At 65.7% G+C, this 57,671-nt stretch carries 36 protein-coding genes and 1 riboswitch (1 of these 37 only partly in view); of the genes, 18 read left to right on the forward strand and 18 right to left on the reverse strand.

Annotation, left to right across the window (positions count from 1 at the left end; genetic code table 11):
* The 4 genes from A7D17_RS18395 to A7D17_RS18410 all read right to left on the reverse strand — a co-directional run.
* Positions 1-680: the 5' portion of an aldo/keto reductase gene (locus tag A7D17_RS18395; protein ID WP_064510416.1), read on the reverse strand. Its footprint begins 391 nt before the window's first position; the window shows 680 of its 1,071 coding nt (coding positions 1-680); the start codon lies at positions 678-680; its stop codon lies off the left edge, out of view.
* 275 nt (positions 681-955) lie between these two features.
* Positions 956-1,792 carry a DUF1460 domain-containing protein gene (locus tag A7D17_RS18400; protein WP_064510417.1) on the reverse strand — a complete coding sequence of 279 codons (837 nt, stop codon included), beginning with the start codon at positions 1,790-1,792 and terminating at the stop codon, positions 956-958.
* Between the two features lie 306 nt (positions 1,793-2,098).
* Positions 2,099-4,747 (reverse strand): hybrid sensor histidine kinase/response regulator, encoded by a 2,649-nt coding sequence (locus A7D17_RS18405; RefSeq protein WP_064510418.1) that lies wholly within the window; start codon positions 4,745-4,747, stop codon positions 2,099-2,101.
* 376 nt (positions 4,748-5,123) lie between these two features.
* Positions 5,124-6,296 carry an OprO/OprP family phosphate-selective porin gene (locus A7D17_RS18410; RefSeq protein WP_064510419.1) on the reverse strand — a complete coding sequence of 391 codons (1,173 nt, stop codon included), beginning with the start codon at positions 6,294-6,296 and terminating at the stop codon, positions 5,124-5,126.
* A gap of 420 nt (positions 6,297-6,716) precedes the next feature.
* On the opposite strand from A7D17_RS18410, the gene A7D17_RS18415 reads away from it, so the two are divergent.
* Together A7D17_RS18415 and A7D17_RS18420 are read left to right on the forward strand one after the other, a co-directional pair.
* A complete protein-coding gene (locus A7D17_RS18415; RefSeq protein WP_064510420.1) occupies positions 6,717-8,063 on the forward strand; it encodes a dicarboxylate/amino acid:cation symporter in 1,347 nt (448 codons plus the stop codon).
* Positions 8,064-8,261: 198 nt separating this feature from the next.
* Positions 8,262-10,571, forward strand: coding sequence for an NADP-dependent malic enzyme (locus A7D17_RS18420; protein ID WP_064510421.1), 2,310 nt, complete (start codon positions 8,262-8,264; stop codon positions 10,569-10,571).
* A gap of 477 nt (positions 10,572-11,048) precedes the next feature.
* Here the strand turns inward: A7D17_RS18420 and A7D17_RS18425 are convergent, their stop codons facing one another.
* Positions 11,049-14,393 carry a GH92 family glycosyl hydrolase gene (locus tag A7D17_RS18425; RefSeq protein WP_064510422.1) on the reverse strand — a complete coding sequence of 1,115 codons (3,345 nt, stop codon included), beginning with the start codon at positions 14,391-14,393 and terminating at the stop codon, positions 11,049-11,051.
* Between the two features lie 816 nt (positions 14,394-15,209).
* Here A7D17_RS18425 and A7D17_RS18430 point away from each other — a divergent pair.
* The 3 genes from A7D17_RS18430 to A7D17_RS18440 are packed head-to-tail and all read left to right on the forward strand — an operon-like array spanning position 15,210 to position 17,845.
* On the forward strand, positions 15,210-15,407 hold the full coding sequence (locus A7D17_RS18430; RefSeq protein ID WP_064510423.1) for a zinc-finger domain-containing protein: 198 nt from the start codon (positions 15,210-15,212) through the stop codon (positions 15,405-15,407).
* 10 nt (positions 15,408-15,417) lie between these two features.
* The gene (locus A7D17_RS18435) at positions 15,418-16,530 is read left to right on the forward strand and encodes a glycosyltransferase (protein WP_064510424.1); all 1,113 of its coding nucleotides are present in this window, start codon (positions 15,418-15,420) and stop codon (positions 16,528-16,530) included.
* The gene (locus A7D17_RS18440; protein WP_064510425.1) at positions 16,511-17,845 is read left to right on the forward strand and encodes an O-antigen ligase family protein; all 1,335 of its coding nucleotides are present in this window, start codon (positions 16,511-16,513) and stop codon (positions 17,843-17,845) included. The genes A7D17_RS18435 and A7D17_RS18440 overlap by 20 nt, the downstream gene beginning before the upstream one ends.
* A gap of 81 nt (positions 17,846-17,926) precedes the next feature.
* On the opposite strand, the gene A7D17_RS18445 is transcribed toward A7D17_RS18440, so the two are convergent.
* Positions 17,927-18,847 carry an LpxL/LpxP family Kdo(2)-lipid IV(A) lauroyl/palmitoleoyl acyltransferase gene (locus tag A7D17_RS18445; protein WP_064510426.1) on the reverse strand — a complete coding sequence of 307 codons (921 nt, stop codon included), beginning with the start codon at positions 18,845-18,847 and terminating at the stop codon, positions 17,927-17,929.
* Between the two features lie 76 nt (positions 18,848-18,923).
* Between A7D17_RS18445 and waaA the strand changes: the two genes are divergently transcribed.
* Positions 18,924-20,240, forward strand: coding sequence for a lipid IV(A) 3-deoxy-D-manno-octulosonic acid transferase (waaA, locus tag A7D17_RS18450; RefSeq protein ID WP_064510427.1), 1,317 nt, complete (start codon positions 18,924-18,926; stop codon positions 20,238-20,240).
* A gap of 602 nt (positions 20,241-20,842) precedes the next feature.
* Here the strand turns inward: waaA and A7D17_RS18455 are convergent.
* The 3 genes from A7D17_RS18455 to A7D17_RS18465 form a co-directional block, all read right to left on the reverse strand.
* A complete protein-coding gene (locus A7D17_RS18455) occupies positions 20,843-22,225 on the reverse strand; it encodes a TolC family outer membrane protein (RefSeq protein WP_064510428.1) in 1,383 nt (460 codons plus the stop codon).
* Between the two features lie 20 nt (positions 22,226-22,245).
* Complete coding sequence (locus tag A7D17_RS18460) at positions 22,246-22,902, reverse strand: protein-L-isoaspartate O-methyltransferase family protein (protein ID WP_064510559.1); 657 nt, start codon at positions 22,900-22,902, stop codon at positions 22,246-22,248.
* 128 nt (positions 22,903-23,030) lie between these two features.
* Positions 23,031-23,684, reverse strand: coding sequence for a TetR/AcrR family transcriptional regulator (locus A7D17_RS18465; RefSeq protein ID WP_064510429.1), 654 nt, complete (start codon positions 23,682-23,684; stop codon positions 23,031-23,033).
* A 407-nt stretch (positions 23,685-24,091) separates the two neighbouring features.
* On the opposite strand from A7D17_RS18465, the gene A7D17_RS18470 reads away from it, so the two are divergent.
* On the forward strand, positions 24,092-27,034 hold the full coding sequence (locus tag A7D17_RS18470) for a two-component regulator propeller domain-containing protein (protein ID WP_082862151.1): 2,943 nt from the start codon (positions 24,092-24,094) through the stop codon (positions 27,032-27,034).
* A 439-nt stretch (positions 27,035-27,473) separates the two neighbouring features.
* Here the strand turns inward: A7D17_RS18470 and A7D17_RS18475 are convergent, their stop codons facing one another.
* A complete protein-coding gene (locus A7D17_RS18475; RefSeq protein WP_064510431.1) occupies positions 27,474-28,352 on the reverse strand; it encodes a LysR family transcriptional regulator in 879 nt (292 codons plus the stop codon).
* A 126-nt stretch (positions 28,353-28,478) separates the two neighbouring features.
* Between A7D17_RS18475 and leuC the strand changes: the two genes are divergently transcribed.
* The 4 genes from leuC (at position 28,479) to leuB (ending at position 32,529) form a co-directional block, all read left to right on the forward strand.
* Positions 28,479-29,918: a 3-isopropylmalate dehydratase large subunit gene (leuC, locus tag A7D17_RS18480; protein WP_064510432.1), complete on the forward strand. Its 1,440-nt coding sequence runs from the start codon at positions 28,479-28,481 to the stop codon at positions 29,916-29,918.
* A 70-nt stretch (positions 29,919-29,988) separates the two neighbouring features.
* Positions 29,989-30,636 (forward strand): 3-isopropylmalate dehydratase small subunit, encoded by a 648-nt coding sequence (gene leuD / locus A7D17_RS18485; protein WP_064510433.1) that lies wholly within the window; start codon positions 29,989-29,991, stop codon positions 30,634-30,636.
* A 32-nt stretch (positions 30,637-30,668) separates the two neighbouring features.
* Positions 30,669-31,418 (forward strand): methyltransferase domain-containing protein, encoded by a 750-nt coding sequence (locus A7D17_RS18490; protein WP_082862167.1) that lies wholly within the window; start codon positions 30,669-30,671, stop codon positions 31,416-31,418.
* A 37-nt stretch (positions 31,419-31,455) separates the two neighbouring features.
* Positions 31,456-32,529: a 3-isopropylmalate dehydrogenase gene (gene leuB / locus A7D17_RS18495; protein WP_064510435.1), complete on the forward strand. Its 1,074-nt coding sequence runs from the start codon at positions 31,456-31,458 to the stop codon at positions 32,527-32,529.
* A 1,839-nt stretch (positions 32,530-34,368) separates the two neighbouring features.
* On the opposite strand, the gene A7D17_RS18500 is transcribed toward leuB, so the two are convergent.
* The 5 genes from A7D17_RS18500 to ilvC all read right to left on the reverse strand — a co-directional run bounded on the left by A7D17_RS18500 (position 34,369) and on the right by ilvC (position 40,147).
* Positions 34,369-35,931 carry a 2-isopropylmalate synthase gene (locus A7D17_RS18500; RefSeq protein ID WP_064510436.1) on the reverse strand — a complete coding sequence of 521 codons (1,563 nt, stop codon included), beginning with the start codon at positions 35,929-35,931 and terminating at the stop codon, positions 34,369-34,371.
* Entirely contained in the window at positions 35,928-36,998 is a 1,071-nt protein-coding gene (locus tag A7D17_RS18505) for a threonine dehydratase (RefSeq protein ID WP_239692255.1), read from the reverse strand. The genes A7D17_RS18500 and A7D17_RS18505 overlap by 4 nt, the downstream gene beginning before the upstream one ends.
* A 138-nt stretch (positions 36,999-37,136) precedes the next feature.
* Entirely contained in the window at positions 37,137-37,394 is a 258-nt protein-coding gene (locus A7D17_RS18510; protein ID WP_064510438.1) for an ACT domain-containing protein, read from the reverse strand.
* A complete protein-coding gene (gene ilvG / locus A7D17_RS18515) occupies positions 37,378-39,099 on the reverse strand; it encodes an acetolactate synthase 2 catalytic subunit (RefSeq protein WP_064510439.1) in 1,722 nt (573 codons plus the stop codon). Before ilvG ends, A7D17_RS18510 begins: the two co-directional genes overlap by 17 nt.
* 46 nt (positions 39,100-39,145) lie before the next feature.
* Positions 39,146-40,147 carry a ketol-acid reductoisomerase gene (gene ilvC / locus A7D17_RS18520; protein ID WP_064510440.1) on the reverse strand — a complete coding sequence of 334 codons (1,002 nt, stop codon included), beginning with the start codon at positions 40,145-40,147 and terminating at the stop codon, positions 39,146-39,148.
* 646 nt (positions 40,148-40,793) lie between these two features.
* Between ilvC and ggt the strand changes: the two genes are divergently transcribed.
* Positions 40,794-42,503: a gamma-glutamyltransferase gene (gene ggt, locus A7D17_RS18525; protein ID WP_064510441.1), complete on the forward strand. Its 1,710-nt coding sequence runs from the start codon at positions 40,794-40,796 to the stop codon at positions 42,501-42,503.
* A gap of 62 nt (positions 42,504-42,565) precedes the next feature.
* Positions 42,566-44,422: a methyl-accepting chemotaxis protein gene (locus A7D17_RS18530; protein WP_193395364.1), complete on the forward strand. Its 1,857-nt coding sequence runs from the start codon at positions 42,566-42,568 to the stop codon at positions 44,420-44,422.
* 195 nt (positions 44,423-44,617) lie between these two features.
* Here the strand turns inward: A7D17_RS18530 and A7D17_RS18535 are convergent, their stop codons facing one another.
* On the reverse strand, positions 44,618-45,193 hold the full coding sequence (locus tag A7D17_RS18535; RefSeq protein WP_153041996.1) for a hypothetical protein: 576 nt from the start codon (positions 45,191-45,193) through the stop codon (positions 44,618-44,620).
* 399 nt (positions 45,194-45,592) lie between these two features.
* Positions 45,593-45,691: riboswitch (TPP riboswitch) on the forward strand.
* 113 nt (positions 45,692-45,804) lie between these two features.
* On the opposite strand from A7D17_RS18535, the gene thiC reads away from it, so the two are divergent.
* The 4 genes from thiC to A7D17_RS18555 all read left to right on the forward strand — a co-directional run bounded on the left by thiC (position 45,805) and on the right by A7D17_RS18555 (position 54,378).
* Complete coding sequence (gene thiC, locus A7D17_RS18540; protein WP_064510444.1) at positions 45,805-47,682, forward strand: phosphomethylpyrimidine synthase ThiC; 1,878 nt, start codon at positions 45,805-45,807, stop codon at positions 47,680-47,682.
* A gap of 427 nt (positions 47,683-48,109) precedes the next feature.
* Positions 48,110-50,437: a winged helix-turn-helix domain-containing protein gene (locus tag A7D17_RS18545; RefSeq protein WP_064510445.1), complete on the forward strand. Its 2,328-nt coding sequence runs from the start codon at positions 48,110-48,112 to the stop codon at positions 50,435-50,437.
* A gap of 110 nt (positions 50,438-50,547) precedes the next feature.
* Positions 50,548-51,441, forward strand: a complete 894-nt coding sequence (locus A7D17_RS18550; protein ID WP_064510446.1) for a helix-turn-helix domain-containing protein — start codon at positions 50,548-50,550, stop codon at positions 51,439-51,441.
* Positions 51,442-51,489: 48 nt separating this feature from the next.
* Positions 51,490-54,378: a TonB-dependent receptor plug domain-containing protein gene (locus tag A7D17_RS18555; protein ID WP_064510447.1), complete on the forward strand. Its 2,889-nt coding sequence runs from the start codon at positions 51,490-51,492 to the stop codon at positions 54,376-54,378.
* Between the two features lie 439 nt (positions 54,379-54,817).
* On the opposite strand, the gene A7D17_RS18560 is transcribed toward A7D17_RS18555, so the two are convergent.
* Together A7D17_RS18560 and ppa are read right to left on the reverse strand one after the other, a co-directional pair.
* A complete protein-coding gene (locus A7D17_RS18560; RefSeq protein WP_064510448.1) occupies positions 54,818-55,933 on the reverse strand; it encodes an HDOD domain-containing protein in 1,116 nt (371 codons plus the stop codon).
* A gap of 149 nt (positions 55,934-56,082) precedes the next feature.
* On the reverse strand, positions 56,083-56,619 hold the full coding sequence (gene ppa, locus A7D17_RS18565; protein ID WP_005990841.1) for an inorganic diphosphatase: 537 nt from the start codon (positions 56,617-56,619) through the stop codon (positions 56,083-56,085).
* Positions 56,620-56,815: 196 nt separating this feature from the next.
* Between ppa and A7D17_RS18570 the strand changes: the two genes are divergently transcribed.
* A complete protein-coding gene (locus tag A7D17_RS18570) occupies positions 56,816-57,298 on the forward strand; it encodes a hypothetical protein (protein WP_064510449.1) in 483 nt (160 codons plus the stop codon).
* The last annotated feature ends 373 nt before the right edge of the window (positions 57,299-57,671 follow it).

A 57,671-nucleotide genomic window follows, 5' to 3' on the forward strand; every position in this document is an offset into this window, starting at 1 on the left:
TACTTGCCGGTCAGGATGCCACCGCCCAACGGCGACCACGGCAACACGCCCAGGCCCAGCTCGCGCGCCATCGGCATCAGTTCGTGTTCGACGCTGCGTTCGACCAGGCTGTATTCGATCTGCAGCGCCACCAGCGGCGACCAGCCACGCAGGTCGGCCAGGGTCTGCAGCTGCGCCACGCGCCAGGCCGAGGTATTGCAGATGCCCAGGTACAGCACCTTGCCCGATTGCACCAGGTGATCCAGCCCGCGCATCACTTCCTCTGGCGAGGTGGTGAAATCCCAGGCATGCAGGTACAGCAGGTCGATGCGATCGGTGTCCAGCTGACGCAGGCTGGTCTCGACCGAACGGATCAGGTTCAGGCGGTGATTGCCGCCGGAATTGATGTTGTCCGCATCGCGCGCCATGGTGAACTTGGTGGCCAGCACGAAGCGCTCGCGGCGCTGCTTGATCAGGTTGCCGACGATGCGCTCGGCACCGCCGTTGGTGTAGTTGACCGCGGTGTCGATGAGGTTGCCGCCGCGCTCGGCATAGGCGGCGAAGATGCGCTCGGCCTCCTTGGCATCGGCGCCCCAGCCCCATTCTTCGCCGAAGGTCATGGTGCCCAGCGAGAGCGGCGAGACGCGCAGTCCGGAGCGGCCGAGCAGACGATACTGGTTCAACGAACGTGTCTGGGTCATGCGTGGTTCCTCCTGTGGTTGGCGGCATGTGTCGTGCGATGCACTTTGCCGCCAACCGGCAGGCCAGCGTGAGCCCGGTTATCCGCCATCCTTGCCCGATCCTCCGGATCGGTCGCCGGGGGCGCCGTCGTGGCAGGCTGCCCTTATCCCGGTAGGAGCGGCCCCGGCCGCGAGGGCGTTGCCAGCAGGGGACGGCCCTCGCGGCCGGGGCCGCTCCCACGATGCGCGTTGGACATGGATCGGTGTGGACACAGGGCGCCCAGGTCGGGCTGTCCTCAGGGCGTTGGCCGATAGACCACGATGCCGACGGTTCTGCCGACGTATTCCATGAACGGCGAATCCACCACCTTCTCGTTTTCCGCTCGCGACGAGGCATTGCGCAGCACCGGACCCTGGTCGGTCTGCAGGAAGATGCCGACATGGCTGACATCCAGCCCGGCGGCCGGGGAGTACCTGCCGATGTAGTCGCCGCTACGCAGTTGCCGGATGAGCTGGCGATCCACATCGGCGGCGGGGATATAGGTGATGGTCCGCTGCACCACCGGCAAACCGGGCAGGTAGAAGCTGCCGTCGGCTTTCAGGTTGAGCGCCTTGTCCACGCGCACTGCCTTGGAGCTCAGCGCTGCGGTGATGTCCTCGGCAAGCGGGTAGGAGCGGGTGACCCAGTCCGAGAAGAAGTGCTTGCGCGTGGCAAAGCCCACGATGCCATCGACGTAGCGGGTCAGGATCAGGCGGTCGACGAAATCCTGCTGCGAATAGGCGTGGCGCGCCGCTTCCACGTAGTCCAGATAGGTGAAGCAATCCAGACCCCTGAAATCGATGATCAACTTCTCCGGCGTGGTGGCCGAGCCCTGCAGCATGTTGGCCTGATACGGCGTGCCAAGAAATTCCGCCGAGATCACCTTGATCAGATGCCCAGCGCTCAGGCCGCGATGGCTGGAGACCTGATGCAGCACGCGGTTCAAGGTGTGCAGCGTGGATGGGTCGATCTCCGCGCGCACCGGGCCGGCCGGCTGCACGGTGGCCGGTGGCGTTGCAGCCTGCACCGGCAGATCTGCCGCGCAGCCGGCGACAAGCAACGAGGCGAACATCAGGCAGGCAGGTCTGGACATGATGGCTCCAATTTTCCAGGGGGAGAAAAATCGGCTAGTTGCATGTGCAGGCGCACGCTTGCACACACAGATGCGCAGGCACTGTATCGCCCTCGGGCAAGCGCGATTGACACCGCGCGCATTTCGGTGCGCCGAAACGAGCCAACAGACTGCACGCGCTGCAGGGCAGGGCCTGGAAATCACGGCATAGGCCGCATGCCGCGTGGCGGGACAGCATGCGGTCTTCTTGCGGTCAACACCCGACATCCCGGAGGCGAGCCGGTCACCAGGTTCCATGTGCAGACGCAGGTTTGCCGACCGTGCGCATCACCCGCGCCGCAGCAGCATTTGCGTCATCAATGCACGCAGGGCCGGCGGACGCACCGGCTTGGAAAGAAAGCCCCATCCCAACTCCTGTGCGTGCTCGCGCAGCGCCGGGTCCGGTTCTGCGGTGATCAGGATGATGCGTGGCTCACGCTGCCAGCGTTCCACCAGTTGCGGCAGCAGCATGGGGCCGTAGTGCGCGCCCATGCGCACATCCAGCAGCAACAGTTCCGGTGCATCGTCGGCAGTGGCGCCGGCAAGCGCATCGTCCGGGCCGCCGGCAAAATCCACCCGGCATTCCCAGCGTTCGAGCAGGGCACGGGTGGCCTCGCACACGCGCGGGTCGTCGTCCACGCACCACACGCGGCAGCCGTGCAGGATGGGGTCGTTGCCGGGCTCGGCAGGCGCCGTGGCGGGCGGCAGCTGCTGCCTGGCAATCGCAGCACGTTCGCCCAGCGGCAGGCTGACCGAAAACACGCTGCCGCTGCCCAGCGTGGAACGCAGGCCGATGCGGTGGCCCAGCAGGCGGCCGATGCGTTCGACGATCGCCAGCCCAAGGCCAGCGCCGCGGTCGTTGGCCACGCCATCGTCCAGTCGTCGGAACTCTTCGAAGATTTCGTGCTGCAAGGCGTCGGGAATGCCCGGGCCCTGGTCGTGCACTTCGATGCGCAGCCAGCCGCCGCGTCGCCGGCACCCCAGCAGCACGCGGCCGCGCGGGGTATAGCGGATCGCGTTGGACAAAAAGTTCTGCAGGATGCGGCGCAGCAGAGTTTCGTCGCTCAGCACCACCGCCGAGGTGGGCACGTAATTCAGCGCCAGTCCGCGGTCTTCGGCCAGGATGCCGAACTCGCGTGCCAGCGTTTCCATCAGTGGGGCGAGTGCGAAGTCGCGCACCTGCGTCTTCAGGCTGCCGGCCTCCAGCCGCGAGATATCGAGCAGGCTGTTGAGGATCGCATCCTGCGCGGCGAGCGCGCCGTCGATATTGTCGACCACGCGCTTGCCGGCGGGTTCGCGCACCTGCCCACGCAGCACCGACACGAACATGCGCGCGGCGTTGAGCGGTTGCAGCAGATCGTGCACGGCCGACGCAACGAAGCGGGTCTTGTAGCGATTGGCGTTTTCGGCCTCGCGCTTGGCGGCGGCCAGGTCGCGGGTGCGCTCGGCCACGCGGTGCTCCAGCGCATCGGCCAGCGAACGCAGTTCGCGCGCGGCGTTCTTGTAGCTGGTGATGTCGGCGTAGCTGGTGACGAACCCGCCATCGGGCAGCGGGTTGCCACGGATCTCCAGCACCGTGCCGTCTTCCTTTTCGCTTTCGCGCATATGCGGCTTGCCGCTGCGCAGGTGATTCAGCCGGCGCTCGATGGCCGCTTCGATCGGTCCCGGCCCCAGCAGCCCGCGGCGGGCGTTGAAGCGGAACAGGTCCTCGATCGGGCGGCCGATCTTGAGCAGTTCCGGTGGAAAGCGAAACAGCTCCACGTAGCGCGAATTCCATGCCACCAGGTTGAGCGCCTCGTCGATCACCACCACGCCCTGCGGCAGATGTTCCAGGCTGCGGCTCAGGCCGGCGTTGGACTGCTGCGCGGCGGCCACCACGCCGTCCTGGGCGGTGCGCAGTTCTTCGGCATGTTGTTGCAGCAGCGTCTCCAGCTCGTTCCGGCTGCGCTGGCGCAGTGCCGACAAGCGCCGCCGCTGTTGCACGAACAACCACAGCAAGGCCAGCGCCAGCCAGGTGCCGGCGGCGGCGATGGCTGCCGCGCGACCGGCGGCGGCGCTGGCGCGGGTGTCGTGCAGCAGATGCAGGCGCCAGCCGCTTTCCGGCACTTCCAGGGTCTGCCACAGCACCGGTGCGCCCAACGGCGGGTCGCGCACCTCGGCCAGCACGCCGCCGTTGCCGGTCTGTTCGATCAGCCGGCGGCGCAGCGGCAACAGCCCCTGGTCGGCGTACTGGCGGGTGCTCTGCAATTCGGTGCGGTCGCGCGGGGTGAGCGGCGCCAGCATGCGGTAGCGCCAGGTGGCGCGGCTGGCCAGGAACACCACCCCGTGCGCGTCGGAGGCCAGCACGATGTCCGGCGTCTGCAGCCATTCGCGCTCCAGCGCGGCCAGCGCGATCTTGATCACCACCACGCCCTGCACCTGGCCGGCAGCGTCGACGATGGCCTGCGACAGGAAATAGCCCGGCTCGCTGGTAGTCATGCCGATGCCGTAAAAACTTCCGCTGCCGATGGCCAGCGCCTGCTGATAGTAGGGGCGGAATGCGTAGTCCACGCCCACGTTGCTGCGCGCCGCACGCCAGTTGCTGGCTGCCAGCGCGATGCCGTTGCGGTCGATCAGCGTCAACGTGGACGATTGGGTGACATTGTTGGCGCGTTCGAGCTTGCGGTTGAGCGCATCCACCTGGGCCGGCGATAGCGGGCCGGACACGGCGGCGCGCAGCTCCGGGTCCAGCGCCAGGATCTGCGGCAGGGTGCGATAGCGGTCGATGCGCTGCTGCAGCGCCTGCGCATAGAGCCGCAACTGCCGGCGCACGGTGACGCTTTCGTCGCGCAGCGCACTCTGTTCGACAAAATGCCCGGCCGCCAGCATGGCCACGACCATCCCGCCCAGCACGATGGCCAGGGTGAGCAGCAGGCGGCGGCGTTGCGAGGCATACATGCCGGCAAGTATGGCGGTCTGCTCCCGTACGCGCAGCCATCGCCTGACCGCGTGCATGCCGCCCCAAGCGCCGCAGCGAGCAGTCGTGAGTGGATGTGGATGGCGCGGAGGAACCGGCGTGCATACGTGGCCAATGCCCCCGCGAGCGGGCGCCGCGCAGCTTGCCTTGGCGCCACCAAGCCTGCGCCACGCAGCACCCGCTCCGCACCGCTGACAGCCAACGCATCTCATCTCAAAGTGCATAACACGCTCTAAACGACAACGGCCGCACCCGTAACAGGATGCGGCCGTTTCGGAACGGCTGCTGCCATTGGCAGCGGCAGCAGCCCAGTGCGCGGCATCGCGTTGCCCGCGCGCTGGAATGCCGCAGCGCTGCTTAGAACTGCACCTGCGCGCGCAGCTCCATCACGTGCGGGGTTTCATGCACGCCATTGCGCGAGGAATCCACCCAGCTGTAGTTGGCCTGGAACTTGAAGTGGCTGGTGAGGTACCAGTTGGCGCCGATGGTGGTGTCGTGCTGACGGCCGCCGTGGACGTTGTTGTCTTCCAGGTTCAGGCGGCTGTAGCGGGCAGTCAGTTCGACCGCACCGTAGTCGTGCGCCGGCTTGATGTTGCCCGGTACGCCACCGGCATAGCTGCGCGACTCGCCGGTCAGCGACCAGGTGCCGTACACGTACTGGCCCTGGGCGATGAAGTGCGGCTGGCCGGCGTTACGCGCCACTTCGGCACGCAGCGCTTCGCTCTGCAGCGAGAACGGACCATGGATCCACACCGCTTCCACGCCGGTGCGGATCACGTGGTCCACATCGAGGATGGTGCCAGTGTCGATCAGGCGCACGTCGGTCAGGCCGGCTTCCGGGCGGGCACGCAGGCGCACGCGCGGGCTGAAGGACACACCGCGGCCGTCGCTGAAGCCGCGCGGGTTCTCGACCGAGCCGGCGATACCCAGGTGCAGCACGTCGCCCTCGGCCTTGAACGGGGTCCAGGCCGCATGCACCGCCTGGGTGGTGCCCGGGTTGTCGCCCTGCAGGTCCTTGCCGCCGTACGCGCCGGCCTGCAGCAGGTATTGCTGGCGCTCCAGGGTCCATTCCACGCCGGTCCGCCGGCCCTGGAACACCGCCTGCACCGGCAGGCCCAGTTCCATGAAGCTGCCCGCACGCGAGCTCTGCACCGCTTCCAGACCCACCGGTACCTTCATGTAGCCCATCCGCACGCGGCCATAATCCTGGCCCAGCAGCGCCTTGGTCTCGAAACGGTAGAACACGTCCAGCCACAGCTTGGCTTCGAAGTCGAAATACACCATGGCGTCGTAGACGCCCTTCTTCTTGATGGTGGCGCCGAATTCCTTGCGGCGGAAATCGGTGCGGTCTTCCAGGCGGTCGTCGCCGGAGAAGTTGTTGTCGTCGTAGGCGTAGTTGCCGGTCAGGCCCAGCTCGGTGCCATCACCGAAGGTGTACTTGGTGGGCCAGTTTTCGATCGAGGTGGCTGCATTGGCAGCGGCGGGGACGATGGCAAGAGCCAACGCCAGGACAAGCACATTGAGGCGCATAGGAGTGGTCTTCGGCAATGAAAGGGGCCGGGGCGTCCTGCCATGGCGATCGCGGTGAACAGCTTCAGCAAGCGCGCAGGTTCCGGACGGCGACTACACAGAAACGTCGGTGTCTGCGTTAAACGGAATTAACGGCCGGCGGCGGCGCGGCTGAAGTGTAAGACCAGGTTCATCCGACGGACAGTGCTGCAGACCCATGCCCGTGGTGTCCCCGCGAACCCCTGCAGTGGGGCCGGCCGTGCATAAAGTCCTTATCTGGCGCGGGGTTGCAGCGCGTGCCGCGCGGCGCCCGGCAGGCACGCGCGGCGCCGCGGCGCATCCGTAGTACCAATGGGTTATCGGCCCGGGCTGTGACGTGCGGCCAGAATGCGGGCACCGGGTACCTGCTCAGGCACCCCCCAGTTTCCTCGGAGTGGCGTCATGCACATCAGCAAGCCTGCCGGCCCGTTGCCGGCGTCCGTGCCCTTCTACCGCCAGCTGTATTTCCAGGTGGTGGTGGCCATCGTCCTCGGCGCCCTGTTGGGCCACTTCGAGCCAGCGTTCGCCGAAAGCCTCAAGCCACTGGGCGACGCCTTCATCAAGTTGGTGAAGATGATCATCGCCCCGGTGATCTTTCTGACTATCGTCACCGGCATCGCCGGCATGACCCATCTCAAGACGGTGGGCCGGGTCTTCGCCAAGGCGATGACCTACTTCCTGTTCTTCTCCACGCTGGCATTGATCGTGGGCATGATCGTGGCGCACGTGGTGCAGCCGGGTGCCGGCATGAACATCAACCCGGCCGAGCTGGACCAGAGTGCGGTCAACACCTACGTGCAGAAGTCGCACGAGTTGAGTCTGGTCGGCTTTTTGATGGACATCATCCCGGCGACGCTGATCAGCGCCTTCGTCGACGGCAACATTTTGCAGGTGCTGTTCGTGGCGGTGTTGTTCGGTATTGCGCTGGCCCTGGTGGGTGAGCGTGGCCGTCCGGTGCTGAGCTTTCTGGAAGCGCTGACCGCGCCGGTGTTCCGGCTGGTGCATATCCTGATGAAGGCCGCGCCGATCGGTGCGTTTGGCGCGATCGCCTTCACCATCGGCAAGTACGGGGTGGAATCGCTGGTCAACCTGGCCTGGCTGGTGGGCTCGTTTTACATCACCTCACTGTTCTTCGTGCTGGTGATCCTGGGCCTGGTGTGCCGGTTCTGCGGCTTTTCGGTGCTCAAGCTGATCCGTTATCTCAAGGCCGAACTGCTGCTGGTGCTGGGCACCTCGTCGTCGGAGTCGGCACTGCCGTCGCTGATGGAGAAGATGGAAAAGGCCGGCTGCGAGAAGTCGGTGGTGGGCCTGGTGGTGCCGACCGGTTATTCGTTCAATCTGGACGGCACCAATATCTACATGACCCTGGCGGCGCTGTTCATCGCCCAGGCCACCAACGTGGACCTGACCCTGGGCCAGCAGATCACCCTGCTGGCGGTGGCGATGCTCAGTTCCAAGGGCGCCGCCGGCGTGACCGGTGCCGGTTTCATCACCCTGGCTGCCACGCTGTCGGTGGTGCCGGACGTGCCGGTGGCCGGCATGGCGCTGATCCTGGGCGTGGACCGCTTCATGAGCGAATGCCGCTCGCTGACCAACTTCATCGGCAACGCGGTGGCCACGGTGGTGGTGTCGCGCTGGGAAAATGCGCTGGACCGCAACCAGCTCAAGCTGGTGCTGGATGGCGGCTCGCCGCCGCTGCAGGCACCGCCGGGTGCCACCGACGTCGTCGCTCCGGCCAGCGCGCGCTGAGGTTTCCTACGGCCCTGTTCTCCGGCGGCGTTGCCGGCGGGGTGCAGGGCCGTTTTGCGTTGATCCGCTCGCGGGTCGCCACGTGCGCTGCGTTGCAGCATGCAATCTCCCTGCCGCGCTGACAGCTGCGCGACAGGCCCTTGTTCAGGCAGGAGGGTAGAATTCAGTTCTCCTGCGCCTTCGAGACCCACACAGCCGATGTCCACCGACGACTTCAAACAGGCCGCCCTCGACTATCACCGCCAGCAGCCGGCCGGCAAGATCAAGGTCACCGCGACCAAGCCGATGCTGACCCAGCGCGATCTGTCGCTGGCGTACTCGCCCGGCGTGGCGTTTGCCTGCGAGGCCATTGTCGAGGACGCCACCCAGGCCAGCGAGCTCACCGCGCGCGGCAACCTGGTGGCGGTGATCACCAACGGCACCGCGGTGCTGGGCCTGGGCAACATCGGCCCGCTGGCCTCCAAGCCGGTGATGGAAGGCAAGGGCGTGCTGTTCCAGAAGTTCGCCGGCATCGACGTGTTCGATATCGAAATCAACGAGAACGACCCGGACAAGCTGGTGGACATCATCGCCAGCCTGGAGCCGACCTTCGGCGGCATCAACCTGGAAGACATCAAGGCGCCGGAATGCTTCATCGTCGAGCGCAAGCTGCGCGAGCGCATGAACATCCCGGTGTTCCATGACGACCAGCACGGCACCGCGATCATCGTCGGCGCCGCGGTGCTCAACGCGCTGGTGGTCACCGGCAAGAAGATCGAAGAGGTCAAGCTGGCCACCACCGGCATGGGCGCGGCCGGCATTTCCTGCGTCAACATGCTGGTCTCGCTGGGCCTGAAGCCGGAGAACATCCTGGCGCTGGACCGCGATGGCGTGATCCACACCGGCCGCACCGACCTGGACCCGGACAAGCAGCGCTATGCGCGCGATACCGACAAGCGCACCCTGGCCGAGATCGTCGAAGGCGCCGATATCTTCCTGGGCCTGTCGGCCGCCGGCATCCTCAAGCCGGAAATGGTTGCCAGCATGGCGCGCCAGCCGGTGATCTTCGCGCTGGCCAATCCCAACCCGGAGATCACCCCGGAAGCGGCCAAGGCGGTGCGCCCGGACTGCATCATCGGCACCGGCCGTTCGGACTACCCGAACCAGATCAACAACGTGCTGTGCTTCCCTTACCTGTTCCGCGGCGCGCTGGACGTGGGCGCCACCGGCATCAACGAGGAAATGAAAATCGCCTGCGTCAAGGCAATTGCGGCGATGGCGCGGCGCGAGGCCTCCGACCTGGGCGCAGCCTATGGCGGCGAGACCCCGAGTTTCGGCCCGGACTACCTGATTCCGCGCCCGCTGGACCCGCGCCTGCTGGTGGAGCTGTCCTCGGCCGTTGCACAGGCGGCGATGGACTCTGGCGTGGCCACGCGCCCGATCGCCGACATGGAGGCCTATCGCGACAAGCTCGGCCAGTTCGTCTACCGCACCAGCCTGATGATGAAGCCGGTCTACGACCGCGCGCGCGCCGATAAGCAGCGCGTGGTGTATGCCGAAGGCGAAGAAGAAGTGGTGCTGCGTGCGGTGCAGAACGTGGTCGACGAAGGCCTGGCCTTCCCGATCCTGATCGGCCGCCCGGACGTCATCGAAGCACGCATCGAACGCATGGGCCTGCGCCTGACGGCCGGCGTGGACTTCGAGATCACCAACATCCTCGACGACCCCCGCTTCAACGATTACTGGCAGTACTACCACGCGCTCACCGAGCGCCGCGGCGTGACCGTCACCGCGGCCAAGGAACTGATGCGCTCGCGTCCGACCCTGATTGCCGCAGTCATGGTGGCGCGCGGAGAAGCCGATGCGATGCTGTCCGGCGTGGTGGGGCGCTTCCACAAGAAGCTGGGCTACGCGCGCAGCGTGATTCCGCTGGAACCGCGCGTAAGTTCCACCTCGGCGATGACCGGTGTGATCAACCAGTTGGGCGTGTTCTTCTTCCTGGATACGCACGTGCAGGAAGACCCCACGGTGGAGCAGGTGGTCGAAGCCACGTTGCAGGCCGCGTACCGCCTCAAACTGTTCGGTATCGAACCGAACATCGCATTGCTGTCGCACTCCAACTTCGGCAGCCACGACTCGCGCGACGCGCTGAAGATGCGCCAGGTGCGCGAGGCGCTGCTCAAGCGCAAACCCGAGCTCAACATCGACGGCGAAATGCAGGGCGACACCGCCTGGGACGAGGCGCTGCGCAAGCAGATCATGCCCAACAGCACCTTGAAGGGCCGCGCCAACCTGTTCGTGTTGCCGAACCTGGAAGCGGCCAACATCGCCTACAACCTGGTGCGCGTGTTCACCGACGGCGTGGCGATCGGCCCGATCCTGATGGGCATCTCCAAGCCGGTGCACATCCTCACCACCAGCGCCACCTCGCGCCGGGTGATGAACATGACCGCGATCGCCGCGGTGGATGCGCAGATCCGCAGGCAGCGCGATGCGGAAAAGGCGGCAAGCGAAAAAGGCAACGACTGAGAAAGGCAACGCGCGGGAAAGGCAACGAGTGAGTCGACGTGTCGAAAACTTGCGAGGTGTCCAAGACTTGATTGACAGAGTGTTGCTTGATTCGAAGCGGTAAGCGCTCGGCCGGCCAGACAGCGGCCGAGAAGTGTCTCGCTCGCTACGGTATTGCAAGGCGCCCAGTCGCTCAGTACCCGGTCCGCAACGAAAACCCAAAAGCCCCTCTCCGCGCGGGAGAGGGGTGAGGGTACGGCTTACCCTTAGCATCGCAACGTCCGGGACGTTGTCACTGCAAGGCGCCCAGCAGCTCAGCACCCAGCCTGCAACAACGATTCAAAAACATCTCTCCCCACGGGAGCGGGTTGGGGTGAGGGTAAGGCCTACCCTTGGCAGCGACTCAGCGTCGACCACCCAAAACGATGACGAGCAACGCAAACAGCAGGCGTCGCGGCTCGTCGTCATCCCAAGCGATCACGCCCAAAACCTCAGGCCTCAGCGCCCCTCCGGCACTGAACCCAGTAACTCAATCTCCGCCACCTGCGCACGCGCGGGCGCCGTCCAGCGCAGCCGATACTCCGCATACAAGCCGGGCGTCGCGATCCGGAACGGGCGCGTTTGCAGCGGCCATTGAAAACGCTCCTCGCGGCGCGCATCGACGACGCGCCACGTGCCTGCTGCAGTGCGTGCTTCCAGCGTCCACGCCGCCTGCGCAATCGCGGCGTTGCCGCTGGTCACGGTGTAAAGCGTGGCCTCACCGCGATCAAGACCGCTCAACGTCAGTACCGTGGCCGGCGACACCGCGCTCGCGCTGCCCGCATCGTCGTCATGCAACGCCGCCAGCGCGCGACCATCGGCCTGCGTCACGCGTGCGCTGGCACCCAGCAGGTCACGCAAGGGAGCAGGGCGGTGCCCGGCGGGCGTCAACGACGGTGGCGCAGCGTCCGGCTCGCTGCCCCAGCGCGATGGCGCTGGCCCCATCACGAAATCCAGCGTTGCGCCATTGGCAATCGCCGCATGCGGCAACCAGGTCTTGCGCCACGGCTTGCCGTTGAGCGTGAGCGATTGCACGTACACGTTCTGCGCTGAATTCTGCGGGGCATTGACGGTCAGCGTGCCGCCGCCAGGCAGTCGCACGCGTGCGTGCCGGAACAACGGCGAGCCGATCACGTACTCCGGCGCGCCCATGCGCAAGGGGTAAATGCCCAGCGCGGCGAACAGATACCACGCCGACATCTCGCCGTTGTCTTCGTCGCCGGCATAGCCCTGGCCGATCTCGCTGCCCAGGTATAGCCGCGACAGGATCTCGCGCGTCAGTCGCTGGGTCTTCCACGGCTGCCCGGCGTACAGATACATCCACGGGATGTGGTGCGCCGGCTGGTTGCTGTGCGCATACATGCCCATGCGCACATCGCGTGCCTCGGTCATTTCGTGGATGGTGCCGCCATACGAACCGGAAAACGCTGCTTCGCCGGTTTCGGGCGTGGCGAAGAAGCGGTCCAGCTTTGCCGCCAGGGCATCGCGCCCGCCGTAGAGCGCGGCCAAGCCCTGGCCATCGTGCGGTGCAGTGAACGCAAAGGTCCAGCCGCTGGATTCGGTGTAGTCGTTGCCCCAGACACGCGGGTCGTAGTGCGCGGTATCCACCCGCCATCGGCCCTCTGCGGTGCGGCCCTGGAAGAAGCCGATCGACGGATCGAACAGGGCCGCATAGCCGGCCGCGCGATGACGGAAGTACATCGCCTCGGTCGCATAGCGCTCACGCTCGTGGGCCGTGGTTGCCTGCTTGGCTAGAGCCTCGGCCATGTTGGCGATACCGAAGTCGTTGAGTGCACCTTCCATCGACCATGACATGCCTTCGTGCGTGTCGGTGTCCGCATAGCCGCGAAAGGTCGAGCGCGCCATGCCCTTGCGGCCCACATGCCGATCCGGCGGCACCACGCTGGCGTTCTTCAGTGCTGCCGCATACGCCTCGGCCGGGTCGAAGCCGCGCACGCCCTTGAGCCAGGCATCGGCAAATGCCACGTCCGAGCTGGTGCCCACCATCAGGTCGGCGTAGCCGGGCGAGGACCAGCGTGCGATCCAGCCCCCGGCGCGTGCCTGCTCCACGAAGCCCTGTACCAGCAGTCCGGCATCGTCGGGTGCAAACAGCGCATAGGCCGGCCAGGCGGTGCGAAAGGTATCCCACAAGCCGTTGTTGACGTACACCCGCCCGTCGCGCACCGGCGCAAAGCTGCGCACCGCGCTGCCATCGACGTTGTCGTCCGACCAGCTGTTCTGGCTGGCATAGCGCCAGTCCGGCGACTGTGCGCTCCCCACGTTTTCGTGCCCGGAGTTCGGATACAGGTAGAGCCGGTACAGATTGGAATACAGCGTGGTTTTCTGGTCGGGCGTCGCATCGGCGACCTCGATCCGCCCCAGCAGCGCATCCCAGGCGTCCTGCGCACGCGCAGCGACCTGCTCGACACTCGCCTGCGGCGCGATCTCCAAGGCCAGGTTGTGCTTGGCCTGTTCGAGCGAAATCAGCGAGGTTGCGATGCGCATCTGTACCTGCCGCGTGCTGCCAGGATCGAACTTGATCCAGCCGGTTGGCCGCCCGCTCGCGATGCGGCCGCTGGCTGTCCACGGCCGGTCGAACCTGGCATACACGTACATGCGCGTGGCCCCGGTCGACAGGCCGCTGCGCACATCGGTGTAACCGGACAGGGTTTGCGTATGGGCATCCAGCTGCAAACCGCCACGCGCATCTACGTTGTCGAACAGCAGGTTGGCATCACCGTGCTCGGGAAAGCGGAAGCGGAACAGCGCCGCGTGATCGGTGGGCGCAATCTCGGCATGGATGCCGTTGTCCAGCTGCACTGCATAACGATAGGGACGCGCGACTTCGTTGGCGTGCGAGAACGCCAGCGCGCGTTTACCGCGATCGGCCTCCGGCACACCCGCGCTCAGCGACGGCATCACCTGGAACGTCTGCCGGTCGCCCATCCACGGACTGGGCTGATGGCTGAGCGACAACGCCTGCAGGCGCGGCCGATTGTCGGCGTCGTTCTGCTCGTTCCAGCGATACAGCCAGGTCAGCGTCCCCGCATCGGTCACCGGCGTCCAGAAATTGAAGCCGTGCGGCACTGCCGTTGCAGGGAGGTTGTTGCCGCGCGAGAACGTGCCATTGGAGTGCGTGCCGCGCGTGGTCAACACCCAGTCCGAGGGACGTGCAGGCATCGTCAGTGGCACCTCGCCCAGCACTACATCGTCGATCCAGCCCGCACTGGCGCTACCCGCAGGCGGGGCAATCTCCAGCTCGATGGCCACCACACGCCGCCCACGCAGCGCGGCGACGTCACCCAACCGCACCTGCTTGCTGGCCCACTGCTGCGGGTACAGCGTCTTCGAATCGCCTTGCGCGTGTGCACCGACTGCGATGCCATGCTGGTCGCGTGCAGAACTGGTAGACACGCGCGTACCGTCATCCAATCGCAGATCCAGCGAGACATAGGTGGATGCCACCTGATCGTTGCCGACGCTTTCCGGCAGCACCATCCACGACAAGGTGGTCTGCGCATCGACCACGAGGTTGACGTCAAACAGGCGGCGCCGGCCGCCGGTATTGCCACTGCGATAGTGCAACGCATGCGCACCGCTGTAGCCGGCAGCCGGCTTGGCCGCATAGGGCGCCACCGGTCCGGCGCCGAGCGCGATCTGCACATTGCCTCCGGTCAGCTCGACCGGCGTTGGCTGCCCCGGCTCGAACGAACTCGCAAATCCAACCGCCGCAGCGGCGTGCATCGGCGCGATTGCCAGCGCCACCGCCAATGGCAGATGCCGCACAACGACAGACAGACTCACGTGATGGTGCCTCCTGGGTTGGGTTGCCGGGCAGCATGCTCGATGGCCAATGCTCTTGTGGTGCTTTGGTACTGCTTGCCGGACGGCCCCGTGGTGACTGCCTGGCTGATCGCGCGTTCCCGACGCAGATGCAGCGCGAAGCAAACCGCATCTCCATCCAGGCCGGGCATGCGCGCCGCTGCTGGGCATCGGCATGTCTCCCGGCCGCGTGGCGCTTGCCTGATGTCGCCTCACGACACCAGGCCAGTCAAGTTTCGGTGCCGGCCGATCCTGGGCAAAATGCCGTGCGGACGCAAGCGAGCTGTGCATTGCGCGTGTGCAAGGACGCAGGCAGGTGCGTCGCCAGGTCAAGAACACCGCGGCAGCCAGACACCGGCGTTTCGCTCAACCCCAAGGTATGGCCCACGACGCGTCACTCGGATGGTGCAAGACAGTCTGGCTAGTTCTGGGACAGTGCCGCTGACGCCAGAGAGTCACGTCAGGACGCCATGCACCAGGGCCACGCGGATTCGTCATCACCAGGCCAAGCGTTGGTGGAGCGGCATTGCATTTTCATCACCGGGAGTGTCTGGAGCCGGCGTGCCCGGATCCCACCCCGGCGTCTTGCTTCCCCCAGCCGTCAGCTGTGTCGCTCAGCCGTGCGCGCCCCCAGGCGCGACACTGCTGCCCTCCACGTCGGCTGCGCTGGTCCTGTCGGCGCGCGCGGCATTGCCGCACCCGTCGGCTGGGCTGGCGCGCCTTGCGCCGCCGCCGCCCTGCGCAGACAGGCAGGCTGCTAGAATCCGCAGCCTGTCTTCGTTTCCCGATCGCACCGCCATGAGCCAGACCGCCACCGCGCCCGCCAATGCCGAAAAGCGTTACACCGTGCACCGCGGCGATCTGCCGCTGAGCTGCCCGACACCGCAGATGGCGCTGTGGAACTCGCATCCGCGCGTGTACCTGCCGATCGAGGACGAACCCAACTGCGAAGCCAAGTGCCCGTATTGCGGCGCGTTGTTCGTGCTGGCCGACTGATCCCGACCGGATGCACCGCCTGACCGTGGTGCAACTGCTGCCGGCGCTGCAGTCCGGTGGCGTCGAGCGCTCCACGCTGGAAATCGCCGCTGCGCTGGTGCGCGCCGGCCATCGCGCCGTGGTCGTGTCGGCCGGCGGGCGCCTGGTCCAGCCGCTGCTGGACGCCGGGGGCGAACACCTCACCTTGGACATCGGCCGCAAGTCGTTGCTGACGCTGCGGCATGTGGTTGGCCTGCGCCGGCTGTTCGCCGAGCTTGGGGCCGATATCGTGCATGCACGCTCGCGGCTGCCGGCCTGGCTGGGCTGGTACGCGCTGCGCGGCATGCCGGAGGCGACGCGTCCGCGCCTGGTCACCACCGTGCACGGGCTTAACTCGCCCAGCCGCTACAGCGCGGTGATGACCTATGGCGAGCGGGTGATCTGCGTGTCGCGCACGGTGCGCGACTACGTGTGTACGCACTATCCGCATACCGATCCGGCGCGCCTGCGCACGATTCCGCGTGGTGTGGACATCGCGCAGTTTCCGCGGCGTCTGCGGCCGGATCCACGTGCACGTGCCTGGGTCCAGACCCTGTTGCCCGGCTTGCCGGCCGAGGCGCCCCTGCTGTTGCTGCCTGGCCGCGGTACCCGCCTGAAAGGGCATGCCGACGGTCTGCAGCTGCTGGCCGATGTCCGCGCTGCCGGCGTGCCGGCCTGGCTATGGCTGCCCGGGGCGCGCGAGCCCGGACGCGAGGCGTATCTACGCGAACTGGAGGCCGAGGCGGCCCGGTTGGGGGTGGCAGAGGCGGTCGCGTTCACCGAGCCGACGGCGCGCATCGCCGACGCCTACGCCGCCAGCGATCTGGTGCTGCAGCTGTCGCGCAAGCCGGAGGCCTTCGGCCGCACCGTGGTCGAGGCCCTGGCTGTCGGACGGCCGGTGCTGGGCTGGGCGCATGGCGGGGTGGGCGAATTGCTGGCCGAGCTGCAGCCCGGCGGCGCGGTCACGCCCTTCGATGCCCGGGCCCTGTGCGCGCAGGCGCTGGTCCTGCTGCAGCAGGCGCCCGCTGCACCGGCCGTGATTCCGTACACGTTGCAGGCCATGCAAGTGGCCACCTTGAAGGTCTATGACGAACTCCGCCGCTGACGCCATGGCGCGCGCGCCCGTGTTGAGCCCCGACGTCGGCCGCTGGGCGCCGCTGTTGGTGATCCTGTTCGTTGCGCTGTGGCCTACGCCGGGCCTGGCCGAAACGGTGCTGTCACTGGGCGCGGTATTTGCGGCATACCGCTTGTTGCACGCGCGCTTCCGCGGCGGCACCGGTCTGCTCAGCGGAGCGGCCTGGGCGCTGACCAGTGTGCTGTTCTTCGCCTACTGGCTGCCGCAGATGCTGTCGGCGTTCGATGCGGTGGATGCCGGGCGTGCGCTGCGCAAATCGGCCACCGACCTACGCTACCTGCCTTTCATGTGGCTGTGCGCGATTGCGGTGGCCAATGCGCAGCGCCGCCGCCGCACCTTCACCGGCCTGGCCGTGATCGGCGGGGTATGGACGCTGGATGCATTGATGCAGGCTGCCATCGGCAGCAGCCCATTGTTTTTTGCGCTGGATCAACTCAAGCAGCTGATCAGTGGGCACGGGCTATGCACGCCGCAGGAGCTGGCGCTGGTGGACCGCCTCAGCGGCGTGCTGGGGCCATGCAACCTCAAGTTCGGGCAGACCCTGGCCAGCCTGTCGCCGTTCCTGTTGCTGGCGCTGGGGCGACGTACTGTCTGGGCCTGGGTGGGCGGGGCGGCGGCGGTCGGGGTGGTGCTGGTCCTGGCCGGGTCGCGTGCCTCGTGGATCACATATGCGGTGATCGTCGTGCTGTCCGGCTGGCAGTTGCTGGGCGGTCGCCGCCTGCTGGCGGCGGCGGTGGTGGGGGTATTGCTGGCCGGCGGCGTGGTGGCAGTGGCGCCGCAGGCGCGCGAGCGTCTCCAACGCACCGCGCTGGCGTTCGATGGTGGCGAACAGGGCGTGGATCAGGCCTTGTCCGGGCGCGCGCAGATCTGGGGCGCGGCGCTGTGCATGATCCGCGAGCATCCGCTCAATGGGGTGGGCGCGCGCGGCTTCCGGCAGGCCTATCCGGCCTGCAATCCGGCGCCGACCCAGGTGCCGGCCTGGGGCGATGGCCCGGCGTTCCACGCGCATCAGATCGTGCTGGAAATCCTGGCCGAAACCGGGGCGATCGGGCTGCTGCTCTGGCTGGCCGGCGCGGCGCAGGCCTGGCGTGCGTGGCGCTACTCGAGCGCTGCTGCGCGCGAGCAGGCGCGCCCGGCGATGATTGCCTTGGTGGCCACTGTCTTCCCGCTCAACACGCATCTGGCGTTCTATTCCAGCTTCTGGGGAGGGCTGAGCCTGATGCTGGCCGGACTGTATGCCGGCGCGTTGCTCAACGACGACGCAGACCAGCCGCCGCCGGGCTGATGCGTTTGCCTCCGGATCGCATCTCGGCGATCGATGGCGCCCGCGCACTGCGTCACCAGCCGTTCGCCCTGTGGCAACGGATCAGTGATAGAACGCGCTGCGCCCGCCGGGCTGACGCTTGAAGCGGCGATGGATCCACAGGTATTGATCCGGTGCCTCGCGCACCATGTCCTCGATCGCCGCATTGACCTGCGTGGTATCGGCGATCACATCCTCTGAGGGAATGCCCGCCAGCGGTGGCGCGATCTTGAGGATGTAGCGGCCGCCTTCGCGGCGATGGAAGTACGGCACCACCGCGCAGCCGGTCAGCCGCGCCAGCTGATGGGTTGCGGTGATGGTGGAGGCCGGATGCCCGAAAAACGGCACGAACACGGTGTCCTTGCCGCGCATGTCCTGGTCCGGCGCGTACCACAGGAAACCGCCGCGCTTGAGATGCTTGATCGTGGCGCGCAGATCCTCGTTGGCGAACATGTGCGTGGCATAGCGCAGGCGCCCACGCTTGACCGCCCATTCGAACACCGGGTTGCGGTGCTTGCGGTACATGCCGGCCAGCGGCACGTGGTCGCAGAGCAGGCGCCCGCACATCTCCAGCGTCATGAAATGGCCGGATACCAGCAGCACGCCACGCTGCTGTTCCTGCAGCTGTTGCAGATGTTCCAGGCCTTCGATCTGTACCCCGGGGCGAATGGCGTCGATGCTGCCCCACCAGGCGCGCGCAAATTCGAACAGGCCCACGCCCAGCGCATCGAAGCTGTCGCGCAACAGTCGTGCCCGCCAGGCGTCGTCCTGCTCGGGAAAGCAGAGCTTGAGGTTGACCTCGGCAGCGCGCCGGCGCGTGCCGGCCAGGCGCATCGCGATCCAGCCCACGCCGCGGCCCAACGCACGCTGCAGCGTCCAGGGTAAACGCCCGGCCAGCACCATCACGGCCAGGCCAAGGAACATGGGCCAGTGCCTGGGGTTGCGCAGGGAAGGGCGGACGGCGACGTTGGCGGACTCGGACATGCGCCAATTCTAAGGGATCGCGTGCGCGCGGCAGCGTGCACATGCGCACGCAGGAGCGCTCCCGTATCCTGCACGGATGCGGAAAGACCCGATCGAATGGCTGTTGCGTGGGCTGTACTCGGCGCTGTTGTATCTGTTGCTGCCGATCACGGTGTACCACCTGGTGTGGCGCGGTTTCCGCGTGCGCGAATACTTCAATCGCTGGAACGAGCGCTATGCGTCGTATACGCATGCCTGCGGCCGCCCGCGCGTGTGGGTGCATGCGGTATCGGTGGGCGAGGTCAACGCGGCCGCGCCGCTGGTCAACGCCTTGCGCGCGCAGCGGCCGGATATCCGTTGGGTCATCACCACCATCACGCCCACCGGCTCCGAACGCGTACGTGCGGTGTGGGGCGATGCGGTGGATCACGTCTATCTGCCGTACGACGTGCCCGGCAGCGTAGGGCGGTTTCTTGAGCACTTCCGCCCGCGGCTGGCGCTGATCCTGGAAACCGAGTTGTGGCCGAACATGTTGTTCGGTTGTCGCGACCGCAAGATTCCGCTGTACATCCTCAACGCGCGGCTGTCGGCGCGCTCGTTGCGCGGCTATCGCGTGCTGGCGCCGTTGATCAGCCGCGCGCTGCGTACGGTGACCTGCGTGGCGGCGCAATCGCAGGACGATGCCGAACGCTTCCTTACCCTGGGTGCGCGGCCGGAGCAGGTGGTGGCGCTGGGTAATCTCAAATTCGATATCGCCGCGCCCGACCAATTGCAGGCGATGGTCACGCAGTTCCGCATCCATGTGCCGGCAACACGGCCGGTATGGATTGCCGCCAGCACGCATGAGGGCGAGGAGGCTGCGGTGGCCGATATCCATGCGCGGCTGCTGGCCGAGTTTCCCGATCTGCTGCTGCTCTGGGCGCCACGCCATCCCGAGCGGTTTCCCAAGGTCGAGGCGTTGGCGCGCGAGCGCGGCTGGAGCGTGGCCACACGCAAGGTGCAGCAGTGGCCGCGGGCGCGCGACACGGTCTTCGTGCTTGATACCCTGGGTGAGCTGATGAGTTTCTATGCATGCGCGCAGGTCGCCTTCGTCGGCGGCAGCCTGCAGCCGATCGGTGGGCACAACCTGCTGGAGCCGGCAGCAGTGGGTACGCCGGCAGTGACCGGCCCGCATCTGCATAATTTTTCGGAAATCTCGCGGCGCATGCGCGAGGCCGATGCAGTTGCCATCTGCGAGGACGCCGATTGTGTGTATCGCGATCTGGCCCGGTTGCTGGGCAATCCCGCACAGCGCGAGGCGATGGCGGCCGCGGGCCTGGCGCTGGTGGCCAATGGCAAGGGCGCGGTGGCGCGGACGCTGGTGCAGATTGCGCCGGACCTGCCGCCGGTGGTTGGCGATGGTGTGACGTCTTGAAAGAGATAGCTGCGCATTTTGAATCGTTGCAGTGAATCTGTTGCAGTCATGCCCAATAACGTCATCAAGCGGTATTGGAGCAACCAATGAAACGTGGCGATCGCGCGGTCGTTTCGTTAGTCGCTGTACGGCGTCATCTGGAGAGTCTCCAGCCGCATTGGTCGAGAGCGCGGAGCCCTCACCGCTCGCGGGACACGCCGTGAATCCGTCCTTGGAGGCTCGGTGGCGGCATCCATGCCGCCACACGGTCCCGCAATCGGTGAGGACACCGCACCAGAGAGTGAGTCGGTTACTTTGTTGAAAGCAATGCACACCGACCATCTTGACTGGTCCTTGCCCGCCCACCGTCGCGGGACCTTACGCGGCATGGATGCCGCGTAAGAGCCTACAAGGACGTACTTGGGGCGTGTCCCGCGATGGTGGGCGCGCGAGGACTCTGCAGCAAAGCCGCAGAGCCGCCGCTCCGCAATCGGCGCAATCGGCGCATTCATAGCCTCAAGCTCCGCGAGCAGCTATCGCATGAAGCCGCCTGCATGCCAGATTGCATCGCGCACAAAAAAGGCGGGCCTTCGCCCGCCTTTTTGGTCACCTATCCGCTCGCATTACTGCAGCGAACCGCTGCCTTGCAGCTTCGATTCGGCATCCTGCGACAGCAGACGATTGACGTCCTGCAGATCGGTGATGTCCAGCTTGCCGATGGCCTGGCCGAGCAGCAGGCGATTCTGCAGGAAGGTGTAGCGCGACTGTGCGTAGTTCAACTGCGCCTGGAACAGCGTGCGCTGGTTCTGCACCACGTCCAGCACGGTACGCGTACCCACTTCCAGGCCCACCTGCGAGGCATCGTAGGCAGCCTGCGCGGAGACGACGGCCAGGCGGCGTGCTTCCACTTCGCTGATGCCGGCGACCACGGTCTGGTAGGCATTGCGCGTATTGCGGTCCAGCGCGCGCTTCTGCTGCTCGTAGGTGTCCTGCTGGATATCGCGACGCGACAGCGCCTGACGCACGGCCGACTGCGTCGCACCGCCGGCAAAGATCGGGATCGATAGGGTGATGCCTACCGAATCGGTATCGATGTCGCGGCCCGCGGTGGTGAAGTTGCCTGCGGCCTGATCGACCGTGCCCTGGCCGCCCCAGCTATTGCTGCGGCCGATATTGGCGCCCAGGCTCAGGGTGGGGTAATGGCCGGCACGCGCCGCATTGACCTGTGCCTCGGCTGCGCTGACCTGCAACTGCTGCGCCTTCAATGCCGGGTTGTCGGCGATGGCACTGGCCACCAATTGATCGACGTTGCTGTAAGCCGCCGGTACTTCCGGCCGGAAATCTTCTGGCAGCGCACGCAGGCCCACCACCGGCTGGCCGGTGAGTTCGGTCAACGCCTGGTAGTAATCCTTCAGTGTATTGCGTGCGTTGATGGTGTCGGCACGCGCCTGGTCGTACTGGGCGCGGGCTTCGTGTACGTCGGTGATCGGTGCCAGGCCCACTTCCAGGCGCTTATCCGCGTAGTCGAACTGCTTCTTGGCGGCGGCTTCGTTGGTTTCTGCTGCGGCCAACGACTCGATACCCACCAACACCTGGAAATACGCTGCAGAGGTGCGGGTGATCAGATCGTTGTTGGCCGATTCCAGGGTGAAGTCTGCTGCCTTGGCCACTTCGCGCTGCGCGCGCAAGTTGGCGAACTGCGCCCAGTTGAAAATGGTCTGGCTGCCCTGAACCGTGTACTGCCGCTGCTTGGTAGTGGAGCGACCATCCACGCCTTCCAGCTCGCGATGTGCCTGGGTATACCCGGCGCTACCGTCCAGCTGCGGCAACAGCGCCGCACGCGCCTGCACCTGTCCCTCCCGATTCACCAGCCGGGTGGACTCGGCCACGGCCAGCTGCGGATCGCCATTGCGGGCCATTTCGTAGACCTGCAGCAGATCGGTGGCATGCGCTGCCATCGGTGACAGGACGGCGGCCAGGGCCAGGGCGAGGGATCGGCGGATCATCGGGGGAGCTTCCTTGGGAATCAGAATTGGAATCGGGGCGTTGGTGCGGCGCCCTGGAGATAGGCGAGGTCGGTTTCGAACAACGATTCGATGCGTGGGGCGTTGACCTCGCCACGGACCAGGACCGCTTCCATGACCGGATCGTGACCGCGGACGACGAACAGCCGGCCAGTCGGGCGCAGCCACTGCAGCCACTGGGCCGGCAGCGTATCGACCGCGCCGGTCACGCAGACGGCGTCGAAGCGGCGCTCGCTCTGCCAACCGAAGACATCGGCGGTTTCGATGCGGACATTGCTGCCCAGGCCGGCATTGTCGAGATTGGTGCGTGCCGCCGCGGCCAGCGCCGGGTCGATCTCCAGGCTGACCACTTCGCGGGCCAGTGCGGCCAGGCAGGCGGTGGAAAACCCACTGCCGGTGCCGATTTCCAGCACGTCTTCGCCCGGCTGCAGGTCCAGCGCCTGCAACATGCGGCCTTCGACCACCGGCTTCATCATCTTGTGGCCGGCCGACAGCGGGATCTCTACATCGACATAGGCCAGGGTCTTGTAGGCCTCCGGCACGAAGGCTTCGCGCGGCAGGCGCGCCAGCACGTCGAGCACGCGCAGGTCCAGCACGTCCCACGGCCGGATCTGCTGTTCGACCATCTTTTCGCGGGCCTGGGTGAAATCGATCGTCATGGTGCGGTTATCCAACGCGGTGGGGCGAGCATTTTACCGGTGCACGAGGCAACTGGCGCATCTAGCATCGCCGCGCGCCGATCACCGGCGCAGTGCCGGAAGTCATCGCCACCAAAGGCCGGGGGCAATCAGCGCGGTGCATACGCCCTCAGGAAGAAATCCACGCTGGACTCGATGTGTTCGTTCACCTGCGCGCGCGTGGGCTGGCCATGCAGGCCGCACATCATCAGGGCATACAGCTCGCCCTTGAGCAGGCAGAAGAATTGCGAGGCGGCGCGCGGCAAATCGGCAATGTCCAGCTGGCCATCGGCCACGCGCGCAGCCAGGAACGCCGTCAGCGCCTGCTGGGTCCGCTTGGGGCCGGCATCCCAGAACATCTCGCGCACATGCACATCGCCGGTACCCGGCGCCATCATCATGCGGTGGGTGGAGATGGCCGACTCGGTGCTGACCATGGCGAAGAACGCATGGGCGATCTCGATCAATTGGTCGCGCAGCGCGCCCTTGGGGGCATGATCGAACAGGTCGTCGGGCATCATCTCCTGGCACTGCGCACGGATCGCCTCGGAAAACAGGCTTTCCTTGTCGCCGAAGTGGCTATAGACGGTGAGCTTGGAGACGCCAGCCAGCGCGGCGATCCCGTCCATGCTTACCCCGGCATAGCCTTGCTCCATGAACAGCGTGCGGGCCGCCCCAAGGATGGCGGCGCGTTTCCCAAGATCCTTGGGACGTCCAGGGCCGTTGCTCCTGGCCTTGGACTTGAGTGGGGGCGAGCTGGACATGCACTCAATACTAGACCATCGGGTTCTATATTTATACTCGGCCTGCTGAATGCATCAGCGCCGCTACCAGGCCGGGCGGGCGCTCGCCGCCGGCCATGTGATGGCGGGCACGCCTGGCAATCCAGCAAAAGTGCCCTACGCGGCGCTGTCTTCAGGCCGATCCAGGCGCGGGTAATCGTGGTTGCCTATCACTTGTTTGTCCGGATGCGCCCGGTGTCATGGTGTGCCCGGCAGCTGTGGGGGATGTACCTAGGGCGGCGCTAAAACCCCGGTGCTAGATTGGCCCGGCGCTTGCCCGTGCATACCGGCAGGCATCTCCAACGGCACGGACGAGGGGAACGGGGAGCGTGGACAGGGTGGGGGGGCAACCGCAGGCATCCAGCCTCCGCGGCACACGCGTGCTGCGGATGGCGATTGCGTGGCTTTGGTGCGTGGTCTGCTGCGGCCTGCCCGGCATGCAGCCCGCCGCCGCGCAGCCGCTGGAGCACACCGCCTACCACACCGTCACGCGCTGGAACATGGACGACGGCCTGCCGCATAACCTGGTGCATGCGGTGGCCCAGGGCGAAGACGGGTTGATCTGGTTGGGAACCTGGGAAGGCGTGGCGCGGTTCAACGGCCGCGATTTCACCGTGTACGACCGCCAGAACACGCCGGGCGTGGAACTGGGCGGCGTGTTCGTGGTGCTGCGTGACAGCGCGGGCGGCATGTTGTTCGGCACCGCTTTCGACGGCGTCTATCGCTACAAGGACGGCAACTGGCAGCAGCTGGGCAATGCCTCGGCACGCCACCTGGCGGTGAGTGCCCTGTTGCGCCGGGCCGATGGCGCGCTGTGGGTGGGCACGCCGCAGACGCTGTACCGGATCGAGCCGGACGGGCGGCTGGTCGATGTCGGCCGCCAGTCCGGCTTGCCGCGCGCGCGCATCACCGCCTTGTCCACCGACGACAGTGGCGATCTATGGGTGGGCACCGAAGCCGGGTTGTTCCTGCTGCCGCGTGCCGGTGGCCCGGCGGTCGCCTGGGGCGAGGCGCACGGCATGCGGAAGGTGCCGGTGCGCCGGCTTGCCAGCGATCGCCAGGGCGGCTTGCTGGTCGCCGGCGACGACGGCGTGTGGTGGTGGAGCCGCGGCGGCGGGCTGCAACGGTTTCGTCAGGGCCAGCGGGTGGATGCCTTGTTGCTGGATCGGCGCGGGCATCTGTGGATGAGCATGCCGAGCGGCACGCTGGTGGTACACAGCGGCGCGGGCGTGCCCGATGAGCAGGTGTCGATCTCCGGGGTCGCCAGCCCGGCGTTGCTGGAAGATGCCGAGGGCCTGATCTGGGTCGGCAGCACGCATGGCCTGTTCCGCATCGCCGAGGGCGCCGCGCATGGCATCACCCAGGACGACGGGCTTGCCTCGGACTACGTGCGCACGGTGTTGCAGACCAGCGACGGCACCGTGTGGGTGGGGAGCGCGGTGGGCCTGGATCGCTGGCGCGACGGTCAGATCAGCCGCGTGTCGCTGCTGCCGACCGAAGGTGGCCGCATACTGGAGCAGTCGGTGCTGTCGCTGGCCGATGCCGGCGATGGCGGGGTGTGGGCCGGCACCTATAGCCAGGGCGTGCTGCGGCTGGATGCGCAGGGCAAGGTGGTAGTGCGCATCGGTGCGGGCGATGGGCTGCCGTCGCTGTCGGTGCGTGCGGTGCTGCCCGATGGCGAGGATCTGTGGATCGGCACCACCGGCGGGTTGGTGCGCTGGCGCGACGGCAAGGCGCGCCGCTACACCGCAGCCGATGGCGTGCCCGACGGGTCGGTGCAGGCGCTGTATCGCGATGCGCAGGGCATCGTGTGGATCGGCACCGACCGCGGCATGACCGGGCTGTCGCCGGGTGGCAGCACCCGTGCGTGGCTGGGCGAGCAGGATTTCCCCGGTCAGAACGCCTTCGACTTCCTGCGCGATGCGAGTGGCGACCTATGGATTGCCAGCGATCGCGGCCTGCTGCGCTTGCGCGGTGAGCGCTTCCAGGTCTACGACCACCGTGTCGGGCTGCCACGCGACAAGGTGTTTCGCGTGATCGACGACGGCCGCGGCTATCTGTGGCTGTCGAGCAACCATGGCGTGTTCCGCATCGCCCGTAGCGACTTCGACCAGATCGATGCCGGCACCCGCGAGCAATTGAGCGTGGAGGTGGTGGATCGCAGCGATGGCATGCCCAGCAACCAGGGCAATGGCAGCAGCGCACCGGCCGGCTGGCTGACGCTGTCCGGACAGTTGCTGTTTCCCACCTCGGCCGGTCTTGGCGTGATCGATCCGGCGCGGGTCGGCACCTTGCAAGGCCATCGCGTGCCGATCGTGTTCGAACGCCTGCTGGTCGATGGCATGGTGCAGCCGCTGAGCGGCCAGCATCTGCTGGGCGCGGAAACCCGGCGTATCGCCATCGGCTATGCAGGCCTGAATTTTCGCGGGCCGGACAAGGTGCGTTACCGCTATCGGCTGGAAGGCTTCGACCCGGACTGGGTGGACGCCGACAACGCCACCGAGGCGGTGTATACCAACCTGCCGCCGGGCCGCTTCCGCTTCCGCGTGCAGGCGATGTCGTTGCCGGTGGATTGGCGGCAGACTGCCTTGCTCGGCGAATCGAGCCTGGTGATCACGCTGGCACCGCCGTGGTGGCGGCGTCGCGAGGTGATCGCGCTGGGCGTGCTTGCGCTGGGCAGCCTGATCTACGGCTTCTACCTCTGGCGGACGGCCAGCTACCGGCGCCGTCAGCGCGAGCTCAATACCGTGATCGACCGGCGCACCCGCGAATTGAGCGACAAGAATGTCGCCCTGCAGCAGGCCAGCCAGGAACGCGAAGCGTTGATGCGCCAGCTTGAATACCGCGCAAGCCACGACGTGTTGACCGCGCTGCCGAACCGGCGCGAGGCCGAGCGCGTGCTGCAGCAGTGGTTCCAGCAGGCGCGCAGCGGCGGCGCCACGCTGGCGTTGGCGTTGATGGATATCGATCACTTCAAGCGCATCAACGACGAGTACGGGCATGACGTGGGCGATGCGGTACTCAGCGCGCTGGGCGAGGCGTTGAGCGACCAGGATCAGGCGCGGTGTTTTGCTGCGCGCCATGGCGGTGAGGAGTTCCTGCTGGCCGCCACCGGGGTGGATGCGGCGCAGGCACGCGCGCTGTTCGAGCAGATGCGGCAACGATTGGCAGCGATCGAGGTGCAGGCACAGGGCATCGTGGTGCGGTGTACCGCCAGCATGGGCATGGCGATGAGCGACGAAGCGCCCACCCGGCGCGAACTGCTCGCGTTGGCAGACCGCCGGCTGTACCACGCCAAGCGGCAGGGGCGCGATCGGCTGGTCGATCAGTAGCGGTGCGATCTCACTGCGGTGCGGTGGAATAGGGCCGGGGCGCAACGTGTCTGCGTTGCGTGCGCGTGCCCGTGCCCGCATCGGATCGATGCGCAAAGGCGCAAGGCACCGTTGACATTGCAGCCAAGCACGCTGAGATCGTTGTAAACGCTGCACGATGTCCGAGTGCACCTTCGTGCGTCGCCGTGACGCTTGGTGTCTACACGCGGGCGATCGACCTGCTCGATTGACGAACATCGGCACGTGCATGCCGCGGCATTTTGGATGCGAGGCGCGGCGTGCTCTGCATGCGCGGATTCAAACGCGATCAACGCTTGTATTGCTCGAGCGCCGACGGTTCAGCCGTTCCTCCGGCAGCGCCATGACCTGAATCATGCGCGGATTGGCCAGGCAGCCTCGCAATACCGCATGACGATCGGTCGCCGTCACGTTGACCGCGTCACGGCCGCTCCGCCTGCGCATGCAACAACGCAACAAACGCCTGCGCGGCACGCGACAAGGTGCGCCCGCCATGCGTCACGCAGCCCAGCTCGCGCGCTAGCGCGGCATCGGCCAGCGGCAGTGCCACGATCTGATGGTCGATCATGCGCTCGGGCAACACGCTCCAGGCCAGCCCCACCGACACCAGCATCTTGATCGTCTCCAGGTAGTTGGTGGTCATGCGCAGCTGCGGCGCCAGACCGCGCTCGGCGAACAGCCCAGCCACGATGCGGTGGGTGAAGGTGCCTGGGTCCGGCAGCACCGCCGGATGCGCCACGACATCCTCCAGCGCCACCTCGCGCAGGGCGGCCAACGGGTGATCCGGCGCCACCACGAACTGCAGGCGGTCATGCCAGATCGGCTGCGCGCGCAGCGGCGCACGCGTCTGCGGCGCCAGCGTGGTCACCGCCAGTTCCACCTCGCCACGCAGCACCGCCGCGTAGGCCAGTTCCGAATCCAGGAACTGGATGTCCAGCGCCGCCTGCGGGTGCTGCGTGGCGAAGTTGCGTAGCAACGCAGGAAGCCGATGCAAGCCGACATGGTGGCTGGTGGCTAGGCTAAGCCGTCCGCCGACCGCCGCGCCCAGATGTTCCAGTACGCGGCGAGTGTCTTCCAGTTCGGCAAGGATGCGTTGGGCGCGCGGCAACAAGGCCTGCCCGGCCTCGGTCAGCACCACCTGGCGGCCCAGGCGATCGAACAGCCGCGCAGACAGTTGCCCCTCCAGCAAGGCGATGCGTTTGCTCACCGCCGGCTGGGTCAGATGCAAGGCCTCGCCGGCCGCAGAAAAGCTGCCGCTCTCGGCAATGGCCACGAAGGCACTGAGGCTGGCGAGATCCATTGCTATTCCTGAAATTCATTTGTTGAATAAACAATATGAATTTGCGTTATCCATGACAAGCTCCTAGCATCGAAAACAGCCAGGTGGGTGCACCCACCATCCGCCACCCGCTTTCGGATCGCCGCAATGACCGCCAAGACGCTGTACGACAAATTGTGGGAAATGCACGAGGTCACCCGCCGTGACGATGGCTCGTCGCTGATCTATATCGACCGCCATATCCTGCATGAAGTGACATCGCCACAAGCCTTCGAGGGTCTGCGCCTGGCCGGGCGCAAGCCGTGGCGCATCGACGCCAACATCGCCACCCCCGACCACAACGTGCCCACCACCCGTGCCGAGCGCCAGGGCGGACTGGAGTCGATCTCCGACGAGGTCTCGCGCCTGCAGGTGCAGACCCTGGACGAGAACTGCGACGATTTCGGCATCCTCGAGTTCAAGATGAACGACACCCGCCAGGGCATCGTGCACGTGGTCGGCCCCGAGCAGGGCGCCACGCTGCCGGGCATGACGGTGGTCTGCGGCGATTCGCATACCTCCACCCACGGCGCATTCGGCGCGCTGGCGCACGGCATCGGCACCTCCGAGGTCGAGCATGTGCTCGCCACGCAATGCCTGATCGCCAAGAAGATGAAGAACCTGCAGGTACGTGTCGAAGGCACTTTGCCGTTCGGCGTGACTGCCAAGGACATCGTGCTGGCGGTGATCGGCAAGATCGGTACCGCCGGCGGCAACGGCCACGCGCTGGAATTTGCCGGCAGCGCCATCGCCGACCTGTCGATGGAAGGCCGCATGACCATCTGCAACATGTCCATCGAGGCCGGCGCGCGCGTGGGCATGGTGGCGGTGGACGAAAAGACCATTGCCTACGTACAGGGCCGCCCGTTCGCGCCCAAGGGTGCCGACTGGGAGGCGGCGGTGGCGTTGTGGCGCACGCTGGTCTCCGACCCGGGCGCGCACTTCGATACGGTGGTGGAACTGCGTGCCGAAGACATCAAGCCGCAGGTCAGCTGGGGCACCTCGCCGGAGATGGTGCTGGCGGTGGACCAGCGCGTGCCGGACCCGGCAGCCGAGCAGGACCCGACCAAGCGCGATTCGATCGAACGCGCGCTCAAATACATGGGCTTGCGGGCCAACCAGCCGATCACCGACATCCGCCTGGATCGCGTGTTCATCGGCTCGTGCACCAACTCGCGTATCGAAGACCTGCGCGCGGCGGCCGCAGTGGCCAAGGGCCGCAAGGTGGCCTCCACCATCAAGCAGGCGCTGGTTGTCCCCGGCTCGGGCCTGGTCAAGGCGCAGGCCGAAGCCGAAGGTCTGGACAAGGTGTTTCTGGACGCCGGCTTCGAATGGCGCGAGCCGGGCTGTTCGATGTGCCTGGCCATGAACCCGGACAAGCTGGGCAGCGGCGAACACTGCGCGTCCACCTCCAACCGCAACTTCGAAGGGCGCCAGGGCGCCGGCGGCCGCACCCACCTGGTCAGCCCGGCGATGGCTGCCGCGGCGGCGGTGAGCGGGTACTTCGTCGATGTGCGTGAGCTCCAGGGAATCGAGAATCGGGACTAGGGAATCGCAAAGTCCTGCTTCCCGCTCTGCCCATTCCCGACTCCCCATTCCCCATTCCCGGCCTCTCTCAATGACTCCTTTCACCCAACACACCGGACTGGTGGCGCCGCTGGATCGCGCCAATGTCGATACCGACCAGATCATTCCCAAGCAGTTCCTGAAGTCGATCAAGCGCACCGGCTTCGGGCCGAACCTGTTCGACGAATGGCGTTATCTGGATATCGGCGAGCCGGGGCGCGATAACAGCACCCGTCCGCTCAATCCAGAGTTCGTGCTCAATTTCCCGCGCTACCAGGGCGCCAGCGTGCTGCTGGCACGCGAGAACTTTGGCTGCGGCTCCTCGCGCGAGCATGCGCCATGGGCGCTGGACGAGTACGGATTCCGCGCCGTGATCGCGCCGAGTTTTGCCGACATCTTCTACAACAACAGCTTCAAGAACGGCCTGCTGCCGATCGTGCTGGCCGAAGCAGACGTGGATGCGTTGTTCGAGCAGTGCCTGGCCACCGAAGGCTACCAACTCACCGTGGATCTGGACGCGCAGCGCGTGCGCCGGCCCGATGGTGTGGAGTACGCCTTCGAGGTCGATGCATTCCGCAAGCACTGCCTGCTCAACGGCCTGGACGACATCGGCCTGACCTTGCAGGACGCCGAGGCGATCGGTCGGTTCGAACAAGCCCATCGCGTGCGGCAGCCGTGGCTGTTCGGCGCCCTGCAGTGATCGCGGCGGCGTCATCCCCGTGCGCCGACACCCTGGGCGCGCATGTCGCCGCGCAGTTCGGTGCGCAGGCGCAGGCCTATCTGCAGAGCGAGGTGCATGCACAGGGCACCGAGTTCGCCGAACTGCGCGCTGGCCTGGAGGGGCATCGCAACAGCCGCCTGCTCGACCTGGGCTGTGGCGCCGGGCATGTGAGTTTCCAGTTGGCGCCAATGATGGCCGATGTCGTGGCCTACGATCTCTCGGCCGAGATGCTGGAGGTCGTGGCGGCCACGGCGACCGAGCGCAACCTGGTCCAGGTGCGCACCGTGCGCGGTGTCGCCGAGTGCCTGCCGTTCGAGAGCGGCAGCCTGGACGTGGTGGTCAGCCGATATTCGGCGCACCACTGGAGCGACCTGGGGCAGGCATTGCGCGAAGTGCGGCGGGTCCTGCGGCCGGGCGGCGTTGCGGCGTTCATCGACGTGGTGGCGCCGGGATTGCCCCTGCTGGACACGCATCTGCAGGCAATCGAACTGCTACGCGATACCAGCCATGTGCGCGACTACAGCGTGGCGCAGTGGCTGCAGATGCTGGGCGAGGCCGGCCTGCAGGTGCAGCGCCACCGTTGCCAACGTCTGCAGCTGGACTACCTGAGCTGGGTGGACCGCATGCGCACTCCCGCGGTACTCCGCGCGGCAATCCGCGCGCTGCAGGACGCAGCGGTGGACGATGTTCGCGACTATTTCCAGATTGCCGCCGACGGCTCTTTCAGCACCGACGTGCTGGTGCTGTGGGTGGCGCGTTGATTCCCATGGCGCGGTGGCGCCAACCCACGAGGATTGCATGAGCAAGCAGATTCTGATTCTTCCCGGTGACGGCATCGGCCCGGAAATCATGGCCGAAGCGGTCAAGGTGCTGACGCGGATCGACGCGCAGCACGGTCTTGGCTACAGCCTGGTGTATGACGAACTCGGCGGTGCCGCCTACGACAAATATGGCAGCCCGCTGGCCGATGAAACGCTGGAGCGCGCGCGTGCCGCCGATGCAGTGCTGCTGGGCGCGGTGGGTGGCCCGCAGTGGGACACCATCGACCCGGCATTGCGCCCGGAGCGCGGCCTGCTCAAGATCCGCTCGCAGCTGGGCCTGTTCGCCAACCTGCGCCCGGCCTTGCTGTATCCGCAACTGGCCGAGGCATCCACGCTCAAGCCGGAGGTGGTTTCGGGTCTGGATCTGCTAATCCTGCGTGAGCTCACCGGCGGCATCTACTTCGGCCAGCCGCGCGGCAATCGCACCCTGGACAACGGCGAGCGCCAGGCCTACGACACCTTGCCCTACAGCGAAAGCGAGATTCGCCGCATCGCCAAGGCCGGTTTCGAGATGGCGCGCCTGCGCGGCAAGAAGTTGTGCTCGGTGGACAAGGCCAATGTGCTGGCATCGAGCCAGCTGTGGCGCGCGGTGGTGGAAGAGGTGGCCAAGGACTATCCGGATATCGCGCTATCGCATATGTACGTCGACAACGCCGCGATGCAGCTGGTGCGCGCGCCCAAGCAGTTCGACGTGATCGTGACCGACAACATGTTCGGCGACATCCTGTCCGACCAGGCCTCGATGCTCACCGGCTCGATCGGCATGCTGCCCTCTGCCTCGCTGGACGCCAACAGCAAGGGCATGTACGAGCCCTGCCACGGCTCGGCTCCGGACATTGCAGGCAAGGGGATTGCCAATCCGCTGGCCACCATCCTGTCGGTGGCAATGATGCTGCGCTATACGTTTGCGCAATCTGCTGCAGCTGATGCGATCGAAAAGGCGGTCGGCAATGTGCTCGACCAAGGCCTGCGCACCGCCGATATCTGGTCGGACGGCACAACCAAGGTTGGTACCGTGGCTATGGGCGATGCAGTGGTGGCCGCGCTGTAAGCGCGATCGTTCGGCTGGTTTTTGTCGAGGAACAGCGGTCATCGCTTTATCGGGCGATGGCCGCTTTCGTCTGCGGAGCCCAGCGGTGGCGCGGTGCCGCTGGTTGATGCCGCTGATCGAAGAACGCTGCGTTCAAGAGGGGAGTCGTGCCTGCGGATTCCTTCTGCCACCGACCGTCACCGAAGGTGCGTGCGCGCATGCCGATACGCGTGCAAGTGCCCCAGTGGGCGAGGTATTTGCGCAGAACCGCAGGCCTCGTGCGTGGGGATGGTCGATGCGCGGCGCCGCACCCGTGAGCGGGACACGCCATAAATCCGTCCCTGGAGGCTCGGTGGCGGCATCCATGCCGCCAACGGTCCCGCCCCCGGGCGCGACACCACGATCCCGGCATTGCTACTGCTGATCGGCAAGCAATGCGTCAAGCAGGTGTTGATGCCTGCGGACTCGGTGGCCGATGTCATCGGCAAGCCATCCATCTGCTGTCACGCCGCCAGGAATGGACGCTTGGAAAAAGTGCAGCTCATCTGGCTGTTCGCAGTTCTTTTCGCAACCGATAGCAACCGGTGGTGCTTGCGCGGGTGCACGCGCAAGCGCCCGCAGCAGACCGAAGCATTCGCATGGAAACGCGAGCTGTCGTACGCAAGATTGATCGGTATGCGGATTTGGTCGGTAGCGCGCGGCGCCGCATCCGGTGTCGGGACACGCCGTAAATCCGTCCCTGGAGGCTCGGTGGCGGCATCCATGCCGCCAACGGTCCCGCCTCCGGACGCGTCACCACGCTCCCGGCATTGCTACTGCTGATCGGCAAGCAATGCGTCAAGCAGGTGTTGATGCCTACGGACTCCGTCATGCCGCCAACGGTCCCGCCTCCGGACGCGACACCATCTCCCGGCATTGCTACTGCTGATTGGCAAGCAATGCGTCAAGCAGGTGTTGATGCCTGCGGACTCGGTGGCCGATGTAATCGGCAAGCCATCCATCTGCTGTCACGCCGCCAGGAATGGTCGCTTGGAGAAGTGCAGCTCATCTGGCTGTTCGCATTTCTTTCCGCAACCGATAGCAAGCGCCCGCAGCAGACCGAAGCATTCGCGTGGAACTCCAGGTGTCGTGCACAAGATTGATGGGTGTTCGGAGTCGGTCGGCAGCGCGGCGCCGCATCCGGTGTCGGGACACGCCGTGAATCCATCCCTGGAGGCTCGGTGGCGGCATTCATGCCGCCACACGGTCCCGCCCCCAGACGCGACCCCACGCTCCCAACATTGCCGCCGCTGATCGGCAAGCAATGCTTTAAGCAAAACGTTGACGCCTGCGGACTTCGTGGCTGATGTAATCGGCAAGCTATTTATCTGCTCACGTCGCCAGGATGGACGCTCCGAAGGACCTCCAGCCCAGCATGCCCTCTACATTTCTTTCCGCAACCGATAGCAGTTGGTGGTGTTTGCGCGGGTGCCGGCGTGGGACCTTGAGCGGCATGGATGCCGCGCCAGAGCCTACATGGACGTACTTGCGGCGTGTCCCACGCCGGCACACGTGCAAGCGCCCGCAGCAGATCGAAGCATTCCCGCAAGGCCGCAAGGCCGCAAGGCCGCAAGACGAATGCGAGGTCTGGGCCCGGTGTCGGCACGAATGCAAGCCCCTCCACAGACCGACGTATTCGTACGGAACCCGCAGACGTCGCCCGCCAGGCTGGTCCTTCGTGCAGCGCCGTTTCCAGCATACATATACCCACAGGCGCCGGCAGCAAATCGACACGCCTGCAAAAAATTGAAGCAACAACCACGAAAACGGCCGGCAGATCACTCTGCCGGCCGTCAGGTTTGCATCGTCCAGCGTAGGGCGTTACGCCACCGCCGCCGTCTTGCCGGCCACTACGCCGCGCTCGCGCTGGCGCAGCAACCGGTTTGCGACATCCAGCCACGCCAGCGCGCTGGCTTCGATGATGTCCTTGCTGGTGCCGGTGCCTTCGTATTCCACACCGTCGTGGCGCACGCTCAGGCTGGCTTCGCCACGCGCGTCCGCGCCGATGCCGACGCTGTGTACCTGGTAGCTGTCCAGCTCCAGCTTCACGCCGGTCGCCGACGCCAACGCGCCGAACAAGGCATCGACTGGCCCGTTGCCCTGCGCAGTTTCAGCCACGCGATTGCCTTCCGGATCGGACAGCTCCACCAACGCGTTGGCGCGGCTGCCCACATCGCTGATGGTCATCGATGCCAGGCGATAGCCTTCCTGCACGGTGGCGTCTTGCATCAGCGCCTGCAGGTCGGCATCGGTGACTACGCGCTGCTTCTCGCACAGCGCCTTGAATTGCTCGAAGACCAGCTTGACCTCTTCTTCCTCCAGCAGATAGCCCAGTGCACGCAGGCGCTGCTCGACCGCTGCACGGCCGCTGTGGCGGCCCAGCACCATCTGCGACGACTCCCAGCCCACATCTTCTGGGCGCATGATTTCGTAGGTGCCGCGGTGGCGCAGCATGCCGTGTTGGTGAATGCCCGATTCGTGCGCGAACGCATTGCCACCGACCACCGCCTTGTTGCGCTGCACCGGCATGCCGACCAGGCGCTGCAACAACTGCGAGGTGGAGACGATGCGTGGCGTGTTGATTGCCGAATCGATGTTGTAGAACGCACCACGCACCTTCAGTGCCATGGTGATCTCTTCCAGCGCGCAATTTCCGGCGCGCTCGCCGATGCCGTTGATGGTGCATTCCACCTGGCGTGCGCCGCCTTCGATGGCCGCCAGCGAGTTGGCCACCGCCAGGCCCAGATCGTTGTGGCAGTGCGCGCTGAAGATCACCTTGTCGGCACCCTCGACGCTGGCGATCAGGCGCGAGAACATGCCGCGGATCTCTTCCGGCGTGGTGAAGCCCACCGTGTCTGGCAGGTTGATGGTGGTAGCACCGGCGGCGATTGCCACGCGTGTGACCTCGGCCAGGAAATCCTCTTCGGTGCGGGTCGCGTCTTCGGCAGAAAACTCCACGTCATCGATGTAACCGCGCGCCAGCGTCACGTGCTTGTGCACCGATTCCAGCACCTGCTCACGGCTCATGCGCAGCTTGTGCTCGCGATGCAGCGGACTGGTGGACAGGAAGACGTGCAATCGCGGATTGGCCGCCAATTCCAGCGCTTTGGCCGAGGTCTCGATATCGGTCTGCAGGCAGCGCGACAGCACAGCCAGCGTCGGCCGGCGCAACTCGCGTCCCATCATGGCGACCGCTTCGCGGTCTGAGTGCGAGCTGGCCGGGAAGCCGGTTTCGATGATGTCCACGCCGAGCTCATCCAGCGCGCGCGCCATCACCAGCTTTTGCTGGGGCGTCATGCTGCAGCCGGGGGATTGCTCGCCGTCGCGCAGGGTGGTGTCGAAAATTCGGATACGCGGGGTCTGGTTGGATACGGTCGTGTTCACCAGGAAGACTCCTCTACTGCGATGGCGGTGACAGGCGTTGTAGCGACTGCAGATGGACGGGAAACAGCGGTGGGGTGTGGCGGTGGTTTGACGCTACGTTCGTTGCGAAGCCGCTCGGTATTGCGGCGGCGCGGTTTGCGTGGCGGACGCGGCCGCACTTCGGACAAGAGCGTGGCCAGAACGGTTGCGTCGATATTACCGCCAGAGACCACCGCACATTTGCGTTTGCCCGCAACGCGGCGACCAGCGGCCAGGGCGAGGGCACCGGCGCCCTCGGCAATGACATGTTCTTCCAGTGCCAGCCGCACCAGTGTTTCGCGCAATTCGGCCTCGCGCACGATGACCACATCGTCCAGCAGGCTCGCGCAGAGGCGGCGGGTGAGGAAGCCGGGAATCTTGACCTTGACGCCGTCGGCGAGCGTGGCAACGGGCGTGATCTCGCGCACATCGCCGCGCACGGCACGGGCCATGGAGTCCACGCCTTCCACTTGCGCGCCCACCACCCGCACGCCCTGCGACTTCAGCGCAAGCGCAACGCCGGAGGCCAGGCCACCGCCGCCGATCGGCACGATCACCACGTCCGGTGCATGCGCCGCCAGCTCGATGCCCACCGTGCCCTGGCCGGCGATCACGTCCGGGTCGTCGAAGGCGGACAGGAAGCGGTAGCCGTTCTGGTCAGCCAGCTCGCGGGCGAAGGCAAATGCTTCGTCGTAGCTATTGCCATGCTGGCGCACGGTGGCGCCCCAGTGCGCCACGCCGGCGATCTTGGTCTGCGGTGCGCCATGCGGCATCACCGTGATGGCCTGCACGCCCAGCCGATAGGCCGACCACGCGACGCCTTGCGCATGATTGCCGGCCGAGGCACAGATCACCGGGCGCTCGTCGCCGCGCTCCAGGCCGGCCAGCAGCGCGTTCAAGGCGCCGCGCACCTTGTAGGAGCCGGTGCGCTGCAGGTTTTCCAGTTTCAGCCAAACGCCGAAGCGCTCGGCGTAGTGCAGCGGGGTGGGCGACAGATACTTGCGCAGGCGTGCCTGTGCAGCCAAGACATCGGCCACGCTAACGGCCACGTCGCCTACGTCTGGCTCCTGCGGGGCGGGGCGGCCTGAATCAGGCATTGCGGCACGCGCACGGCCGACCCGGAAGAAGACACCTCCGGACGGCGTTGTGGTGATCACGCGAGGTCTGCATGCTGGACATCAGTACGTTCATGCGGCGGCCTCGACCGATTCCAGTGCGGTGATCGCAACGGATTCGCAGTCGTACACTTTCTCCAATTGCAGGCGCAGCGTTTCCGGCGGACGGCTGCTGTCCACATCGAGTTGCAGGTGCCAGCGGCCTGACCCATCCGGTTGGGCAGCACCCTGGATGGCGCATGGACGAAAGCCGCGGCGTTCGGTCATGCCGATCACGCGCACCAGTGCGCCTTCGGCCGGCTTCAGCACCAGGTCAAGCCGGTAACGCATGTGTCGTCTCCTTGGCCGCGTGTGCGGGATTGCTGTCCAGCATGGTGCTGTTGGCGTTGTTGGGCGGCACCAGTGGCCAGACGTTGGCGCGTGCGTCGATGGCCACATGCAGCAGGCCGGGGCCGGGCTGGGCCAGCAACTCGGCCAGCGCCGCGTCCACGTCGCCACGCGCGATGATGCGCTTGGCCGGGATGCCGAACACTTGCGCCAGCGCGGCAAAATCCGGGTTGTCGGACAGATCGATCTCGCTGTAGCGCTCGGCAAAGAACAGTTCCTGCCATTGCCGCACCATGCCTAGCGAGCTGTTGTCCAGCAGCACGATCTTCACCGGCAGCTTGCAGCGCGCAATGGTCACCAGCTCCTGCACGTTCATCATGAAACTACCGTCGCCGGAGACCAGCACCACGGTGCGGTCCGGGCAGGCGAACTGCGCGCCCATCGCAGCCGGCAGGCCGAACCCCATGGTGCCGAGCGCACCGCTGGTGAGGTGGTTGCGCGGATCGTTGAAGCGGCAATGCTGGGCCACCCACATCTGATGCTGGCCCACATCACAGGCAATGATGGTGTCGGCCGGGGCCACTTCGCTCAGGCGCTTCAGCAGCGCCGGTGCATAGATGTCAGTACCGGGCGCGTCGTAGCGCGCACCGAATTTTTCACGGTTGGCAAAACAGCGTGTGCGCCAGCCCTGGCAGTTGGCCCGCGCTGCGCTCAGTGCCTTGAGGCTGGTCGCCACATCGCCGGGCACCGCAATGTCGGCGGTGCGCAGCTTGGAGATTTCATACGCGTCAGCATCCAGATGGATGACGCGCGCAAACGGAGCGAACTCGCTCAGCTTGCCGGTGGCACGGTCGTCGAAGCGTGCGCCCACCACCACCAACAGATCGCATTCCTGGATCGCCATATTGGCCGCACGGGTGCCGTGCATGCCCAGCATGCCCAGGTAATCCGGATGCGCATGCGGCAATGCACCCAGGCCGCGCAAGGTCAGCGCGGTCGGGATGCCGGTCGCCTCGACGAAGCGCCGGAAGGCTTCCACCGCTCCGGCCAATGCAATCCCGCCACCGCCGTATACCACCGGGCGCTCGGCGCTGGCGATGGCGGCCAGTGCCTCGGCCAATTTCGCATCCGCCGGTGCCGGTGGCGGCAGCACCGCCGCCGGCACATGGTCTGGCAGATGCGAGGCATCGGCGATCTGCACGTCCTTGGGCAGGTCGATCAACACCGGGCCCGGGCGTCCCTCGCGTGCAATACGGAACGCTTCGCGCACCATCTCCGGCAACTGGTCCACGCTGCGCACCAGGAAGCTGTGCTTGACGATCGGCATGGTCATGCCGAACACGTCCAGTTCCTGGAACGCATCGGTGCCCAGCAGGGGCGTGGCGACCTGGCCGGTCAGGCAGATCATCGGCACCGAGTCGAGCATCGCATCGGCGATGCCGGTGACCAGGTTGGACGCGCCCGGGCCGGAGGTGGCCACGCATACGCCGACCCGGCCGCTGGCACGGGCGTAGCCGTTGGCGGCGAGGGCGGCGCCCTGTTCGTGACGGACCAGGATGTGCTTGAGCCTGGAATCCACCAGGGCGTCGTAGAACGGCATGATGGTGCCGCCCGGATAACCGAACAGCGTTTCCACGCCTTCGGCTTCCAGGGCCTGCGTCAGCCAGCGCGCGCCGTTGCGGGGCGTGCTGTGTGCGGAGGTGTTCATGCGTTGCGGACCTTCGGTGTTAAGCGGTGGGGGATGCGGCGGCGAGTTACGCCGCTTGTTGGTTCGCCGGTGCGGCAGCGGCCTGCTGTTCGCCATTGAGCCATACCATCTTGGCGCGCAGCTTCTTGCCCACTTCTTCGATCGGGTGCTCCAGATCGGCCTGCTTGAACTTGGTGTAGTTCGGCAGGCCGGCTTCGTATTCGGCCACCCAGTTCTTGGTGAAGGTGCCGTTCTGGATGTCGGTCAGCACGTCCTTCATGCGCGCCTTGGTGCTGGCGTCGATCACGCGCGGGCCGCTGACATAGTCGCCGTATTGCGCGGTTTCGGACACGAATTCCAGCATGCGGGTGATGCCGCCTTCGTAAAACAGGTCCACGATCAACTTCAGTTCGTGAAGGACTTCGTAGTACGCGATTTCCGGCTGGTAACCGGCTTCCACCAGCACCTCGAAACCGGCCTGCACCAGCGAGGATGCACCACCGCACAGCACGGCCTGCTCGCCGAACAGATCGGTTTCGGTCTCTTCCTTGAAGGTGGTCTTGATGATGTTGGCACGCGCGCCGCCCAGGCCGCCGGCATAGGTCAGCGCGAACTGCTCGGCCTTGCCGCTGGTGTCCTGATACACCGCATAGATACACGGCACGCCGCGGCCGATCTCGTATTCGCGACGCACCAGTGCGCCCGGGCCCTTTGGCGCCACCAGCACCACGTCCAGATCGGCGCGCGGGGTGATCATGTCGAAATGCACGTTCAGGCCATGCGCGAACAGCAGGCAGGCGCCTTGCTTCATGTTCGGGGCGATGACGTCTTCGTAGAGCTTCTTCTGCACCATGTCCGGGGTCAGGATCGCGACCAGATCGGCGCTCTTCACCGCCTCGGCCGGCGCCACCACGGTGAAACCGTCTGCCTGCGCCTTGGATTCGGTCGGGCCACCGGGACGCAGGCCGACGGTGACGTCGAAGCCGGAATCGCGCAGGTTCAGCGCATGCGCGCGGCCCTGGCTGCCGTAGCCGATGATCGCGATTTTCGGTTGGGTGTCATTGCTCATGAAGTAATCCTTGCGGGGTTGGCAGTAGAGATGGGCGGATCAGCCGGCGGTGCGCGCACGGGCCGGCTGAGTAACGCGGGGACGAGCGATGGCACGACGCCGCCAGCCACTGGCGCCCGCGCCTGGATGGGCGCCGGTGGACCGTGGTGTGGAGGTGGTCGTGATGTCGTTCATGTCATTCGAAACTTTTGGTGGTCCCTGAAACGCGAAACCCCGCGCCGTTGCCGGTGCGGGGTCTGATCGAAGCCTTGTGTGTCTGTTGCCTACACGAAGCCGCGTCCCGCACCGGTTGGCGAGGTAATAAGTACGAGCACGAGAAGCGACGCTGCCGTCGCGCCGAGGGGCGCGGACATCAGAGCGTTCGAGGTGGCATGGCGGTGCGGCATGGGATTGAGATAACCATCGCCGCCGGTGAGGTGTCAACCCTTGCGGATGAAACATCGGTGGGCCGACTGCACGCACCGTGCGAAGCCGCATGGCAGCAGCATGGTTACCGCTGAAACCGCATCGCCTGATGGCCGGCAGAGCCGACCTGGATCACCAACTGCGCGGGTTTATCGCAACTCGCACTGTTGGTCGGGCACTGCGCCCCGGGCCACTGGTATGGTGGGTCATCCACTGTCGTGTCTTGGGGAGTTGCCTGCACATGCGTCGCGTACCTGTCTTGCTGGTGTCTGTTCTGGCGCTGCTCGCGCCGCCCCTCGGCGCCGCCGACCGCATCACCGGGCAGCCTTTCGCCACCCGCTCGGAAGTCATCGCGCCGCATGCCATGGCCGCCACCTCGCAGCCCTTGGCCACCCAGATCGCGCTGGATGTGATGAAGAACGGCGGCTCGGCGGTGGATGCGGCGATCGCCGCCAATGCGGCGTTGGGCCTGATGGAGCCGACCGGCAACGGGGTGGGTGGGGATCTGTTCGCCATCGTCTGGGACCCCAAGACCAGCAAACTTTATGGCTACAACGGCTCAGGTCGTTCGCCCAGGTCGCTGACCCTGGCCGAGTTCCAGCGCCGCGGGCTGAAGGACATTCCGCCGACCGGCCCGCTGCCGGTGTCGGTGCCCGGGGCAGTGGACGGCTGGTTTGCGTTGCATGCGCGCTTCGGCCGCAAGCCGATGGCGCAGAACCTGGCCCCGGCGATCCGCTACGCGCGCGAAGGCCATCCGGTGGCCGAAACCATTGCCTACTACTGGGACCGCTCGGTGCCGCGGTTGTCGCAGTACCCCGGCTTCAAGGAACAGTTCACCATCGACGGGCGCGCCCCGCGCAAGGGCGAGCTCTGGAAGAACCCGAACCTGGCCAACACCCTGCAGCAGATCGCCGACGGCGGCCGCGATGCGTTCTACAAAGGCGAGATCGCGCGCACCATCGGCGCCTACTTCAAGGCCAATGGCGGCTACCTGAGCTATGAGGACATGGCCAGCCACCAGGGCGAGTGGGTGGAGCCGGTCAGCACCAATTACCGCGGCGTTGATGTGTGGGAGCTGCCGCCCAACAGCCAGGGCATCGCGGCATTGCAGATGCTCAACATCCTGGAAGGCTACGATTTCTCCAAGATCCCGTTCGGCTCGGCCGAGCACGTGCATTTGTTCACCGAAGCCAAGAAGCTGGCCTTCGCCGACCGTGCGCGTTTCTACGCCGACCCGGCCTTCCAGCCCGCGCCGCTGGCCAAATTGGTGTCCAAGGAGTACGCGGCCCAGCGCCGGTCGCTGATCTCGATGGACAAGGCCTTGAAGGAAGTGCAGCCCGGCACGCCCAGGCAGCTGGAAGAAGGCGACACCATCTACATGACCGTGGCCGATGCCGACGGCATGATGGTGTCGCTGATCCAGTCCAATTACCGCGGCATGGGCAGCGGCATGGCGCCACCGGGGCTGGGCTTCATCCTGCAGGACCGCGGCGAAATGTTCGTGTTGAAGAAGGACCACCCCAACGGCTATGCGCCGGGCAAGCGGCCGTTCCAGACCATCATCCCCGCCTTCGTCACCAAGGATGGCAAGCCCTGGCTGAGCTTCGGCGTGATGGGCGGGGCGATGCAGCCGCAGGGTCACGTGCAGATCGTGATGAATCTGGTGGACTTCCACATGAACCTGCAGGAGGCCGGCGATGCGCCGCGCATCCAGCATGAAGGCTCCACCGAGCCGACCGGCCAGGCCACCGCAATGAGCGATGGCGGCGAGGTCAATCTGGAAACCGGCTTTTCCTACGACACCATCCGCGCGCTGATGCGCAAGGGCCACCGGGTGATCTTTGCCGACGGCCCGTACGGCGGCTATCAGGCAATCGCGCGCGACCCGGCCAGCGGCGTCTATTACGGTGCCTCGGAAAGCCGCAAGGACGGGCAGGCGGCTGGTTACTGAGCAGACCGCCACAGTCGAGCCTGCCGCTCAACTCCCGCCGCCGCGCGCCGCTAACAATACGGATGGATCAGGAACTCCCCATGAGCTCGATGCAACAGCCCGATTCGCCGTCGCAAACCCAGGCGGCCTTGCTTCCCGATGCACCGGTGGCCTTGTTGCGCCTGTCGGCCGAAGCCTGCGTGGTGGCCTGCAATCGTGCCGGCCTGGATGTGCTGGGCAAGACCGCCGGCGAGTTGGCCGGTGCACCTGCCAGCGTGTTGTGGGGATTAGGTGTGACCGACCTGGTCGGCGAAGAAGGCGTGTGGGCCGCGCCGGGCGATGATCCGGCCCGGCGTGTGCGCTATCTGCGCGACCGCGCGCATGGTGGCTGGATGCTGTCGCTACCGCACGTGGAAACCGCGATTTTGCTACGCGAGGCCACGCGTCTTGCCGAAGACAGCCGCCCGGTGCCGATTTCGCCGCTGTTGCAGCCGCTGGTCGCGCGTCTGCAGGCCGAGCATGAAGACCGCACCGTGCTGGAGCGCACTGCGCAGGCGCTGGCCGGTTGCGAACTGGAACTACTGTTGCCGCCCGGTCTGGCCGACACCGAGATGGGGCGTCGGCTGCAGGCCGGCTTCGGCAATCTGGCCGAAGCGATCCGCCAGGCGGTCGCACTGTCGGTGCAGATCGCCGCCGAGGTGCCGCCGCTGGTGGCCGAGAACGATGAGATGGTGCGCCAGTCGCAGGCGCAGACCGACGCCCTGGATGGCGCGCGTACCGCCGTGGAGCGGCTCTCGTCCAGCCTGCAGGACGTCAATGCCGAACTGGCGCAAGTGATTGCGCTGGCCGCCAGCGCCGATGACAGCGCACGCCAGGGCGTGGCCGCGGCGCATGCGCTTGGCCAGGCCATGCACGAGGTGGAACGCCGGGCGGCACGTGCCGGCGAAGTCATCGAGGTCATCGACTCGGTGGCGTTCCAGACCAATATCTTGTCGATCAACGCCAGCATCGAAGCGGCGCACGCCGGCGATGCCGGGCGCGGCTTTGCGGTGGTCGCCACCGAGATCCGCCGCCTTGCAGAGCGCGCTGCCGCCGCCGCCCGCGACGTGCGCGCGATCCTGGCCGAAACCAGCGCTGCGGTGGGCGAGGGTGCGGCCTCCGCGCGCGGCACCGAAGCCGTGCTGGATGGCATTACCCGCGTGCTCGGCCAGGCCAGTGCCGCAATGACCACGGTGGCCGGGCGCATCCAGGCGCAGGACGGGGAAATTCGCGGTATCGAGCATGCGGTGGATGGCGTGGTTGCGCTGGGTCGCAGCAATCTGCAGCACGCCGCACATGTGGCCGAGCGCAGCGAAGCCCTGGAGCGCGGCACCGAAACCCTGCGCGATTGCGTGGGCCTGTTCCGGTTGCCGGCAGATCCGTTGCAAGTGCCGCGGCACGCCCGCGTCAAGGAGCTCGCCGTTGCCACGGCGGGCAAGATCGGCGCGGCGTTGGCGCAGGCCATCGCACTTGGCCAGATCGACGAGGCGTCGCTGTTTGCACGCACCTATACCCCGATCCCCGGCGTGGAGCCGGCCAAGTTCAGCACCGACTTCGACGTGGTCTGCGATCACGTGCTTCCGCCGCTGCAGGAGCCGCTGCTGGAAGCGCATCCGTGGATCGTGTTTGCGATCTGCGCCAATCCCGACGGCTATGTGCCCACCCACAACCTGCGCTTCACCCAGCCATTGACCGGCGACCCCAAGCGCGACCTGGTCGGCAACCGCACCAAGCGCAAGTTCACCGACCGCGTTGGCCGCAGCGTCGGCGCGCATACCGATCCGTATCGGCTGCAGGTCTACCGCCGCGACACCGGCCAGATCATGTTCGATCTGTCCGCACCGATCTTCGTTGGCCGCAAGCACTGGGGCGGACTGCGGGTGGGATACACCCTGGAGTAATCCTCGCGCGGGCGGGCATGGCACGTCCAAAGCGAGTAACTGCTCCGGCACTGGCCACAGTGTCTGCTCAGGGCCGGTCCCGTCGCCGTTGGAACCGCGCATGCAGCACGCAGCAGCTTGCAGGCCGTGGCGAGACAGGACTCCAGTGCGACAGTGGTGCTTCCGAGGCCGCGACCATGCGTGCCGTGCGTGGATTCAGCGCAGTGGCGACTGGCCTGCCCAGAGTGCACTGCAGACGCTGTCGACATCGAGCGTGTCATCCTGCAATACGGCCTCGACGAAAGTCTCGCGCAACTGCTGGGAGGCCATGCCGGCGCGGAAATCGCGGGCGATGCGCGCATGTTTCGGCAGAATGATGAGGTTGGATTCCGGCGCGATCAGGTCGGCCTCGAATGTCCCGACGAAATCGAAGGTATGCGCGTCCTCGATCAGCGTGCCCACGCGGGCATGCCCGGTGCAGCCGAAGACGCGATCGCCGTAGGAAAGGCCGACCAGCGTCTGGCAGTCCAGATCGCCGAACACGTACAGGCCGCCATTGGCAATGATTGCGCGGGCGCGCAGGTCTCCGGCGACGATCAGGCTGGCAATATCGTTGACGAACAGAATGTCGCATTCGACGTCGCCCAGCACCACGAGCACGTCCTGCTCGATCTCCAGCGCGCCATCGATCCGCAGTGGGCCGTCGCAGCACTCCTCGCCTGCATGGAAGTGCAAATACTCCCAGTTCGGTGGGCAGCGCGCCTGCAACGCTGCTGCCTCGGCACCGGTCAATGGGCGGCGTGCGATTGTCGAGCGCATGGTCGGTGACATCCAGGCGGAAGGTGGCGAATCATGGTCTATCAGCATGAACGCGTCTAGGTGGCTCCAAGAAACGCTCACTACCCAGACAGGCCATGGCGTCCCACGCATTCGCTTATCCGTTTCACGAAAAAATAACGGGTTGCGGCAGCTGCCGGCTCGCAAAAAAAACCGCCGAAGGTCGGCGGTAGGGAGAGAGAGCAGTTTCTTGTCGTTATGCGGGCAGGCTAGCCAGGGGGCATGCCGTGGAAATGTCGGTGCATGTCAGGGGCGCGGGGTGTGTTCAGCTGTGGCGAGGCGGGCCGTATGGGTGGCACGCACGCCCAGGCGGCATTAGCGCATGCCGCATGTCTTGGCGATGTGGTTTAATCGCCGCCGAAGTGGGGGTACCGCAGCACCGTTGCGGTTGAGATAGTCCCTTGGAACCTGATCCGGCTCATACCGGCGTAGGGAAGCTTCGTTAGATGCGATGGTCCGTGCCTGCACGGGCGATCCGTGTTGAGCGCCGCCGCTTCGTCCGCACTGCGACTTCCTCGCAGAGCCAGCGCCATTGGTGCTGGTCCCCAGCACACAGGACGAATGCCATGAATGCCGCGCCTACCGTTTTGCAGCAACACGCCCAATCGCTGTCCGAGGCCGTGACCCGGCCGATTCCCGGTTCCCGCAAGATCTTCGTGTCCGGCTCGCGCGCCGATCTGCAGGTGCCGATGCGCGAGATCGTGCTGACCCGTACGCCAACCTTGTTTGGTGGCGAAGACAATCCGCCGCTCAGCGTCTACGACACCTCCGGGCCTTACACCGATCCGCAGGCGGCAATCGATCTTGCGGCCGGGCTTGCACCATTGCGTGCGAACTGGATCGCCGAACGCGACGACACCGTGGTGCTCGACCAACTCAGCTCCAGCTTCGGGCGTGGCCGCGAACACGATGCACGGCTGGATGCGGTGCGCTTTTCAGCGCGGCGTCTGCCTCGGGTTGCACGCGCCGGCGCCAATGTCACGCAGATGCATTACGCACGCCGCGGCATCATCACCCCGGAGATGGAGTTCGTGGCCATCCGCGAAAACCAGCGGCTGGAGGCGGTGACCGATGCGGCGCTGCGCAAGCAGCACCCCGGCGAGCCGTTCGGCGCCGCGATCCAGCAACGCATCACGCCGGAGTTCGTGCGTGAGGAGATCGCACGCGGCCGCGCGATCCTGCCCAACAACATCAACCATCCGGAAAGCGAGCCGATGATCATCGGCCGCAATTTCCTGACCAAGATCAACGCCAATATCGGCAACAGCGCGGTGTCCTCGGGCATCGCCGAAGAAGTCGAAAAGCTGGTGTGGTCGATCCGCTGGGGCGGCGACACGGTGATGGATCTGTCCACCGGCAAGCACATCCATGAAACGCGCGAGTGGATCATCCGCAATTCGCCGGTGCCGATCGGCACGGTGCCGATCTATCAGGCGCTGGAAAAGGTCGATGGACGCGCCGAGGCGCTGACCTGGGAAATTTTTCGCGACACCTTGATCGAGCAGGCCGAGCAGGGCGTGGACTACTTCACCATCCATGCCGGCGTGCTGCTGCGCTATGTGCCGCTGACCGCCCGGCGCGTCACCGGCATCGTGTCGCGCGGCGGATCGATCATGGCCAAGTGGTGCCTGGCGCACCACAAGGAAAACTTCCTTTACACCCATTTCGAAGACATCTGCCAGATCATGAAGGCCTACGACGTGGCGTTTTCACTGGGCGATGGCTTGCGCCCTGGCTGTATCGCCGATGCCAACGACGCCGCGCAGTTTGGTGAACTGGAAACCTTGGGCGAGTTGACCAAACTCGCGTGGAAGCACGACGTGCAGACCATGATCGAAGGACCGGGGCATGTGCCGATGCAGTTGATCAAGGAAAACATGGACAAGCAGCTACGCGAATGCGGAGAAGCGCCGTTCTATACCCTTGGGCCGCTGACTACCGATATCGCGCCTGGCTACGACCACATCACCAGCGCGATCGGTGCGGCGATGATCGCTTGGTATGGCACGGCGATGCTGTGTTATGTCACGCCCAAGGAGCATCTGGGACTGCCAAACCGCCAGGACGTGCGCGACGGCATCATGGCCTACAAGATCGCTGCGCATGCTGCCGACCTGGCCAAGGGCCATCCCGGCGCGCAGGTGCGCGACAACGCCTTGAGCAAGGCGCGTTTCGAATTCCGCTGGGACGACCAGTTCCATCTGGGTCTGGATCCGGAAAAGGCCAGGGAGTATCACGATGAAACCCTGCCCAAGGACGCGCACAAGCTGGCGCACTTCTGCTCGATGTGCGGGCCGCACTTCTGCTCGATGAAGATCACCCAGGACGTGCGCGATTATGCCGCCGAGCACGGCATGGGCGAGGAGCGCGCGCTGGCGGCAGGGATGGAGGAAAAGGCGACGGAGTTTCTGGAGCAGGGCGCGCAGGTTTACCGCGCGTCGTAGCCGGGTCATTCGGTTGCACGGCAGCCTGCGTGAGGCGCGGGCTGCTTAGGAACAGTTCAGCAAGTTTTTGTGCAGATTGCAGCGGCCCCCGCAAGTGCCGCGCTGCAGCCAAGTTGCAAGCGGTTACATAATTCAAGGCTTGTGGGCCGTCTAACTGAATCGCAGATAAAAAAATCGCGCCAGAAGGCGCGAAGGGAATATCGTAATTATTTGAATTCGTCGGCGAGAGAGAGAGAGCCTGACGTCACTGCCTGTCATAGGAAGCAACGGGCCATAGAGTAAAATTTGCACCAAATGGATGCATGACACAGTCGGTCGTCGTCCTTTGCTGAATTTGGCGCTTCGCAGCTTTCGGGTGTTGCGTCTTCTGTGGTTCTTGCATGCCGATGCCTGTTTTTTGCCGATGAGTGTTTCTCCCACTACTGCGATGTCCTCTGGCCGGCTGCGTGTCGGGCAGTGTGTGGTCGACGTTGCCTCGCGCGAAGTGCATGCACCGGGCGCCAAGCGCGTGCTGCGGCTGGCGCCGAAATCCCTGGCAGTGTTGCTGACCCTGGCCAGGCAGCCGGGGCAGGTGGTCACGCGCGAACAACTGTTGGCCGAGGTCTGGCCCGACACCTTGCCCACCAACGATGTCGTCACCCAGGCCGTCACGCAGTTGCGCAAGGCGCTGGGCAGCCATGGCAGCCAGCGTTCGGAGCATATCGAGACGATTGCCAAGACCGGCTACCGCCTGTTGGCGCCGGTGGCGTGGGATCTGCATGCCGAGCCACCCATGGTGCAGCTGCCAGAAACAGACGTGCCTGCCGGCGAGCCGCTGTCCGAGCACGCGGCGCCAGTCGCAACCCAGCCAATGCATGCCGGGTCGGACGCGGGCCAGCAGGCAAACGCGCAGCGCTTGCCTGCGACACCAATGGCGCAGCATCGGCGCCGCTTTATGGCCTTGGCCGTTGCCAGTCTGGCATTGCTGGTGGTGTTGGGGCTTGCGGCGCGCACGCTGTGGCTGCGACCGCAGGCCACCGACACTGCTGCGTCGGCACCGGCGGTGCCAGGTAGCCCCAAGCGGCCGTACCAGGTGATCACTGCAGGCGGTGGGTTCGATCTGACTCCCAGTCTCTCGCCCGATGGCGCGATGGTTGCCTATGCCTCGCTGACCAATGATCGCGTGGGCACCTCGATCCTGGTCAAGACCACCGACAACGCCTACCCGCGTGTGCTGGAGACGCCTGCACCCGGCGTCTCGGATCGCTTGCCGGCCTGGTCGCCGGATGGACGCGAAATTGCGTTTGCGCGGCAGGCACCGGACGGTAGCTGCAGGATCATGATTGCGGCGGCGGCCGGCGCGGCCGCCTCGCGCGAAGTCATGCGTTGTGATGGCGCCGACATGCTCAGCTTCAGCTGGTCGCCCGACGGACGCGCCTTGCTGTTCGGCAGCATGACCGGCGCGCAGGGCGCTCCGCGGATCCGTCGCCTGGACCTTGAAACCGATCAATGGCAGGAGCTGGCCTACAACGCGCAGCCGACCGATTTCGACTACGCGCCGCGCTATTCCCCGGATGGGCGCTGGATCGTGTTCCTGCGCAACCCCCAGCTCGGCGATCTCTGGCGGATTCCTGCACACGGTGGCACCGCCGAACGCTTGACCCATGACAATGCCGACATCCGGGGCTGGAGTTGGCTGCCCGACGGCAGCGGCCTGATCTTCGGTCGCCGCGTCGATAGCGAGGCGCGGCTGTATCGGCTCGATCTGGTCGACCGCAGCCTGCACGATCTGGGCGTGGACGACGCGCAGGCGCCGGACGTGGCTCAGGGCCATCTGGTGTTCGTCCAGCGCAAGCCGCAATTCGGCGTGCATCAGGTCATCCATGACCCGATGAATGGTGGCTACATCCGGCGCAGGTTATTCGCCTCCAATGGACGCGACGACCATCCGATGATTGCTCCTGATGAGCGCCAACTCATCTTCGCCTCCAATCGCTCCGGTGCTTATGGCCTGTGGTGGGGTGATGTCACCCAGCCTGGCTCGGTGCGCTTGATCGAAGGGGTACGGCCGGACGCGCGACAGGCCGCGGATTGGTCAGCCGACTCGCGGCAGGTCCTGGTCAACGGGAGCGATGCAGAGGGACACGCAGCGCTGTTCGAAGTGACGCCGGCTACCGGCAAGGCGGTCCGACTGCCGGTACCGCTGGCACGGCCACTGCAAGCCATCTATCTGCCTGATCCCAACCAGGTGATGGTTGTTGCCGCCGATGACGATGGGCACACCTTCGCCACGCTCTACGACCGGCGCAGCCGGCCCTGGCGCGCGCTGGCCAGCTTGCAGGATGTCTCGCAACTGCGCCTGGATCGCGACAGCGGACACGTGTTGTTCACGCACCTGAGTGGCGCAGGCTTGTGGCAGATCGCACCGACCCTGGCCGCCGACAGCGTGCGATCGGTGGATCCACAGCAGCCATCGCGTTGGCGCTATCGCAGTTGGGCACCAGGTGCGGATGGCCGGGTGCATTACCTGTCGTCCACTGACAGCTGTGCGGCCTACGACAGTGAGCTTCGCAGCAGGCGTGCGCAGTGCCTGGATGCGGATAAATTCACCACCATCAATGGTTTCAGCGTGGACCAGCGCAGCGACGCGATGTATGTGGCACTGGCTGAGGAAGACGGCAGCTCGATTGCCTACATGGCGCTGCCGGAACGGTCTTCGGTTGCCCCCGGCTTTATCTCCAGCATGTTGATAATACTGAGGAAAATGACCTCGTAAATTTTTCGGAAAAGTTTCGTAGCGATTTCGGCACAGTTTCGTCAGAACTTCCTGATTCGCGCCAGATTCGGCAAAACACTACGCCCTCTTTTGTATACAGGGCTGCCAACATGCAACAGGTCATCACTGCCGATCGCGGCCTCGCACTCTCATTGGATGGTGCCAGCGAATCGACCTCGACCACATGTCTGGCAGTCTCGCGGTTGGGCAGCATCCGCACCACGTCTGCGACGTTCACGCTATGGGTGCAGTTGCGCGGGCGCGCATGGGTGGAATCCAAGGAAGGGCGTTTCCGCCTGCGTGCCGGCGACTGGATTGCCTTCGACAAGGACTCCCATCCCGCCGTGCAGGCCGACCGGAGCGCGCTGTGCGTCGGCGTCAGCCTCGATGGCGACAGCCTGCAGTCCCTGGCCGAGCTGACCGATGCCACGCTGTATCCGGGACGCAGCCATCTGTCGCGCAGCGATCTGCGTATCGCATTGCGGCTGTGGCGCAACGCGGCAGTGCAGAGTGGCAGTGCCTCGGCACGTCCGCTGTTGCTGCACCTGGCAGCAATGCAGCGCGACTTCATCGAGCAGGAGCAGCGTTGCCCAGGTCGCTCACGCAGCCGTCGTCGCCAGGTCTTCGGTCGCATGCAGCGCGCCCGGCTTTACCTGGAAGGCAACAGCGACCGCGTCGTGCGCATCAGCGAACTGGCGCAGCTGACCAACTTCTCCAGCTGGTATGTCTCCAAGACGTTTCAAAGCCTGTACGAGGAAAGCCCACAGGCGTTGTCGGCGCGCCTGCGACTGGAGCGCGCCTCCGATCTGTTGCGCGACACATCGATGATGATTGGTGAGGTTGCGGCCGCCAGCGGCTTCGATAATTGCTGCAGTTTTGCGCGTGCGTTTCGTGCGCGCTTCGGGGTCTCCGCATCGCATTACCGGGACCAGACGACCAATCCGCCAGATTCGGCAAAGCCACGGAACGTGACGCGCAAAGCGACGGCGTTCACGCAATCGTAATTTGCACAGGGGCGCTTAACGCGCCACTAACGAACCCTGGAGAGATTGATGAACCTTCGCACCTCCGCAGTGCGGCTGGGCCTGTTGCCCGCCGGTATTGCGATCGCGTTGACGCCGGCTTTTGCCGCCAATGCACAAGAGCAGTCCGCCCCGTCGACCACGACCCTGGACCGCATCGAAATCACCGGCTCGCGCATCCGCTCGGTCGACGTCGAAACCGCACAGCCGGTGTTCACCGTCTCCCAGCAGGACATTCAGAAGTCCGGCCTGGTCAGCGTTGGCGACATCCTCCAGAACCTGTCGATTGCCGGTACGCAGACCTACAGCAAGGCTGCCGTGCTGACCTCCGACCCGGAACAGGGCGGCCAGTACGTCAATCTGTACAACCTGGGTGAGAACCGTACCCTGGTGTTGGTGAACGGCAAGCGTTGGACCAGCAGCCTGTCCGGCCTGACCGACATGTCCACCATCCCGAGCTCGCTGATCGAGCGCATCGAAGTCCTGAAGGACGGCGCCTCGGCGATCTACGGCTCCGACGCCGTGGCCGGTGTGGTCAACATCATCCTGCGTCAGAACTACGACGGTGCAGAAGCCTCGGCGTACTTCGGCCAGAACGGTCGTGGCGACGGTTCCAAGGAGCAGTACTCCTTCACCGCCGGCACCACCACCGACCGCTCCTCGCTGGTGTTTGGCGTCAACTACACCAACGAAGATCCGGTGTGGGCCAAGGATCGCACGCTGACCCGTTACTCGGCCGGTCCGAACCACATCGAAGATGGCCTGAGTGCAACCGGCCCGTGGGGTCGCTTCACCTCCAACGACCAGACCTACATCCTCAACCACACCGGCTCGTTCGACGGTAAGGGCGTGGGTGCGGATTCACGCAATCTGGCCAACTACCACAACGACATCACCACCGACGATTACTTCAATTCCGTCGACCAGATGATGTTGCAGCAGTCCAGCCGCAACAAGTCGATCTTCACGACCGGCAGCTACAACCTGACCGACAGCCTGACCTTCAAGTCGACCGCGATGTACTCCGAGCGCGACTCGAACCGTCAGATCGCCGGCTACCCGCTGCAGGCCTCGTCGCAGCCGCAGTTCCCGGTCGCCATCAGTGGCAGCAGCTACTACAACCCGGTTGGCCAGGACATCACCAGCTGGTTCCGTCGTACGGTTGAATTGCCGCGCACCACCGAAAGCAACGTCAAGACCCTGCACTTCGATGCAGCGCTGGAAGGCGTGTTCGACGTCGGCAGCCACGGCTGGAACTGGGACGTGGGCTTCAACTACAACAAGTACGATGTGACGCAGGTTTCCCGCGGCAACATCAACCTGCTGGCATTGCAGAAGGCACTGGGTCCTTCGTTCCTCAATGCACAGGGTCAGGTGCAGTGCGGTACCGCAGCGGCTCCGATCGCGCTGGGTACCAGTAATGCGCTGGGCCAGTGCACCCCGTTCAATATCCTGGGTGGCCCGTCGGCGTCCACGCCGAACGCGCTGCAGTACATCAATGCGCTGGGTCAGTCCACGCAGCAGAGCCTGAGCAAGCAGTGGACCGCCAATGTCACCGGCGGCCTGTTCGACCTGCCGGCCGGTGAGCTGGGCTTCGCTGCAGGTGTCGAGCACCGCGAAATCAGCGGCTACGACTACCCGGACCAGCTGTCCAGCGCCGGTTACACCACCGATCTGGCTGCACAGGCCACCGAAGGTCGCTACCAGACCAACGAAGCCTACCTGGAGCTGTTGATTCCGGTACTGAAGGATCTGCCGGGCGCCAAGGAACTGTCGTTCGACGTGGCTGCGCGCTACAGCAACTACAGCCGTTTCGGCGACACCACCAACAGCAAGTTCAGCTTCACCTGGAAGCCGATCGACGACCTGCTGGTGCGTGGTACCTACGGCACCGGTTTCCGTGCGCCGACGCTGTCGGACACCTTCGGTGGCGGCTCGCAGACCTTCGATACCTTCACCGATCCGTGCGACGCGACCTTCGGTTCGCTGGGCAACGCAGGTGTGGCGGCGCGCTGTGCCGGCGAAGGCTTGCCGGCCGGTTACCGTCAGACCGACACCGCAGGCAATCCGGTGACCCGTCGCGACGTGCAGGGCAACGCGCCGTTCAATTCGGGCGTGGGTAATGCAGAGCTGGAGCCGGAATACAGCATCACCCGGACCGTGGGCATGGTGTACAGCCCGCATTGGGTGCAGGGCCTGGACTTCTCGCTGGATTGGTACCGCATTTCGATCTCCAACATCATCACCGCGCTGACGGCCAATGATGTGTTGAACAACTGCTATCTCAACAACCTGGCCAGCTACTGTGCCGACTACGGTCGCGACCCGATCAGCGGTCAGGTCACCACGCTGAGCCGCGGCAACGTCAACCTGGGTCGTCTGGAAACCGAAGGCTACAACTTCGGCGTGCGTTACCGCATGCCCGAAACCGCCTACGGCAAGTTCGCCGTCAACCTGGACACCAACTACCTGGCGACCTACAAGTCGCAGGCTGAAGCCGGTGCCGATTGGGCCAACGCAGCTGGCTACTGGAACTACCCGCGCGTGCGCGCCACCCTGGGTCTGGACTGGTCGCTGGGTTCGCTGTCGGCCAACTGGAACCTGCGCTACTACGGCGGCTTCCGCGATTACTGCTGGGATGCATCGGCAGGCATCGAGTGCAACGACCCGAACTACCAGACCCCGAACCCGGGTTGGGGCGGCGGTACCGGTTCCAACAAGAAGGGCTCGATCTCCTACCAGGACGTCTCGGTTACCTGGCAGGCTCCGTGGGACGGCAGCGTGACCGTCGGCGCCCGCAACATCTGGAACAAGCAGCCGCCGGTGACCTACTCGATCACCAACAGCAGCACCGCGGCGATCGATCCGATGCTGGATTACGACCGCTTCCTGTTCGTGCAGTACAACCAGCGCTTCTGATCATCGAAGCCTCGTGAAAGAAGAAGCGGGCCGAAAGGCCCGCTTTTTTTATGCCTGTCGTCGACGCGTCCACGGTGTGGTCTGTGCATGTGAGTCGCCACGGTTGCCGTGTGGCGCGGAGGGCTGGGACGCTCCAGGACGAGCTTGACGCGCTGCAACCGGAGCCTGGCTGCCGGCGCATGCCGAAAGTTTCTCTGCGCGTGCGTGGTCTATGACGTTCTCACCACGGAGTCTTGAGTCGACCGCCATCACCTTTAGTCTGGTTCGGACCGCAGATGTTCCAGGTCTGGATCCGTCGCCGTGGATCTCCCGTTGCGCGGCGCCTGACGTTACAGCCCATCCCGCGCCCCTCATCGCGCCCTGCAAGGCGGCAAAGAAAAAGGCGCGATGCCATCGCGCCTTTTCGCTACTTCGATCGCTGCCCCTGACGGCCCGCCGCTTACGCCTCGGCAAGGCCCAGCAAGGTGTCGGCCTGTTCGCGCCAGGTCGGCAGGCGGGAGATCACGCCGACCTTGGACAAATACTCTTCGTCCACGGTTTCGCCGCTGGCCAGTGCCGTGGCCACATGCACCGCGCCGGTGACCCAGAAGCTGCGCAGGCTGGAACGCTGCGGGTGGCGATGGAAAGCCACTGCCTCGATGATCGGCATCGGCAGGCCCCACAGGCCGAGCAGATAGGCGCCGGCTTCGGTATGGCCCAGGCGCTCGTCGCCGCCTTCCGGCAGCGGCTCGCGCTCATCGCGTACGCCCGGCAGGAGCAGGCCGATGTCGGCCAGCAGTGCGGCGGTGGAACCCAGCTCCGCGCTGGTCGGTGGCAATACCTTGGCCGCCAGACGCGAGGAGAGCAGGGCGCGGCGCTGCATCGCGCTGCGCTCTGCCGGGGTCAGGGTCTGCACCGAGAACACTTCGCTGGCCAGTACCAGGTCGCGCAGCGTCGCCACGCCCAGGCGGGTCACGGCCGTGCGCAGATCGGTGATGCTGCGGCCGCCGGAAAAGAACGCCGAATTGCATAGCTGCAACACCTTGGCCGCGATAGCCGGATCGCCCGAGATGAGCTTGGCGATATCGGCCGCATCGGCGCCATCGTCTTCTTCCAGCGCATGCATCAGGCTCAGATACAGATGCGGCGGCGACGGCAGCTTTTCGATCCGGCCGATGGCCGCGCGCAGGCGCGGATTGCTCAGCAGGTCGCGCAGCTCTTCCAGGCTGGTGACGGCTTCGAGCAGCACTTCCGGCGCCAGCGGCATCGGCAGGAAGCGATGGGCCACGCCAATGATGCGGGCCGGCGGCGTGCGCTGGCCATCCTGGGCATCGATCAATGCAATCCGGATCGTGTCCGGACGCAGCGTCCGGATCTGCCCCAGCAAGGTGGCGGCTGTCAGGTCGGGCAGGATCGGTGCAACGATGACCGCGTCGAACGGCGACAGCGCGGCAGCCTCGATCGCCGAATTTCCATCGGCCACCTGCTGCGCCTGCCATTGGTCGCCGAGATCGGAGACGTAATCGACCAGGTCGGACGGAAGGCTGGCTTCGTCCCCAACAAACAGAATACGCAAGACACTTCCCCAGAAGTCACCGGCGGCAAGGCGCCGGCCAAACGCAGTCCGGCAATGTACCCAATCTGCCGACGGCGGTCACCGGGATCACGGCAAAAGCGTGATCCCGGTCGCTCCATGCTCACGGAGCAAAGGTGACGGCCAACGGCTCAGGGCGCGTCGGAATTATAGCGTTCCACCGATTCGACCAGGATGCGCTTGGCCTCGGCAGCGCCGCCCCAACCGTCCAGCTTCACCCACTTGCCCTTCTCCAAGTCCTTGTAATGCTCGAAGAAATGGCCGATGCGCTCCATCCAGTGGCTGGAGACCTGATTGATGTCCTCGATGTGCGCGTAGCCGGAGAAGATCTTCTCGATCGGCACCGCCAGGATCTTTTCGTCGCTGCCCGCCTCGTCGCTCATGCGCAGCACGCCGACCGGACGGCAGCGCACCACCGAGCCCGGGACCAGCGGCAGCGGCAGCACCACCAGCACGTCGGCCGGATCGCCATCGCCGCACAGGGTGTTGGGCACGTAGCCGTAGTTGCAGGGGTAACGCATCGGGGTCGACAGGATGCGGTCGACGAAGATCGCGCCGCTGGCCTTGTCCACTTCGTACTTGACCGGCTCGGAATCCTTGGGGATTTCGATGACGACGTTGATTTCTTCCGGCAGATTCTTGCCAGAGGTGACCAGTTCAAGACCCATGCGCGTAGCTCCGAGGCGTCAGCAGTGTGTGGAGCGCGATTCTACGCGTTCGGCTGTTGCGCTGCAGCGACACTGAATAGGCAATGTTCTGACGGCCGAATACGGCATAGCCTGCATTCATCACAGGCAACCGCCCGATCCCGGCGGGTTGGCCCCGGGCGCACGCTGCAGGCTCATCCACCGTCCGGAAACCGCCATGCCCAGGCTCACGCGCTTGCTCGTCGTCTTGCTGCTTTCGCTCACCGCCCATGCCGCCGCCGCGGCAGCGCCACCGCCGACCTATGTGGACGCCGTGGACTGGCCGGCCAATGGAGAGGGCTGGGAGGCCTTCATCGATCTGGAGCAACGGCTGGACCGTGACTTCGACAACATCTGCGGCGACACCTTCTGCGGCGGCGAATTCAGCGATTACCAGCCGCTGCGCTTTCGCTGCTCGGTCCATCGTGTCACCGGCGTGGTGCGTAGCTGCATCTGGACCTTCGGCGCCAGCGAGGTCAGCGTCGACCCACGCAGTGGCTACCTGCGCTCGGACAGCCGGGTCTGGCGGTGCACTGCGCCACTGAAAGCCGGAACCCGTCTGGAGGAGATGTATCGCGTGCTTGCCGTGACCAACCCCCTGTTCGAACCGCTGCCCGGCGGTGCGCCGCCGATCTACGATGGCTTGATCGGCTGCCTGTGATCAACGACGAGGCCAATCACCTGGTTCGAGGATTGATGGCCGGCACGACACGGTCAGCGCCAGCGCCAGCGCTCGCAGGCGAGTCGCTGCCTTGCAGGTGGGCGTTGGTTGTACAGCGTGCAGCGTTGCGGGGTCCGATGCCGTGCAGGTTTTGCACGGCAGCGGGCTCGGCGAAATCCGAGAGGCGATGGTCCATACACTCGCCGTTGTCGCTGCCATGCACCCACCGCGAGGTCCCCGCGCGGGTTTGGCCAACGCTCGACTGGATTGCAGCTCATCCTGCGCCGGAGCCCATGCGGTAGCCGGCGCAGGATGTTGCAGGCAGCAGGCCTGCGAGAGCCGGGTGCGGTTCGCTGCCCCGCACTGGGTCAGA

This window comes from Xanthomonas floridensis, from assembly GCF_001642575.1.
GTDB lineage: Bacteria > Pseudomonadota > Gammaproteobacteria > Xanthomonadales > Xanthomonadaceae > Xanthomonas > Xanthomonas floridensis.

Coding starts and splice junctions, on each gene's coding strand:
- A7D17_RS18455 (WP_064510428.1), bottom strand. CDS start 22,225: ATGATCCGCCGATCCCTCGCCCTGGCCCTGGCCGCCGTCCTGTCACCG.
- ggt (WP_064510441.1), top strand. CDS start 40,794: ATGCGTCGCGTACCTGTCTTGCTGGTGTCTGTTCTGGCGCTGCTCGCG.
- A7D17_RS18570 (WP_064510449.1), top strand. CDS start 56,816: ATGCCCAGGCTCACGCGCTTGCTCGTCGTCTTGCTGCTTTCGCTCACC.
- A7D17_RS18435 (WP_064510424.1), top strand. CDS start 15,418: ATGCACCGCCTGACCGTGGTGCAACTGCTGCCGGCGCTGCAGTCCGGT.
- A7D17_RS18430 (WP_064510423.1), top strand. CDS start 15,210: ATGAGCCAGACCGCCACCGCGCCCGCCAATGCCGAAAAGCGTTACACC.
- A7D17_RS18470 (WP_082862151.1), top strand. CDS start 24,092: ATGGCGATTGCGTGGCTTTGGTGCGTGGTCTGCTGCGGCCTGCCCGGC.
- ppa (WP_005990841.1), bottom strand. CDS start 56,619: ATGGGTCTTGAACTGGTCACCTCTGGCAAGAATCTGCCGGAAGAAATC.
- leuB (WP_064510435.1), top strand. CDS start 31,456: ATGAGCAAGCAGATTCTGATTCTTCCCGGTGACGGCATCGGCCCGGAA.
- A7D17_RS18475 (WP_064510431.1), bottom strand. CDS start 28,352: ATGGATCTCGCCAGCCTCAGTGCCTTCGTGGCCATTGCCGAGAGCGGC.
- A7D17_RS18400 (WP_064510417.1), bottom strand. CDS start 1,792: ATGTCCAGACCTGCCTGCCTGATGTTCGCCTCGTTGCTTGTCGCCGGC.
- A7D17_RS18510 (WP_064510438.1), bottom strand. CDS start 37,394: ATGCGTTACCGGCTTGACCTGGTGCTGAAGCCGGCCGAAGGCGCACTG.
- leuD (WP_064510433.1), top strand. CDS start 29,989: ATGACTCCTTTCACCCAACACACCGGACTGGTGGCGCCGCTGGATCGC.
- A7D17_RS18440 (WP_064510425.1), top strand. CDS start 16,511: ATGACGAACTCCGCCGCTGACGCCATGGCGCGCGCGCCCGTGTTGAGC.
- A7D17_RS18445 (WP_064510426.1), bottom strand. CDS start 18,847: ATGTCCGAGTCCGCCAACGTCGCCGTCCGCCCTTCCCTGCGCAACCCC.
- leuC (WP_064510432.1), top strand. CDS start 28,479: ATGACCGCCAAGACGCTGTACGACAAATTGTGGGAAATGCACGAGGTC.
- A7D17_RS18420 (WP_064510421.1), top strand. CDS start 8,262: ATGTCCACCGACGACTTCAAACAGGCCGCCCTCGACTATCACCGCCAG.
- A7D17_RS18530 (WP_193395364.1), top strand. CDS start 42,566: ATGGATCAGGAACTCCCCATGAGCTCGATGCAACAGCCCGATTCGCCG.
- A7D17_RS18550 (WP_064510446.1), top strand. CDS start 50,548: ATGCAACAGGTCATCACTGCCGATCGCGGCCTCGCACTCTCATTGGAT.
- A7D17_RS18405 (WP_064510418.1), bottom strand. CDS start 4,747: ATGTATGCCTCGCAACGCCGCCGCCTGCTGCTCACCCTGGCCATCGTG.
- A7D17_RS18460 (WP_064510559.1), bottom strand. CDS start 22,902: ATGACGATCGATTTCACCCAGGCCCGCGAAAAGATGGTCGAACAGCAG.
- thiC (WP_064510444.1), top strand. CDS start 45,805: ATGAATGCCGCGCCTACCGTTTTGCAGCAACACGCCCAATCGCTGTCC.
- waaA (WP_064510427.1), top strand. CDS start 18,924: ATGCGGAAAGACCCGATCGAATGGCTGTTGCGTGGGCTGTACTCGGCG.
- A7D17_RS18465 (WP_064510429.1), bottom strand. CDS start 23,684: ATGTCCAGCTCGCCCCCACTCAAGTCCAAGGCCAGGAGCAACGGCCCT.
- ilvC (WP_064510440.1), bottom strand. CDS start 40,147: ATGAGCAATGACACCCAACCGAAAATCGCGATCATCGGCTACGGCAGC.
- A7D17_RS18415 (WP_064510420.1), top strand. CDS start 6,717: ATGCACATCAGCAAGCCTGCCGGCCCGTTGCCGGCGTCCGTGCCCTTC.
- A7D17_RS18410 (WP_064510419.1), bottom strand. CDS start 6,296: ATGCGCCTCAATGTGCTTGTCCTGGCGTTGGCTCTTGCCATCGTCCCC.
- ilvG (WP_064510439.1), bottom strand. CDS start 39,099: ATGAACACCTCCGCACACAGCACGCCCCGCAACGGCGCGCGCTGGCTG.
- A7D17_RS18555 (WP_064510447.1), top strand. CDS start 51,490: ATGAACCTTCGCACCTCCGCAGTGCGGCTGGGCCTGTTGCCCGCCGGT.
- A7D17_RS18545 (WP_064510445.1), top strand. CDS start 48,110: ATGTCCTCTGGCCGGCTGCGTGTCGGGCAGTGTGTGGTCGACGTTGCC.